This is a genomic window from Halorientalis pallida (genome assembly GCF_004118325.1).
In the GTDB taxonomy this organism is placed as follows: Archaea; Halobacteriota; Halobacteria; order Halobacteriales; family Haloarculaceae; genus Halorientalis; species Halorientalis pallida.
This window is the reverse complement of the sequence record NZ_RDFA01000004.1, coordinates 1-54,766: the sequence shown is the minus strand read 5'-3', so window position 1 is coordinate 54,766 and position 54,766 is coordinate 1. Positions and strand designations below refer to the sequence as shown.

General features: G+C 66.5%; 57 protein-coding genes (1 of these 57 cut by a window edge). 28 read left to right on the top strand and 29 right to left on the bottom strand.

Annotated features, from left to right (window positions below):
- Together EAF64_RS11860 and EAF64_RS11855 are read right to left on the bottom strand one after the other, a co-directional pair.
- Positions 1–407: the 5' portion of an endonuclease V gene (locus tag EAF64_RS11860; RefSeq protein ID WP_129069211.1), read on the bottom strand. It extends 403 nt beyond the left edge of the window; the window shows 407 of its 810 coding nt (coding positions 1–407); it begins with the start codon at positions 405–407; its stop codon lies off the left edge, out of view.
- A gap of 3 nt (positions 408–410) precedes the next feature.
- A complete protein-coding gene (locus EAF64_RS11855) occupies positions 411–1,352 on the bottom strand; it encodes a rhomboid family intramembrane serine protease (protein WP_129069210.1) in 942 nt (313 codons plus the stop codon).
- 119 nt (positions 1,353–1,471) lie between these two features.
- Between EAF64_RS11855 and EAF64_RS11850 the strand changes: the two genes are divergently transcribed.
- From EAF64_RS11850 to EAF64_RS11840, 3 genes are read left to right on the top strand one after another with little or no spacing between them, the layout of a single operon-like run.
- On the top strand, positions 1,472–1,921 hold the full coding sequence (locus EAF64_RS11850) for a DUF5788 family protein (RefSeq protein WP_129069209.1): 450 nt from the start codon (positions 1,472–1,474) through the stop codon (positions 1,919–1,921).
- A gap of 36 nt (positions 1,922–1,957) precedes the next feature.
- On the top strand, positions 1,958–3,700 hold the full coding sequence (gene polX / locus EAF64_RS11845) for a DNA polymerase/3'-5' exonuclease PolX (RefSeq protein ID WP_129069208.1): 1,743 nt from the start codon (positions 1,958–1,960) through the stop codon (positions 3,698–3,700).
- On the top strand, positions 3,697–4,200 hold the full coding sequence (locus EAF64_RS11840) for a Mut7-C RNAse domain-containing protein (protein ID WP_227738957.1): 504 nt from the start codon (positions 3,697–3,699) through the stop codon (positions 4,198–4,200). The genes polX and EAF64_RS11840 overlap by 4 nt, the downstream gene beginning before the upstream one ends.
- A 20-nt stretch (positions 4,201–4,220) precedes the next feature.
- Here EAF64_RS11840 and EAF64_RS11835 read toward each other — a convergent pair whose 3' ends face one another.
- The 5 genes from EAF64_RS11835 to EAF64_RS11815 all read right to left on the bottom strand — a co-directional run bounded on the left by EAF64_RS11835 (position 4,221) and on the right by EAF64_RS11815 (position 7,940).
- The gene (locus EAF64_RS11835) at positions 4,221–4,595 is read right to left on the bottom strand and encodes a hypothetical protein (RefSeq protein WP_129069207.1); all 375 of its coding nucleotides are present in this window, start codon (positions 4,593–4,595) and stop codon (positions 4,221–4,223) included.
- Between the two features lie 45 nt (positions 4,596–4,640).
- Positions 4,641–5,399: an SDR family oxidoreductase gene (locus EAF64_RS11830; RefSeq protein ID WP_129069206.1), complete on the bottom strand. Its 759-nt coding sequence runs from the start codon at positions 5,397–5,399 to the stop codon at positions 4,641–4,643.
- Positions 5,400–5,473: 74 nt separating this feature from the next.
- The gene (locus EAF64_RS11825) at positions 5,474–6,130 is read right to left on the bottom strand and encodes a DUF7504 family protein (RefSeq protein WP_129069205.1); all 657 of its coding nucleotides are present in this window, start codon (positions 6,128–6,130) and stop codon (positions 5,474–5,476) included.
- A complete protein-coding gene (locus EAF64_RS11820; RefSeq protein WP_129069204.1) occupies positions 6,127–7,023 on the bottom strand; it encodes a GAF domain-containing protein in 897 nt (298 codons plus the stop codon). Before EAF64_RS11820 ends, EAF64_RS11825 begins: the two co-directional genes overlap by 4 nt.
- Before the next feature lie 143 nt (positions 7,024–7,166).
- Positions 7,167–7,940 carry an enoyl-CoA hydratase/isomerase family protein gene (locus tag EAF64_RS11815; protein ID WP_129069203.1) on the bottom strand — a complete coding sequence of 258 codons (774 nt, stop codon included), beginning with the start codon at positions 7,938–7,940 and terminating at the stop codon, positions 7,167–7,169.
- Positions 7,941–8,032: 92 nt separating this feature from the next.
- Between EAF64_RS11815 and EAF64_RS11810 the strand changes: the two genes are divergently transcribed.
- Complete coding sequence (locus EAF64_RS11810) at positions 8,033–8,509, top strand: DUF5797 family protein (RefSeq protein ID WP_129069202.1); 477 nt, start codon at positions 8,033–8,035, stop codon at positions 8,507–8,509.
- 276 nt (positions 8,510–8,785) lie between these two features.
- Here EAF64_RS11810 and EAF64_RS11805 read toward each other — a convergent pair whose 3' ends face one another.
- Positions 8,786–9,850 carry a DUF5787 family protein gene (locus EAF64_RS11805; protein WP_129069201.1) on the bottom strand — a complete coding sequence of 355 codons (1,065 nt, stop codon included), beginning with the start codon at positions 9,848–9,850 and terminating at the stop codon, positions 8,786–8,788.
- A 66-nt stretch (positions 9,851–9,916) separates the two neighbouring features.
- Positions 9,917–10,342, bottom strand: a complete 426-nt coding sequence (locus EAF64_RS11800) for a bis(5'-nucleosyl)-tetraphosphatase (RefSeq protein ID WP_129069200.1) — start codon at positions 10,340–10,342, stop codon at positions 9,917–9,919.
- A gap of 122 nt (positions 10,343–10,464) precedes the next feature.
- Here EAF64_RS11800 and EAF64_RS11795 point away from each other — a divergent pair, with 122 nt between their 5' ends.
- Entirely contained in the window at positions 10,465–10,788 is a 324-nt protein-coding gene (locus EAF64_RS11795) for an uS10/mL48 family ribosomal protein (protein ID WP_129069199.1), read from the top strand.
- A 42-nt stretch (positions 10,789–10,830) separates the two neighbouring features.
- The gene (locus tag EAF64_RS11790) at positions 10,831–12,111 is read left to right on the top strand and encodes an amidohydrolase (protein WP_129069198.1); all 1,281 of its coding nucleotides are present in this window, start codon (positions 10,831–10,833) and stop codon (positions 12,109–12,111) included.
- A gap of 34 nt (positions 12,112–12,145) precedes the next feature.
- Here EAF64_RS11790 and EAF64_RS11785 read toward each other — a convergent pair whose 3' ends face one another.
- Positions 12,146–12,652, bottom strand: a complete 507-nt coding sequence (locus EAF64_RS11785; protein ID WP_193767662.1) for a type IV pilin — start codon at positions 12,650–12,652, stop codon at positions 12,146–12,148.
- 207 nt (positions 12,653–12,859) lie between these two features.
- Entirely contained in the window at positions 12,860–14,272 is a 1,413-nt protein-coding gene (locus tag EAF64_RS11780) for a geranylgeranyl reductase family protein (RefSeq protein WP_129069196.1), read from the bottom strand.
- A gap of 155 nt (positions 14,273–14,427) precedes the next feature.
- On the opposite strand from EAF64_RS11780, the gene EAF64_RS11775 reads away from it, so the two are divergent.
- From EAF64_RS11775 to EAF64_RS11745, 7 genes are all read left to right on the top strand, one after another.
- Entirely contained in the window at positions 14,428–14,754 is a 327-nt protein-coding gene (locus EAF64_RS11775) for a 2Fe-2S iron-sulfur cluster-binding protein (RefSeq protein WP_129069195.1), read from the top strand.
- Positions 14,755–14,814: 60 nt separating this feature from the next.
- The gene (locus tag EAF64_RS11770) at positions 14,815–15,162 is read left to right on the top strand and encodes a hypothetical protein (RefSeq protein ID WP_129069194.1); all 348 of its coding nucleotides are present in this window, start codon (positions 14,815–14,817) and stop codon (positions 15,160–15,162) included.
- Positions 15,163–15,279: 117 nt separating this feature from the next.
- Positions 15,280–16,968 carry an AMP-binding protein gene (locus EAF64_RS11765; protein WP_129069193.1) on the top strand — a complete coding sequence of 563 codons (1,689 nt, stop codon included), beginning with the start codon at positions 15,280–15,282 and terminating at the stop codon, positions 16,966–16,968.
- Between the two features lie 153 nt (positions 16,969–17,121).
- Positions 17,122–18,276, top strand: a complete 1,155-nt coding sequence (locus EAF64_RS11760; protein ID WP_129069192.1) for a hypothetical protein — start codon at positions 17,122–17,124, stop codon at positions 18,274–18,276.
- A 66-nt stretch (positions 18,277–18,342) separates the two neighbouring features.
- Complete coding sequence (locus EAF64_RS11755; RefSeq protein WP_129069191.1) at positions 18,343–19,413, top strand: ABC transporter permease; 1,071 nt, start codon at positions 18,343–18,345, stop codon at positions 19,411–19,413.
- The gene (locus EAF64_RS11750) at positions 19,410–20,171 is read left to right on the top strand and encodes an ATP-binding cassette domain-containing protein (protein ID WP_129069190.1); all 762 of its coding nucleotides are present in this window, start codon (positions 19,410–19,412) and stop codon (positions 20,169–20,171) included. The genes EAF64_RS11755 and EAF64_RS11750 overlap by 4 nt, the downstream gene beginning before the upstream one ends.
- Positions 20,172–20,256: 85 nt before the next feature.
- Positions 20,257–21,195, top strand: a complete 939-nt coding sequence (locus tag EAF64_RS11745) for a ribonucleoside-diphosphate reductase (protein WP_129069189.1) — start codon at positions 20,257–20,259, stop codon at positions 21,193–21,195.
- Positions 21,196–21,284: 89 nt separating this feature from the next.
- Here EAF64_RS11745 and EAF64_RS11740 read toward each other — a convergent pair whose 3' ends face one another.
- Positions 21,285–22,733 carry an amidase gene (locus tag EAF64_RS11740; RefSeq protein ID WP_129069188.1) on the bottom strand — a complete coding sequence of 483 codons (1,449 nt, stop codon included), beginning with the start codon at positions 22,731–22,733 and terminating at the stop codon, positions 21,285–21,287.
- A 155-nt stretch (positions 22,734–22,888) separates the two neighbouring features.
- A complete protein-coding gene (locus tag EAF64_RS11735; RefSeq protein WP_129069187.1) occupies positions 22,889–23,923 on the bottom strand; it encodes an NAD(P)/FAD-dependent oxidoreductase in 1,035 nt (344 codons plus the stop codon).
- A gap of 238 nt (positions 23,924–24,161) precedes the next feature.
- Between EAF64_RS11735 and EAF64_RS11730 the strand changes: the two genes are divergently transcribed.
- Positions 24,162–24,758: a DUF7110 family protein gene (locus EAF64_RS11730; protein ID WP_129069186.1), complete on the top strand. Its 597-nt coding sequence runs from the start codon at positions 24,162–24,164 to the stop codon at positions 24,756–24,758.
- A gap of 26 nt (positions 24,759–24,784) precedes the next feature.
- Here the strand turns inward: EAF64_RS11730 and EAF64_RS21005 are convergent, their stop codons facing one another.
- The gene (locus EAF64_RS21005; protein ID WP_193767661.1) at positions 24,785–24,922 is read right to left on the bottom strand and encodes a hypothetical protein; all 138 of its coding nucleotides are present in this window, start codon (positions 24,920–24,922) and stop codon (positions 24,785–24,787) included.
- Between the two features lie 197 nt (positions 24,923–25,119).
- Complete coding sequence (locus EAF64_RS11725; protein WP_129069185.1) at positions 25,120–25,365, bottom strand: hypothetical protein; 246 nt, start codon at positions 25,363–25,365, stop codon at positions 25,120–25,122.
- A gap of 141 nt (positions 25,366–25,506) precedes the next feature.
- Here EAF64_RS11725 and EAF64_RS11720 point away from each other — a divergent pair, with 141 nt between their 5' ends.
- Positions 25,507–26,475: a phosphoadenosine phosphosulfate reductase family protein gene (locus tag EAF64_RS11720; RefSeq protein ID WP_129069184.1), complete on the top strand. Its 969-nt coding sequence runs from the start codon at positions 25,507–25,509 to the stop codon at positions 26,473–26,475.
- A gap of 149 nt (positions 26,476–26,624) precedes the next feature.
- Here the strand turns inward: EAF64_RS11720 and EAF64_RS11715 are convergent, their stop codons facing one another.
- Positions 26,625–26,834, bottom strand: coding sequence for a hypothetical protein (locus tag EAF64_RS11715; protein ID WP_129069183.1), 210 nt, complete (start codon positions 26,832–26,834; stop codon positions 26,625–26,627).
- Positions 26,835–26,981: 147 nt separating this feature from the next.
- Between EAF64_RS11715 and EAF64_RS11710 the strand changes: the two genes are divergently transcribed.
- The gene (locus EAF64_RS11710; protein ID WP_129069182.1) at positions 26,982–27,626 is read left to right on the top strand and encodes a hypothetical protein; all 645 of its coding nucleotides are present in this window, start codon (positions 26,982–26,984) and stop codon (positions 27,624–27,626) included.
- 12 nt (positions 27,627–27,638) lie between these two features.
- Here the strand turns inward: EAF64_RS11710 and EAF64_RS11705 are convergent, their stop codons facing one another.
- A complete protein-coding gene (locus EAF64_RS11705) occupies positions 27,639–28,058 on the bottom strand; it encodes a VOC family protein (RefSeq protein ID WP_129069181.1) in 420 nt (139 codons plus the stop codon).
- Between the two features lie 36 nt (positions 28,059–28,094).
- The gene (locus tag EAF64_RS11700) at positions 28,095–29,594 is read right to left on the bottom strand and encodes a DUF790 family protein (RefSeq protein ID WP_129069180.1); all 1,500 of its coding nucleotides are present in this window, start codon (positions 29,592–29,594) and stop codon (positions 28,095–28,097) included.
- Positions 29,595–29,676: 82 nt separating this feature from the next.
- Here EAF64_RS11700 and EAF64_RS11695 point away from each other — a divergent pair, with 82 nt between their 5' ends.
- Positions 29,677–30,093: a hypothetical protein gene (locus EAF64_RS11695; RefSeq protein ID WP_129069179.1), complete on the top strand. Its 417-nt coding sequence runs from the start codon at positions 29,677–29,679 to the stop codon at positions 30,091–30,093.
- Here the strand turns inward: EAF64_RS11695 and EAF64_RS11690 are convergent.
- Positions 30,090–31,484, bottom strand: a complete 1,395-nt coding sequence (locus EAF64_RS11690) for a DEAD/DEAH box helicase family protein (protein ID WP_129069178.1) — start codon at positions 31,482–31,484, stop codon at positions 30,090–30,092. The genes EAF64_RS11695 and EAF64_RS11690 overlap by 4 nt on opposite strands.
- A 112-nt stretch (positions 31,485–31,596) precedes the next feature.
- Between EAF64_RS11690 and EAF64_RS11685 the strand changes: the two genes are divergently transcribed.
- The 5 genes from EAF64_RS11685 (at position 31,597) to EAF64_RS11665 (ending at position 37,418) form a co-directional block, all read left to right on the top strand.
- Entirely contained in the window at positions 31,597–32,199 is a 603-nt protein-coding gene (locus tag EAF64_RS11685; RefSeq protein WP_129069177.1) for a hypothetical protein, read from the top strand.
- Positions 32,200–32,265: 66 nt separating this feature from the next.
- Positions 32,266–32,979 carry a nucleotide exchange factor GrpE gene (locus EAF64_RS11680; protein WP_129069176.1) on the top strand — a complete coding sequence of 238 codons (714 nt, stop codon included), beginning with the start codon at positions 32,266–32,268 and terminating at the stop codon, positions 32,977–32,979.
- Positions 32,980–33,155: 176 nt separating this feature from the next.
- Entirely contained in the window at positions 33,156–35,102 is a 1,947-nt protein-coding gene (dnaK, locus tag EAF64_RS11675; RefSeq protein WP_129069175.1) for a molecular chaperone DnaK, read from the top strand.
- 223 nt (positions 35,103–35,325) lie between these two features.
- Positions 35,326–36,480, top strand: a complete 1,155-nt coding sequence (gene dnaJ / locus EAF64_RS11670) for a molecular chaperone DnaJ (RefSeq protein ID WP_129069174.1) — start codon at positions 35,326–35,328, stop codon at positions 36,478–36,480.
- Positions 36,481–36,719: 239 nt separating this feature from the next.
- Entirely contained in the window at positions 36,720–37,418 is a 699-nt protein-coding gene (locus EAF64_RS11665; RefSeq protein ID WP_129069173.1) for a hypothetical protein, read from the top strand.
- Positions 37,419–37,425: 7 nt separating this feature from the next.
- Here EAF64_RS11665 and EAF64_RS11660 read toward each other — a convergent pair whose 3' ends face one another.
- From EAF64_RS11660 to EAF64_RS20995, 4 genes are all read right to left on the bottom strand, one after another.
- Positions 37,426–39,171 carry a histidine kinase N-terminal 7TM domain-containing protein gene (locus EAF64_RS11660; RefSeq protein WP_129069172.1) on the bottom strand — a complete coding sequence of 582 codons (1,746 nt, stop codon included), beginning with the start codon at positions 39,169–39,171 and terminating at the stop codon, positions 37,426–37,428.
- 59 nt (positions 39,172–39,230) lie between these two features.
- Entirely contained in the window at positions 39,231–41,351 is a 2,121-nt protein-coding gene (locus EAF64_RS11655) for an AMP-binding protein (protein WP_129069171.1), read from the bottom strand.
- Between the two features lie 127 nt (positions 41,352–41,478).
- Positions 41,479–42,633 (bottom strand): PAS domain-containing response regulator, encoded by a 1,155-nt coding sequence (locus tag EAF64_RS21000; protein ID WP_193767660.1) that lies wholly within the window; start codon positions 42,631–42,633, stop codon positions 41,479–41,481.
- Between the two features lie 107 nt (positions 42,634–42,740).
- Positions 42,741–43,598 (bottom strand): DUF7551 domain-containing protein, encoded by an 858-nt coding sequence (locus EAF64_RS20995; RefSeq protein WP_193767659.1) that lies wholly within the window; start codon positions 43,596–43,598, stop codon positions 42,741–42,743.
- A 151-nt stretch (positions 43,599–43,749) separates the two neighbouring features.
- On the opposite strand from EAF64_RS20995, the gene EAF64_RS11645 reads away from it, so the two are divergent.
- The 4 genes from EAF64_RS11645 to EAF64_RS11630 all read left to right on the top strand — a co-directional run bounded on the left by EAF64_RS11645 (position 43,750) and on the right by EAF64_RS11630 (position 46,926).
- Positions 43,750–44,331, top strand: coding sequence for a GNAT family N-acetyltransferase (locus EAF64_RS11645; protein WP_129069169.1), 582 nt, complete (start codon positions 43,750–43,752; stop codon positions 44,329–44,331).
- Between the two features lie 180 nt (positions 44,332–44,511).
- Positions 44,512–46,191: an acyl-CoA mutase large subunit family protein gene (locus EAF64_RS11640; RefSeq protein WP_129069168.1), complete on the top strand. Its 1,680-nt coding sequence runs from the start codon at positions 44,512–44,514 to the stop codon at positions 46,189–46,191.
- Positions 46,192–46,318: 127 nt separating this feature from the next.
- On the top strand, positions 46,319–46,738 hold the full coding sequence (locus EAF64_RS11635; protein ID WP_129069167.1) for a DUF2178 domain-containing protein: 420 nt from the start codon (positions 46,319–46,321) through the stop codon (positions 46,736–46,738).
- Positions 46,735–46,926, top strand: a complete 192-nt coding sequence (locus tag EAF64_RS11630) for a helix-turn-helix transcriptional regulator (RefSeq protein ID WP_129069166.1) — start codon at positions 46,735–46,737, stop codon at positions 46,924–46,926. Before EAF64_RS11635 ends, EAF64_RS11630 begins: the two co-directional genes overlap by 4 nt.
- A gap of 12 nt (positions 46,927–46,938) precedes the next feature.
- On the opposite strand, the gene EAF64_RS11625 is transcribed toward EAF64_RS11630, so the two are convergent.
- Positions 46,939–47,667: a GNAT family N-acetyltransferase gene (locus EAF64_RS11625; protein ID WP_129069165.1), complete on the bottom strand. Its 729-nt coding sequence runs from the start codon at positions 47,665–47,667 to the stop codon at positions 46,939–46,941.
- A 107-nt stretch (positions 47,668–47,774) separates the two neighbouring features.
- Here EAF64_RS11625 and mce point away from each other — a divergent pair, with 107 nt between their 5' ends.
- Positions 47,775–48,161, top strand: a complete 387-nt coding sequence (gene mce, locus EAF64_RS11620; RefSeq protein WP_129069164.1) for a methylmalonyl-CoA epimerase — start codon at positions 47,775–47,777, stop codon at positions 48,159–48,161.
- Here the strand turns inward: mce and EAF64_RS11615 are convergent.
- The 5 genes from EAF64_RS11615 to EAF64_RS11595 form a co-directional block, all read right to left on the bottom strand.
- A complete protein-coding gene (locus EAF64_RS11615) occupies positions 48,158–49,987 on the bottom strand; it encodes a histidine kinase N-terminal 7TM domain-containing protein (protein ID WP_129069163.1) in 1,830 nt (609 codons plus the stop codon). The genes mce and EAF64_RS11615 overlap by 4 nt on opposite strands.
- Before the next feature lie 103 nt (positions 49,988–50,090).
- A complete protein-coding gene (locus tag EAF64_RS11610; RefSeq protein ID WP_129069162.1) occupies positions 50,091–50,669 on the bottom strand; it encodes an NUDIX hydrolase in 579 nt (192 codons plus the stop codon).
- A 55-nt stretch (positions 50,670–50,724) separates the two neighbouring features.
- Positions 50,725–51,678, bottom strand: a complete 954-nt coding sequence (locus tag EAF64_RS11605; RefSeq protein ID WP_129069161.1) for an alpha/beta fold hydrolase — start codon at positions 51,676–51,678, stop codon at positions 50,725–50,727.
- 44 nt (positions 51,679–51,722) lie between these two features.
- Positions 51,723–52,109 (bottom strand): hypothetical protein, encoded by a 387-nt coding sequence (locus EAF64_RS11600; protein WP_129069160.1) that lies wholly within the window; start codon positions 52,107–52,109, stop codon positions 51,723–51,725.
- Between the two features lie 52 nt (positions 52,110–52,161).
- Positions 52,162–52,803, bottom strand: coding sequence for an FAD-dependent oxidoreductase (locus EAF64_RS11595; protein ID WP_129069159.1), 642 nt, complete (start codon positions 52,801–52,803; stop codon positions 52,162–52,164).
- A gap of 142 nt (positions 52,804–52,945) precedes the next feature.
- Between EAF64_RS11595 and EAF64_RS11590 the strand changes: the two genes are divergently transcribed.
- Positions 52,946–54,712 (top strand): 2-oxoacid:acceptor oxidoreductase subunit alpha, encoded by a 1,767-nt coding sequence (locus EAF64_RS11590; RefSeq protein ID WP_129069158.1) that lies wholly within the window; start codon positions 52,946–52,948, stop codon positions 54,710–54,712.
- Positions 54,713–54,766: the final 54 nt, after the last annotated feature.

Below are 54,766 nucleotides of genomic sequence, written 5' to 3'. Positions count from 1 at the left end.
GCGAGGTCGGGTTCGACCGAGAGTTCCCGGAAGCCCGCGAGGATCGCGCCGCCCTCACGGAAGGAGAGCAGGCCGGGGATGTACGGAATCTCGGTCGGCGCGACCGCGTGGGCGCGTTCGATCACCTCGCCGTCCCGCAACGCGACCAGCGCCGAGACCGCGCGGTCGTCGTCGAGGAAGGCCTGATCGACGCCGACGACGACGGGGGCGTCTCCTGCGGCGCTCTCCTCACTCCCGGTTGCGCCGAGTTCCTGTTGGCCGGTTTCGCGGTCGGCACAGACGCGGCTCGGATCGAGGGCGAAGTCGTCGTCGAAGACTGCCTCTGTGGCGATCTCGCGCTGGAGGGCTTCCATCTCGTCGCGGTCGAGACTGGCGTCCGGGACGAACTCGGGGTGGACGGGCTCCATCGGTCAGAACGGACCGCGACCACCGGGGCCGCCGGGGCCACCGGGCCCGCGCCGCATGCCGCCGCCGAGCTGGAGTTGTCCGGGGGCGCTGAGCTTGTCTTTGACCCGCTGGCCGTAGAGCAGGCCGATCACGAGGCCGACGGCGTGGGCGACGTGGGCGATGCCGCCGCCGACGCCACCGACGATGCCGAGCGCGCTCAGGGCGGCGTAGCCGATGGTGATGACCCAGATCGGAACGGGCAACAGGAAGTAGAGGTACACTTTGAGGTTCGGGTTCAGCACCGTCAACACGCCCATGATCGCGAGTGCGGCACCGCTGGCACCGAGCGCACCCACGGGATTGCCCTGGTAGGCCTGGATCGCGATCTGTCCCAGGCCGGCGAGGATGCCGCTCCCGAGGAAGAGCAGCGCGAAGTCCCGGGAACCGACGTACTGCTCGACGATCCGGCCGAAGAAGTAGATCACGATGCTGTTCCCCGCGATGTGGAAGAGACTGAACGGCTGGTGGGAGAAGATCGACGTGACCCACGTCCAGACGTACTCCGGATGGGTCGGTGAGATGACGAACAGCGCCTCGAAGGCCCGACCGCCGAGCGTCAGAAGCACGACGTGTTCGAGGAGAAAGACGGCCCAGATGATCCCGAGGAAGAGGTACGTCACGTTCCCTCGGAAGTAGCCCAGCATCCCGCCGGGGCCGGTATCGATCCCGAGTTTCGCCAGCACGCCGCCGCTCGAACTCGACGACCCGCCCCAGCCGCCACCGCCGCTGCCGTCGACGGTGTCGTCGAAGCCGCTGTCGAAGACGCCGCTGGGGTCGTTCCAGTTCTCCAGGCCCGGACAGCCGTGATTCTCGGGGAGGCGGTGGTCGCCGCAGTAGGTCCCCCCGCAGTGGCGACACTGATACGGCATATTTTCCTCTTTCCCACACGCGTCGCACTTCGCCATTGTGGCGGGGTAGGGCACGCCCCCGGAAAGGTCTTCCCCACCGCCCCGACGGCCGTGCACGGCCGATTGCGCCGCGAGCGTCCGAGAACGTTTTGTCGGTCGCGACCCCAGACGCGACCGTGCAGGAGTTCCAGCGCAAACAGCTCCTCGAGCGGATCGAGCGCGAGGGCGCGACCGTCGGGGCCGACATCCCCGACGAGATCGAGGTGCAGGGCGAGTCCATCGACCTCCAGACCTTCGTCTTCGAGATCAAGCGCCGCGACACGGTTCCGAAGGGCGAACGCGAACGGGTCGAGCAGGCCAAGAAAAACCTCCGTCGGGAACGCCTCCAGCGCAAACAGCGGATCGAGGACGAGGACATCACCTTCGCGGAGGGCGAGGAGATCGCTCGGGCGATCATCGGCATCGACCGCGCGCTGAACGCCCTGGAGAACCTCGGCCCGACCGACCTCGAGAAGGAGGCCGAACTGCAGGCGGCCCAGGACAAGAAACGCTGGACGAAGTTCCTCAAGAAGGCGCTGGGACACGAAGATGACAGCAGCGGCGTGGGTGTGGGGCGGGGTCGCTGAACACTTTGATACCCTGGGCCGCCCAACCTCCACGCAATGAGCCGCAACGCGGAGGTCGCCGGTCTCCTGGAGGAGTTCGCCGACCTGCTGGAGGCCAAAGACGTGGAGTACAAGCCCCGTGCGTACCGCCGTGCCGCCGAGAACATCCGCGGCCACCCCCCCGCCGTCGAACACCTCGCGGCCGAGGGCGAGGACGGGGTGAAAGCGATCGACGGTGTGGGCGACGCCATCGCCTCGAAGGTCGTCGAGTACTTCGAGACCGGCGGGATCGAGGAACTCGACGAACTCCGCAACGAGCTCCCCGTCGACATGGCCGCGCTGACGAGCGTCGAAGGCGTCGGCCCGAAAACGGTGGGCACACTCTACGAGACGCTCGGGATCACGACGCTGGACGACCTCGAAGACGCCGCGGAAAACGGCGAGATACAGGAGCTTTCGGGATTCGGCGAGAAGACCGAGGAGAACATCCGCGAGGGCATCGCGTTCGCCCGGGAGGCCCACGAACGGGAACTGCTCGGGGAGGCCCGACCCTACGGGGACCGCGTCCGGGACTTCTTGGCCGGCGTCGACGCGGCCGCCGAGGTGGAGCTGGCGGGCTCGATCCGGCGCTGGCGGCCCACCATCGGTGACGTGGACGTGCTGGTCGGCAGTGACGACGCCGACGCCGTGGTCGAGGCGTTCGCGAACTGGGACGCCGCGGACACGGTGATCGAGGCCGGGGAGAGCAAGGCCAGCCTCCGGGTCGACGACTTCCGCGTCGACCTCCGCGTTGTCGCCGAAAACGAGTTCGGGGCCGCACTCCAGTACTTCACCGGGAGCAAGGACCACAACGTTCGGCTCCGCAACCGCGCCATCGACCGCGATCTGAAGATGAACGAGTACGGGGTCTTCGACGTGTCAGAGGTAGACGATGCCGACTCCGGCCAGCGGGTCGGCGAGCGCGTCGGCGGCGCGACGGAAGAAGAGATGTACGCCGCACTCGACCTGCCCCCGATTCCGCCGGAACTCCGCGAGGACCGCGGCGAGATCGCGGCCGCCGCCGACGGTGACCTCCCTGACCTGCTCGACGAAGGCGACGTGCGGGGCGACCTCCACACCCACACCGAGTGGTCCGACGGGGGCAACACGATCCGGGAGATGGCCGAGGGCGCGGCCGAGTTCGGCCACGACTACCTGGCGATCACCGACCACGCCACCGGACCGGGGATGGTCGGCGGCGTCGGCCTCTCGGACGACGAGTTGCGCGAGCAGATCGACGAGATCCGGACCGTCGACGACGACGTGGCGGTCGACCTGTTCGCGGGCGTCGAGGCGAACATCGGGGCCGACGGCTCCGTGTCGGTGGCCGACGACGTACTCGCGGAACTGGACCTGGTCGTCGCTTCGCCACACGTCGGACTCGACGGCGACGGCACCGACCGGCTCGTGACTGCCGTCGAACACCCAGAAGTGGACGTCCTTGGACACCCGACCGGCCGACTCCTCAACCAGCGCGGGGGGCTGGACGTGGACATCGAGCGTCTCGCCGGGGCCGCCGCGGCCGAAGGCGTCGCACTGGAGAGCAACAGCGACCCGAGACGGCTCGACCTCGACGGCGGTCTCGTCAAGCCCGCCCTCGACGCCGGCGCGAGCATCGCCGTCGACACCGACGCCCACCAGCCCGGAACGCTCGAATACGTCCGGTACGGCGTCCACACCGCACGTCGCGGCTGGGCCGAGGCCGACGACGTGGTGAACGCCCGCGACGCCGACGGTCTCCGCGAGTTCCTGGGACTGTGACGGGGCGACCACACGATTCGGACGACGACGGACGGGACGGCCCGCTCCGCGCTCACGACCGCCTCGTGCTGGACGTGATGCTGGGGAAACTCGCCACGTTCCTCCGAATGTGCGGGTACGACGCCGTCTACGCGCTCGATCGGGGCCTGGAGGCCGACGACCGTATCCTCGCGCTCTCGCGGGCGGAGGGTCGAACCCTGCTGACGAGGGACCGGGGACTGGCCGCCCGGACTGACGACTCCGTCCTGGTGACGGCCCGGGACCCGGTCGAGCAGTTACGGGAACTCCGTCGGGCCGACTTCCGTCTCGAACTACCGGACCGACCGGTGCGGTGTAGCCGGTGTAACGGCGTCGTCAGGGCCGTCGACGGCGAGTCGTCGACGCCGGAGTACGCACCCGACGCCGCCGAGACGCACGTCTGTCGGTGTCGCGACTGCGAGCAGTGTTTCTGGAAGGGAAGCCACTGGGCGGACGTGGCCGAGACGCTGGCCGAACTGTAGTGGCCGCGGGGTGCCAGTGGCTACAGACCGCCCAGAACGCTGTTACAGCGATTGACGAAGTGACCGAGTCCCTGGGCGATGTCCCGATCGAGCGAGACCACTACACCGCGGGTGTTGGTCTGCCGGAGGTGGAGCAGGGCCGCCCGTTCGTGGAGCTCGACGGTCGCCTGTGTCTCGCCGACACCCCGGTACACGTCGGTGGTGGCGACCGGCTCACTGTTCCGCGCCCGGCCGACGAGGGTATTCAGCACGTCCCGCAGTTCCTCGGTCGCCACGTCGTCACGGACGTACAGCATCGTCCAGTCGCGATCGTCGTACTTCAGCGCTGCCCGGAAGGCCTCGCCCGCTCGGCCACGGACCAGCTGGAGGAGTTCCTGATACTGCTGATTAGTCATCAAGTAAAAATACAGACTGGAGATCATTTATGCGTGCCGGGCAGCTCAGGACTGCTGGTCGGTCGGGCGGACCAGCAGTTCGTTGACGCTCACCCGCGGGGGCTGGGTGACGGCGTAGCGGATCGCCGAGGCGATGTCCTCGGGCTGGAGGACGGTCATGTCCTGGACCATCTCGGCCATGCGTTCCATCACCTGTTCGTCGGGGATGTGCTGGCCCAGTTCCGTGTCGACCGCACCGGGTTCGATCACGGTCACGCGGACGCCACTGTCGGCCGTCTCCTTCCGGAGTGATTCGGAGAACGCGTTGACGCCGAACTTCGTCGCGGAGTAGCCACCCGAGGTCTCGTTGGCCCGTCGGCCCGCGACCGAGGAGACGTTGACGATGTGCCCGCTGTCCTGTTCGAGCATTCCGGGCAGGGCCATCCGGGTGGCAGCCATGAGACCCATCAGGTTCACGTCGAGCATCTGCTGGAGGTCCTCGAGGTCGGCGCGGATCACCGGGGCGAGCAACATCACGCCCGCGTTGTTGACCAGGATGTCGAGGCCGCCGAGTTCCTCGCGTGTCTGCTCGATCATGCGCTCGACGTCGTCGGTCTCGGTCACGTCGGCCGTGATCGGCAGGGCCTCGCCGCCTTCGCTCTCGATCTCCTCGGCGAGGGTCTCGATGCGTTCGGTTCGACGTGCGGTGACCGCGACCGCCGCGCCGGCGTCGGCCAGTGTCTTCGCTGTGGCGCGGCCGATACCGGAAGACGCGCCAGTTACCAGTGCGACGTCGCCGTCGAGGTCGTGGGGAGTCGTCGACATGCGCGAGAACAGCAGAGTCTCAACCGCCTAAACGTGGCGGCCGGGGCAATCCGGACAGTGGCCGGGCGGTCCCGTCACCAGGACACGTCGACAGCGTCGTCGTCGCCAGGAAGGTCCGACACGTCGAGCCTGGCCTGGTTCCGGCCCGTACTCTCGACCTCGACGTGGGCGCTGAACGACGTCTTCATCCCGGTGATCGTACTGTTTACGTCGCTGCCGATGTCCGCGCTCGTGTCGACGGCACAGACGCCGAGAGCCTTGCTCCGACGTAACTCCGAGAGGAAGTTCGAGTTGAGGAACCGGTAGACCGACCGGGTGTCTTCGACTTCACCCATGATCGTCGAACACAGCAGAATGCCGGCCCGGAAGTCGTCGACCTCTCCGGTCGCCTCTGCGAGCAGTGTCGAGAACTCCATCCCGAGGCCGGTCAGGTCGCTCACGTCGTCGACCGTCCGCACGTCGTCGCCCTGCGCCGGTCCTTCACAGGTGAGGAGGGCCGCTCTGTCGTCGGCACCGCGCTCGGCCCGACTCAGCGATTGCTTGACCGAGCGGCCGGCGGCGTCGGTCGCCAGCAGGACCGCTATCTCGTCGGTCTGGGGCGCGGTCAGCCGGTAGAAGACGGCTTCGAGCGCGTCGCTGTCCTCGCCGGTGAGGAGGACGCTCGTCCCGCCGTCGATGGCGTCCAGGCCGAGCGAATCGACGGTGAAGTCCGACCCGGCGGTCAGGCTCATGTGTCGACCTCCACCGTCCGCGCGTCGAGCAACTGCTGTCTGAGATCGAGAATCTCCATGGCCGTATCGGCGAAGTCCTGCAGGTCCTGCTTCTGTGCCTCGTCGTAGTGCCGTGGTTCGTGATCGATGAGGCACACCTGCCCGATGATCTGTCCGTCGTCGGTCGTCATGTTCGCGCCAGCATAGGAGACGATGCCGAGATTCTGTAGCTTGTCGTTGTTCGCGAACCGTTTGTCTTCGTTGATATCTTCGACTACCATCACGTCCTCTTGCAGCATACTGTGTGTGCAGATCGTGTCTTCCCGCGTCAGCGAGTCCCAGTCGGCGCCAGTACACGCGAGGAAGTCCTCTTTCTCCTCTTCGATGAGGCCGATGAAGGCGACGGCCGCGTCGAAGTGACTCGCGATCAGATCGGTGAGCCGCGAGAAACTCTCCTCGATAGGCATTCCGTCCACGTCGTACTCCGACAGCGCCTCCAGACGTGACCCCTCGTCGTCCGGGGCGAGAAAGCCCACCTGTGCGCTGTGGGTGATTACGTCGTCGACGACGAACCCGAGCCGGTCGGCCGCGTCCGGCAGGTCGCGGTTCAGGTACTCGACGACCATCTCCTCGAACGACGCCGTGTCGATCTCGCCCGGTCTGGTCCCGGTGAACAGCACGACCGGCGTCTGTGGCTGTTCCTCGCGCAGCGCACCGACGATCTCCAGCCCGCTCCCGTCTTCGAGGTCGTACTCCGTCACGACGCAATCGACCGCCTCCGACTCGACGAACTCCGTCGCCTCCGTTACGCTCGTCGCTTCGACCGGCGTCAGACTCTCCTCTGTAGACACCGCCGTAGAAATAGTCTCTACGTCCGGCGCCGTATCGACACAGAGGACTGTTCTTTGACTCATGATACTCTAGTGTACTCGGTGTCGTAAGTACCTCGCCGTCCAATTATCATATATAATTTCTGTGGCCGACGGGAGCCCTTAATTTCGCGTTCTACGAGGCGAATGGCTGTGCAGGCGCTCTCGGAAGGCGATTCCTGCTATCGCTACTGAAATTCGGGTTCGCGATCCTCGACGAACGCCGCCATGCCCTCTCGCTGGTCGGGGTGGCCGAAGAGGCCGCTCCAGACGCGCTGTTCGTACTGGAGGCCGGCGTCCAGGTGCATCCGGTGGACCTGGTTGAGCGCTTCCTTGGCGGTCCGGAGCGCGAAGGCGGGCTTTTCCGCGAGGTCCTCGGCCATGTCGTGGACGAACGAGTCCAGCTGATCGTGGGCGACCACGTCGCCGACGAGTCCGAGGCGGTCGGCGTCCTCGGCGTCGACGCGCTCGCCGAAGAAGACGAGCCGGCGGGCGTTCTCGTCGCCGACGAGTCGGGCGAGTCGCTGGGTCCCGCCCCAGCCCGGGACGATCCCCAGGTCGATCTCTGTCTGACCCAGTACCGCGCGCTCGCTGGCGACGCGCATGTCGGCCGCCAGCGCGAGTTCACAGCCGCCGCCGAACGCGTAGCCGTTGACCGCCGCGATCACCGGCGCGGGGAAGGTGTCCACCCGATTGATGACGTCGTGGCCCGTCTCGGCGTAGTCCTGTGCCGCCTCGACGCCCATGTCTTTCATGTAGGCGATGTCCGCGCCGGCGACGAAGGCGTCCTCGCCCGCGCCCGTGACGACGAGGACGCGCGTGTCGAGGGCCTCGGCTTCGTCGAGGGCTTCGTCCATCGCGTCCAGGGTCTCGACGTTGAGCGCGTTCAGGCGGTCGGGGCGGTCGACGGTGAGGGTCGTGATGCCGTCCTCGTGGTCGAGGGTGACTGTGTCCCAGTCCATAGCCCCTCTCCGGCGGGCGTGGAAATAAGCGCTGGCCCCGCGTCCGGCCCGATGCAGAACATCAAAATACGTGCTCGGTGTAGCGTCGGTCGATGACGCTTTCGGAGGAGGCCCGCGAGCGACTCGCGGAGGTCGTCGCGCTCCAGCCGACGAAAAACGCCGAACTCCAGGACCGGTGGGACCTGGAGAGCGGTAGCGAGGTCCACCAGTATCTCGAATCGGAACTGAAAGAGTACTACTACCGCGACGAGAACAGCCTGATCTGTGCCACCGAGGACGCTGCTGCGCTCGTGGGAGCCGACGATCCCGAGGGCGAACGGATCCTCCGCGTCCCGCCGTTGCAGGCCGCCGTGATCGACGTACTGGCGGGTCCCGAGGACCGGTCACAGAGCGTCGTCTCGGTCCTCCACGACCTCCGTGACGCCGGCCACGACCCCGAGGTCGACGACGTACGCTCCGCCCTCCGGAGTCTCTCGGACAAGGGTATCGCCGAGCGAATCCAGCGGACGGTCCCCACCTTTCGACTGGCGATGGCTCGCGAGGAGTTCACCGTCGAAGAACTCGACTGATCGCCGACGCAGCAGCTCTCGCCGCGTCCCGCGACCCGCTTCTCACCACTCGTCCCGCGGCGGTAGTTCGTCCCCGCACCGGCGGCAGTACCGCATCGGCGCGCGTGACTCCTGTCCCTCTCGACCGACTGTCACCTTCCGGCCACAGTTCTCGCATTCGATTTTCATGATCGGCACCCGTCTCGCCGGCCCGCGCCGACGAGCGAGATGCGCCCGATACGCCGGCCAGTGTGATAAAGTCCCGCACGCGACGGATCGCTGTCGTGTTCGACCGCGCTACAGTCCCGGCCGCCGACGCCGACGCTGGGCGTCGAGCAGGCGCTTGATCGCCTTCCCAGGGCCGCCGTCGATCGGCCACTCACGCTGTCGCCAGGCCGGCGGCTCCGGTGAGTAGTCCGGACAACTCCCGGCACACTCGCCGGCGGTCTGGTGGCAGTCTTTGGCGTCACACCACGGGAGTGTGTCGCCGGTCGCGGTCCGCAGCTGGAAGTGTCGGCAGTCCGGCCGCATCGTGTCCGCGTAGGCCCGCCACCCCCGACCGTAGGCTCGCTCGGCGATCTCGCGGCGCTTGTCGGCCTTCCACCCCGGGTCGGCGTACTCGAAACGTGCCGCGGAGGCGTCCCGACCGCTCCCCGTCGGTCGCTCCGTGATCCGGGTCCCCGGTTCGCCGGGCGCGAGCGTTCGGGGGTTCCAGGCGACCTCGACCGCCGTCTCACCTGCCGGCGCGCTGGCCGTCGGATCGACAGTCAGGATACCCGCCTCGACGGGCACGTCTTCCAGGAGGGCGGGCTCGACGGTACCGCCCGCCCGCGCCGTCGCGACCCACACCTCGTCGGCCAGTCCCAGCGCCACGTCCCGTTCGATCTGCGGGGCGAGGTCGCGGGCCGCGGACCGATCGAGGTCCGGCTTGTTCTCGACGGCGACGATCCGCTCGACCCACTCGGGGTAGGGCCGGTGGCGTCGCAACTCGATGCGCCCCCGCTGGCCCCGTCGCCGTTCGACCAGGTCCCTGTCGGCGGCCTCGTGGACCGCCTCGCGGACGTACTTCCAGGGATAGCCCGGCTCCGGGAGGGCGTCCCGGTACCAGGCCCACTCGGCGGGGGCGTGACGGACGACGCCCAGCAGGTCCGAGTTCAGACTCTCGGCACCGAAGGCGGCCCGCTCGCGGAGGGCTTCCCGGTCGGCCTCGACGACGATGGTGTCCCACCGCCGGTACTTCGTTCCCAGTTGTCGCGCGACGAGAACGGCGGTGTCGCGGTCGCGGTCGCCGCCGGGCGGCCAGTTGCGCTCGGCCCACTGGCAGACCCGTAACTCGAAGACGAACTCGGGTTCGCTCGACACACGCCTCTCTGTGGACCCGTGGCTCAAACCGTTGTCGCCCCATCTGTCTTCCGTGGCCCGTCGGGTTCAGAACTCGGTTTCCTCGTTCAGAAACTCGTGGGCCTGTTCCAGTATCTCGCGGGGGCCGTCCTGTGTGACGGTGTTGAACGCCTGTTCGTAGTCGCGCCACTGCATGTCGCGATGTTCGTTCGACAGTTCGGCGCTCGCCTCGAACGACTTCGCGATGAACAGGTGGACGGTCTTGTGGATCGTCTTGCCGTTCGCCTCGAACACGTAGTCGTAATCCTCCCGGAAGCCGTCGATGAGCCGGAAGTCGCCGATTCCGGCCTCCTCTTTCACTTCGCGTATCGCAGTCTGCTGGAGCTCCTCCTCGCCCTCGACCCCGCCCTTGGGAAATTCCCAGTCGCCGGGGCGGCTCTTGAGCAGGAGGTACTCCCTGCGGCCACGCGTATCGCGAAAGAGGATGGCTCCCGCGCTCGTGGCCTCTATCATTGACCTACGTTATTCAACCAGTACTTAAGAGAATATCGGAGAGATCACGGTTCCGGTTCGGGGTCGTCGCGGACGGCCGCGGAGAGATGGGTTTTTGGCCGTCGCCGTTCTCGACCCGACACATGCCGTTCGTCACGAAGCTCACGCTCGAAAGCGGCGATCGCCACCGCCTCGAGGACGTGGTCACCACGATCAAGGAGACCGCCGCGCGCAAGGGCGTCGAACTGAAGGGGCCCCATCCCCACCCGCCGGACGAGCTGCGCGTCCCCCAGTGCAAACGCCTCGTCGACGACGGCGACCGCTTCCAGCCCTGGACCTACACCGTCTACACCCGGACCATCGAGATCGTCGGCCACGACGAGTTCGCCCGCTCGGTCGCCGAACGCGACTTCCCCGACGGCGTCCACGTCTCCGCCGAGATCGAACAGCGCCGTCAGATGAACTGATTTTGGAGACCCGTTAAGTCCCTCGCGGTGCTCCTGGGCGGTATGAACCACCTCGACCGCGACCGCCTCGTCTCGCTCCGCCGCGCGTTCCACCGCCACCCCGAACCCGCCTGGCGGGAGTTCCGAACCACCGCCCGCGTCGTCGACGAACTCGAACGGATCGACGTCGACGAACTGCTCGTCGGCCCCGACGTACTCGACGCCGACGCCCGGATGGGCCTGCCCGACGACGCCGACCTCGCCGTGTGGCGCGACCGCGCCCGCGACACCGGCGTCGATCCCGACCTCCTCGACCGCCTCGCGGGTGGGAACACCGGCGCCATCGCGGCCCTCGACGGCGAACGCGACGGCCCGACCGTCGCCCTCCGGGTCGACATCGACGGCCTCCCCCGCGCCGAGTCCGCGGATCCCGACCACCACCCCGCTGCCGAGGGCTTTCGCTCCGAGACCGGCGCGATGCACGCCTGTGGCCACGACGCCCACGCGACCATCGGCCTGGGCGTCCTCGAAACCCTCGCGGATCGGGATTTCGCCGGCCGGCTCAAGGTTCTCTTCCAGCCAGCCGAGGAGGTCGTCGGCGGTGCGGCCCCGATGGCCGAGAGCGGCCACCTCGACGACGTGGACTACCTGCTGGCCCTCCACATCGGCCTCGACCACCCGACCGGCGAGGTCGTCGCGGGCGTCGGGGGCTTCCTCGCGGTGAGTCACTTCCACGCCGAGTTCGAAGGGGAACCCGCCCACGCCGGTGGCCACCCGGCCGAGGGCTGCAACGCCGTGCAAGCGATGGCCACAGCCGTCCAGAACCTCTACGCGATCCCCCGCCACGAGGACGGCGCGACCCGCGTCAACGCCGGCGACGTGGGCGGCGGGACCGCCGCGAACATCGTCCCCGAACAGGCCTACATCGAGGGCGAGGTCCGCGGCGAGAGCACCGACCTCATGGAGTACATGCGCGAGCGCGCCGACCGCGTGCTCGACAGCGCCGCCGTCATGCACGACTGCGAGGTCGAGATCGGCACCAGCGGCCAGGCCCCCAGCGCCGAGAACGACCCCGAACTCGTCGACGTGGTCGAGGCTATCGCCGGCCGAACCGAGGGCGTCGACTCCGTCCTGCGCCACGACGATCTGGGCGGGAGCGAGGACGCTACCTACCTCATGCGTCACGTCCAGGACCGGGGCGGCAAGGCCGCGTTCGTCTGTGTGGGCACCGACCACCCCGGCGGCCACCACACCGCGACCTTCGACGTGGACGAGGACTCCCTGCCGATCGGTGTGGCAGTACTTTCCGAGACCATCACGCACCTCGGACGCGAGGCTCCCTGAGCGCGAAAAAAACGGAGAATTCTGCGTCGCAGCGTCAGTTCGTCCAGGTGTTCAGCGTGAACGTCGAGCTGCTACCCGGATCGTCCCAGACGATCTTGACGGTCGCGCCTTCGAGGTTGAGCGCCTCGACGTTCGTCCCGTCCACCGGCTTGGTCTTCGCCTTCAGCGTCACGCTCTCGCCGCCCGAGACCTCGTCGTTGTCGTTGATGCTGGCGTCGAAGTCGTCCCACTGGAACCGATCGTCGACACCGCTGGAACTCACGCTACCGCCGCTGAGTTCGTAGGTCTTCGCGCTCTGAACCACCACGTCGAGGTTCTTCGCCTTGATCGTCTCGCCGCTCTTGTGACTGATCTTCAGGGTGTCGTTGCGATACTCGTCACCGTTGACCGTGCTGGTATCCTGCTCGTAGTTGAAGCCGATCGCCGCGTTCGGCTTCGTGTTCGTGTTCTCCTGCCCGATACCCAGGAAGAAGGTTGCGGCCGTCGCGGCCAGCAACACGGTGATCGCGACCATCAGCACGACGCCGATGACCGGTGACACTGCCGAGTCGTCTGTGCATAGCTTTCTAACGTTCATCGTTGTCCCCCACCGGGACGGTACCCAACCGTCGAACCCACACGGCACCACGTGCCCACGTCGATACCGCCCCCGTCGTGTCCCTTTTGTTTATACTTTAGACTGATAAATCTTGAGCGATTGATCGACGGGTGTTTAAGTAGAAGAGGTCGAGAGCGGCTCTCGCGGGGTTCAGTACTTCGGATCGGCCCCGGTCGTTTCGTATATGTCGTCCATCAGGTCGTCGCGGTCGGCCCGCCAGGCCTCGAATCCGCCCGGCGACTCGGGGTACCCCTCGTAGTGGTCGAGCAGGCGGTCGGCGAGGTTCTTCGTCTGGTAGAGATCGTAGATCGTCTTCCAGTGGCCGAAGGTCTTGATCGCCGTCTTCACCTTCAGCGGGAGGCTGATGTCGGTCGATCCCTCGTAGAGGGCTTCGGCGAGCTGTTCGCCCGGCATCGCCGCCAGCAGTGCCATCAGGTCGTCAAGGTCGTAGGCGGTCGTGAAGATGTTGTACACGTCGAGCGCGGCGTAGCGCCCGCCGAAGTGGTCCATGATGCGGCTGTTGTACTCCCAGAGTGCGCCCTCGCCGAGGTCGCCGGCACCGATGGCGTCGATGGCTTCCTGAGCGGCGTACTGGCCGGCGTACGCCGCGCCGGCGATGCCGCCACCGGTCGTCGGGTTGACGTGGCCGGCGGCGTCACCGACCGCGAGGAAGCCGGGCGCGACCGCGGAGTCGTAGGGCCGGCGGGTCGGCAGCGCCGCGCCGAGCTTGTCCGTCACGCGGGCGTTCGAGAACTCCGGTCGATTCCGAACGTCCTCTTTCAGGTCCTCGACCAGCTGCATCGGCTGTTCGTTCATCTGGAATCCCAGGCCGACGTTGATCTCCGTCGCGGTCCGCGGAAAGTACCAGAGGTAGCCGGATGCACGCTTGGTCGGCTTGAAGACGAGCGCGTCCGACCACTCCACGGGCTCGTCGACCTCGATGACCTCCCGGTAGCCCGAGGAGAACTGTGAGTACTGGACGTTCGTGTCGAACGTCGCGTCCGAGAGGTCGGCGTTGTCCTGCAGGATCGACAGCGCGCCCGCGGCGTCGATGGTCACGTCCGCCTCGTAGGTGACCGGCTCGCCCTGTCGCATCGCGTCGACGCCGGTGACGCGCCCGTCCTCGGTCTGTCGAACGTCCTGAACGACCGTGTCGTAGTGGAACTCGACGCCCGCCTTCTCGGCACCTTCGATCAACAGGCGGCCGTACTCCCAGCGGTCGATGACGGCGAGTTCGCCCGGCACCGGGATGTCCAGCACGGCGTCCTCGGAGGGAATCTCGAAGCGGCCGTGATCGACGACGGTGTTCGTAAAGGCCGGCGCGATCTGGGATTTCGGGATGCTGTCGGGGAACTGGTCGGCCCCCTTCAGGGCGTCCCCGCACGCGATGTGTCCGGCTTCCTCCGCGGTCTTGCGCTCGACGATGACGACGTCGAGCCCCTCGTGTGCGGCGGCCGCGGCCGCGTAACACCCTGACGTCCCCGCCCCCACGACCACGATGTCGTACGTCCGGGTCCCGCCACCGACGGACGAATCGCCGGCGTCGGACTCCTGTGTAGCCATGTCCGTCCCTGATTGCCCCACCGAGAAAACTCTTTATAAAAGTCACAAGCTGGCCGTCCCGACCCTCAGCGCGATTCGCCGACGACAATCCGTCCTCCGGGCAGGAACCGATCGGGGGATAAAGACCTTTGACAGGTGGTGCCCAATCGGGGAGCATGACCGACTACACCGTCGAATTCGTGGGGACGGGGGAACAGATCACGGTCTCGGAGAAAGAGACGATCCTCCGCCGGTGCATCGAGGAGGGGATCGCCCAGGAGTACTCCTGTCGTGTCGGGATGTGCCTGGCCTGCTCGGCCAAGATCGTCGAGGGCGAAGTCACGCAACCGGCGGCACACGGGTTCACCGACGAGGAGAAAGCGGAGTACGCCCTGACCTGCATGGCCCGACCCGCGTCCGACCTCGTGCTGGATCGCGGGGAGTACCCGCCCAGTATCGACGAGGACGCCGAGGGGTCGGCGGGCGCGGCCGCCGACGACTGACCTGCTCGTGGTGAGCCGACCCAAAGGTATTCGGCTTCGCTTCGCCTCGGTAGGGTAGCGATGGAGGATTCGCCGGTCGCGTCGGCGCTGAACGGGTTCATCGAGATGCGGTCCTGGCTCTGGTGGCTCTCGATCACGTTCTACGGGATCGGTGACGTCCTCACGACGGCGACGACGCAGGTGGCCGGCCCCGTGGCCGAGGGGAGCCCGGTCGTCGGCTGGGCGGCGGCGTCGTACGGCCTCTGGGGACTCGTCGGGCTCAAACTCGCCGCGTTCGGGGTCGCCTACGCCGTCTGGTGCTCCGTCGACCACCCGCACAACGTCGGCGTGCCGCTGGCGCTCTCGGTTCTCGGCGTCGGGCTGACGACCTGGAACCTCGTGGTCATCAGCGCAGTCTTCTCGGGCTGACAGGTCGCTCCCGGTCGGTATTGAAACCCCGAAAAAATCAGGGGCATCCGGTAAACCGGCTGTCGTTGGTGGCTAATCATGCGGATTTAAGCCACGGGGGACGGGAAATAAATGTAGATGTCAGACGCAACCGAGCTACCCGAGAAGCCGTGGTTCGTCGAGTACGAGAAGTTCGGCGTGCCGGAGACGCTCGAACCGTACCCCGACCAGCCGGTTCACCAGTTCCTCTACGATTCGGCCGACGAGTACCCCGAACAGGGGCTCGTCCAGCTTGGTCAGAAGTACACGTACCCGGAACTGGTCGACCAGGTCGAACGGCTGGCGACTGCGCTTCGTGACCGGGGGGTCGAGAAGGACAGTCGCGTGGCGACGGTGCTGCCGACCTCGGTGCAGTTCGTCGTCGCGGAGAACGCCATCTCCCGGGCCGGCGGAGTCCACATCCCGAACGACTTCCTCGACGCCGAGGAGGACCTGATCTACCGGCTCGAACAGGGCGAGCCCGAGGTCCTCGTCGGCCAGGACAAACACCGGGACCTCATCATGAGCCTGAAAGAGGAACTGGATCTGGACAACGTCATCCTCACCACCGTCGACGATTACAGCGAGGCCCCGCCCGAGGACCACGAGGACGTCGCGGGTGTCGAGTGGCTCACCGACGTGATCGAGTCGACCGAACCGAACCCGCCCGAAGTCGAATTCGACGTGGAAGCGGACGTCCACACGCTCCTCTTTACCGGTGGCACCACCGGCCTGCCGAAGGGCTGTCAGCTCACCCACCGCAACCTCGTCGCCAACGCGCTGCAGGCCAACGCCGCCCAGTCCAGGATGGCGGACATGATGCGTGGTGACGAGGGTGCCGTGATGGCGCTGCCGATGTACCACGCCTACGGCTACTCGGTCCAGCACTCGCTGATCGAACTCGGGCTGGAGATGCTGATGGTGCCCGACGCCCGGGACACGGAGATGATGGTCGATCTGATCGAGGACCGCGAGCCGCTGATCATGCTCGGCGTCCCGACGCAGTTCATGGAAATCGTCAACGAGGACCTCGATCAGGACGTGGTCGGCCTCTCCGGGTCCGCGCCGCTGGCCACCGAGACCAAAGAGCAGTTCGAGGAGAAGTCCAAGGGCGTCTCCCAGGGTTACGGCCTCTCGGAGATGTCGCCGGTGACTCACTTCAACACACGTGGGCTCCAGGACATGTTGCTGGGTGAGGACACACGCGAGGAAGGCTTCGACATGCCGACCATCGGCGTGCCGGTGCCCGACACGGCGGTCAAACTCGTCGACGTGGACTCCGGCGAGGAGATTCCCCTCCAGAAAGCCATCGACGAGGAACTCGAAGGCGAGATGCTGCTGAACGGCCCCCAGCGGATGAAAGGCTACCTCGACGAGAGCAAGAACCCCTTCGACGACGACGGGTTCGTCGCGACCGGTGACGTGGCCAAGATCGACGCCAAGGGTCGCTTCTACATCGTCGACCGCGTGAAGAACATGATCAACGTCTCCGGGCTGAAGGTCTACTCCGAGGAGGTCGACGAGGTGCTGTTCAGTCACCCCGGCGTCCACCGCCCGGCGACCATCGGCGCACCCGATCCCGACCGCCCCGGCAGCGAGATCGTCGTCGTCTACGTCGAACCCGATCCGAACTACGACGGCGACCTCACCGAGGAAGACGTCCGCGACCACCTCGACGGCAAGGTGCCCAAACAGGCCATGCCCGAAGAGATCAACATCGTCGACGAAGTCCCGACGACCGACGTGGGCAAGACGGACAAGCACTCGCTGAAGGGTCGTCACGAGTAAGCCGCCGTCGAGGTCCGCCTCACGTTCTGAACCGACGAAAACTTCTTTGTCCTGTTGTCGGAGATCTGTAAGTATGATTTGGCATAGCTGTGTGTCGTCTCGGTCGACACGGGCCGTCCACGCCCGGACTGCGCGGTCGGCGGAGGCGGTGTGATGGCGCTCGCCGAGACGGTCCTGGCGAACAAGCTGAAGGTCGTCGGTGTCTTCCTCGCCGGCGGCACCGTCGTGACGGCGCTCGCGCTCGGCGGGTTCCTCCCGGCGATGGACGGGGGCGACCAGATGATCGACCGCGTGCCCGGTGAGGCAGACACCGTGGTCTACGTCGACCCCGGTGTCGTCTCCGATCCGACGACGAAACGCACGATCAACGCCACACTGGACCCGTTCGCGGCCTACGAGTCCTACGAGGGCCCCGCGGACTACGGGGACCTGCTGGCCGCGTACGAGAACGAGACTGGCGAAGACGAACTCGCGCTCTCGAAACTGAACAGCGTCATGGTCTACGGGTCGACGGCCGCCAACGAGTCCGGCAACGAGTACTACGGCGTCATCATCGACTCGGAGTGGCAGACCTCGAACGTCGTCGAGAGCGCCGAAAACGGGAGCGACCTCTCCGAGGAGACCTACGAGGGCTACACGGTCTACGTCAACGAGTCCGGCGCTGACGGACAGGCGGAGCTGCTCGGCGTGTTGAGCGAGGGCCTGTACGTCGTCGGCACCGAAGCGGCGGTCGAAGACGCCATCGACGTCGACCGTGGCGCGGCCGACCCGGTCTCGGGCGACCTCCGGCAGACGTACCGCAACACCCGGGACGGCTACGTCCAGTTCGCCACTACGCTGGAGAAGTCAGACATCAACGACAGCACGCTCCCCGGAACCGCCGGCGGCTACTCCCGCGAACAGGTGCGTGAGATCTTCGAGGATACCCACACCGTCGCCGGCTCGTACTACACCGACGGCGACACCATTGGGTTCGAGACCCGGTTCGGCACCAACGGCGAGGGGACGGCCAGCGACCTGACGAACCTGATCGACGCCGGCGTCGTCAGGGCGAAGAACAACGCCACCAACGAGAGCGTCGTCTCCTTCTACGACTCCGTCGACGTGAACCAGGACGGATCGGACGCCGTGATGCGAATCGAAGTCGACAGCGACACGGTCGCCGCGGCGATTCAGTCCACCGTCGAACCGTTCGCTCGGCTCCTGGGCTCGTTCGGACAGAGCGGTGAGACCACGGCCGGTGGCCCGTCGTCCGGCCCGACCGCCGAGAGCGATTCGAGCACGTACGCGATCCGCGCTCCGCCGTAGGACCGAGGTCCCCCTGGTCACGTCCCCGCCAGTCTCAAGTCCCCCCGATTCGATACCCCGCCGTCGATGGACATTCCGTCGCTGTTGGGGAAGGAGGTCCGCTGGTCGCGGCATCGACTGGTGACGCTTTGTTTTCTGCTCCTGGTGTTGCCGGCCTTCTTCGCGACGACGACGGCCGCCTTCGGCACCGTGATTCCCGAGGACGCCCCCGTGGGGATCGTCGCCGAGAACGAGTCGGTCACCGACGACGAGATCGCGTTGATAAAGGGTGGACTGACGCTGTTCTCCGAGCCGCGGGTCTACGAGAACGCCTCGGCCGCCCGGCGGGCGCTACAACGCGAACAGGTGTACGCCGTGCTGGAGGTCCCGCCAGGGCTGTACGACGACGGAACGAACAACGTCACGTTCACGCTGACCGTCGACGGGAGCGTGGTCCCCTTCGAGCAACCCTCGAAAGCGATCCAGGGCATCGCCGGCGGATACCTGGATCGGGAGTTCGACGCCGACGTGACCGTCCGGCGCGAGGTCGTCGGTGGCACACACTCCCTCTCGGAGTACCTGCTCCCCGTCTTCCTGCTCGGCATCGTCATGCTGTTCGCGTTCACGTATCTCCCCTACACCCTCGCGCGGGAACGCGACGTGCTCGACCGCCTGCTCGTCGAGTCCTCGCTGGACGCCGTCGTGGCGACGAAGATCGGCTACTTCGCTGCCCTCATGTTGATCCCGACCCTCGCCTTCGGCGCGGCCGCCGCCTACCTGAACTACTCGGTGACGCTGTTCGCGCCGGGGGCCATCGCCGTCCTGCTGTTGACGTTCGTCTACCTGGCGGCGATCAGCACCTCGATCATGATCCTGACGAACTTCGACACCGTCGGGCGGTTCCTCAACGTCGCCGTCCTGCTCGCCGCGATCACCTTCTCGAATCTGGTCTATCCGGTGGGCTTTTTCTCCCCGGTCCGCCGTGAGATCGCGCGTCTGATACCCCTGCACTACTCGATGGTCGTCACCCGGAGCCTGACGCTGAAGGACACGCCCCCGTCGCTGTACGGGGACTACGTCCTCGCGCTCGTCGGCTTCACCGTCCTGACCTTGTTCGTGCTGAAACTGTCCATCGAACGGTACAAACGAACGATATGACCCGACCCACGGACGACGACCGGACCGGCGGCGACGACCATCGGAACGACCACGATCCCATCCTCGCACTGCGCGAGATCAGCAAGGCCTACGGCGACGTGACGGCGCTGTCCGGCGTCGACCTCTCGGTCGAACCGGGCACGATCCACGCGCTCGTGGGGCCGAACGGCTCGGGCAAGACGACGCTGTTCCGGATCGCGCTGGGGTTGACCCGGCCGTCGAGTGGGTCGGTCGACGCGCCAGCCGACGGGATCGGTCCGGGGTTCCAGCGGGCCAACTTCTACCGGGACCTGACCGTCGCGGAGAATCTGGACGTGTTCGCTGCGCTGACCGGGGCCGACGACGAGGCCTGGCGCGAGGAGCTCTGTTCGACGCTCCGACTCGACCGCGTCCGCGACCGGCGGGCCGGCGACCTCTCGGGTGGGTTCGGGAAGAAACTGGACCTGGCGCTCGCCCTGCTGAACCGCCCAGCCGTGGTCTGTCTCGACGAACCGATGGGCGACCTCGACGACGTGTCGAAGACGAACCTGCTCGATCTGCTGACCGACTACCGCGACGAGGGCCACGCCGTCGTCGTCTCGACCCACCAGCTCGGGGCGTTCGCGGACGTGATCGACCACCTCACCGTCCTCCACGACGGTGCGGTCCTCGTCGACGAGCCACGCGCCGCCATCGACCTCGGTGAACACGACTCACTACACGATCTGTACGTGGCACGCTCCCTGGCGGCCGAACGCGACGCGACGGGCGATATTTAAACACCCGTCATACTACCCTAATTTAAATGGCCTAAGGTCTCTTGCAACGGGGCTATGTGGTGTACTACCAACTGTACTGTGGATCATGACGCAGGTGGAGGACACTACCCGGGACATGCGCCTGGACCCGGATTCGTTCGCACAGGGGTACTTCAAGAACGCCGTCTACCGACACTGGGACCCGTACGACATCGAGGGGTTGGAGGAAGACAAGCAGAAGTTCCTTGAGTACGAGCCGACCGAGAGCGAGATGGAGGAGAGCCGGATGGCCGTCGCCCGCTTCGGTGCGGGCGAGGAGGCCGTCACGGAGGACCTGATGCCGCTGGCGATGGTGCTGGAGGACATCGACGACCAGATGTTCATCTCCAGTCAGATCTACGAGGAAGCCAAGCACACGCAGTTTTTCGACCGCTACTGGCGTGAGGTGTTCAACCCAGTCGCCGAAGAACTCGGCCTGGAAGTGACACAGCCGACCGATCAGCGCTACTTCAACGACGACTACATCGCCGTCTTCGACAAGACCGAGGACGCCATGAATCGACTGCTCGAGGAGGACACGCCCGAGAACCGCGTCCGGGCGTACTGTCACTACCACCTCGGCGTCGAGAGCGTGCTGGCCCAGACCGGCTACTACGGGATCACGTCCTCGTTCAGTGACCAGGGCTCCGACGAGATCGCGCTGGGCGACTGGCCCGACTCGGACGGCCTGGTCGACGGCATCGCGAAGATCCGCTCCGACGAGGGTCGCCACGTCGGCTTCGGCATGCAGAAAGTCCGCGGCTACGTCCAGTCCGGCGAGGTCGACGAGTCCGTCGTCCAGGACGTGCTGATGGACCTGATGCCCCACATCGCGGGGACCGTCTCCGACTTCGAGGAGAACGTCAACCCCGTCCCACTCGTGGAGTACGCGCGTGACAAACTCATGCGCCGGATCGACATCATCACCGAGGCGGACGCCGAGATTCCGGAAGTCGAGGAACTCGTCAAGATCGACGACGGCGAGTCGAGCGCGACCGCGGACTAATTACCGCTGCTCGACAGGCCGCGATCGCCATACTGCGGTTCGGCATCCACCTCACTTTTTCGAGGCCCGAGCCGCCAGTGACGGCCCTCTCAGAGCTCGGGGTAGTCGCCGGCCCACGGGTTCGTCGCTTCGAGCGCCGCGGCGATGCCGAGCAGGTCGGCCTCGTCGTACCGCGACCCGACGATCTGGAGGCCGACGGGCAACCCGTCCTCGGTGAGGCCAGCGGGCGCGGCCACGACCGGGTGCCCAGTCATGTTGAACGGCCAGGTCAGCCCCCAGTCCATCGGGAGGCCGCCGGCCCGCTCGCCGTCGATCTCGGAGGGGTAGGGCTCGTCGTGAGTCAGCGGCGGCGTCGAGAGGGTCGGCATCACCAGCGCGTCGTGGTCGTCCAGCACTGCCTCGACCGCGTCGTACAACTCCGTCCGCACGGCGTTCGTCTTGAGGTAGTCGACGGCGTCGTACCCCTCGCCCATCCCGACGGTCTGGACGAACGAACTGGAGAGGTCGTCGGCGTCCTCGCCGGTCACGTCCACGCCGTACTCCTCTTCCAGGTACTGTGCCATGACGGCGAACAGCGGCGTCGCCTCGGTGCCGTACGCGTAGTTGAGCGTCCCCTTGTCGGGGCCGTCGACCTCGACCTCCGAGACCGTCGCGCCCGCGTCGGCCAGCGCGTCGACGGCGTCCCGACAGATCGACGTGACCGACGAGGCCACCGGGAACGTATCGAGGTCCGGCGTGAACGCCACGTCGAACTCGTCGGCCTCGCGGTCGGTCGCGTCCGTGTAGTCGTCTCTGGGTGCGGCGACGCTGAACGGGTCGCTGTCGTCCTGACCGACCAGCACAGAGAGCATGAGCGCCAGGTCGTCGACGGTCCGGGCCATCGGTCCGAAGACGCCGACCGGCGTGTGGGAACTGAACGCGTCCGGTCGGGTGTCCATCGGAACGAGGCCGAAGGTCGGCTTCACCGACACCACGTGGCAACAAGACGCCGGATTCCGGAGCGAGCCGCCGACGTCGGAGCCGGTCGCGAGCGGTGCCAGGCCCGCGGCCAGCGCCGCCGCCGACCCGCCGGAGGACCCACCCGCGTTGTGATCGAGGTCGAACGGCGTCGGCGTCGGCCCGAGCAACTCGTTGTACGTCTGCATCGTGTGGCCCAGCTCGGGCGTGTTCGTGGTCCCCAGCGGGATCGCGCCGGCTTCCTCCAGGCGCTCGACGATGACCGCGGTCTCCTCGGCGACGTTGTCGGCCAGCGGCGCGAGCCCCATCGTGTGGGGAACGCCCTCGATCGGCATCTGGAGGTCCTTGATCGCGACGGGGACCCCGTGGAGCGGGCCGAGGTCCTCGCCGTCTTCCACGGCCCGTTCGGCCTCGCGGGCCTGTTCCCGTGCGCGCTGTTTCAGCACGTTCACGTAGGCGTTCAACTCGCCGTTGTGGTCGTCGATGCGGTCGAAGTACGTCTCGACCAGTTCGACCGGGGATAGTTCACCCGTCCGGATCGCGTCCGCGAGATCGGTCGCGGACCGGTATGCTGTGGACATGGCCCGAAACCCGCACGGAACCCGAATAATAGCTTCGCCTAGCCACTGGCCCGCTCGCTCGGTCGTTCGGAGACGCTTCTTCCAGTCGCGTCTCCCTGCTCGCGGGCCTGCGGCCCGCTCGCACATTCGTCGGCCTCCCTGCGGTCCGCCAACCGTCAGTCGTCCGCGCTCGCACTCTCACTCCCGTCCTCGCGGTGAGCCTGTGCGGACGCGCGGATGTCGTCGGAAACTGCCGGCACGTCGTCGGCGTCGATGCCACCCTGGGCCTCGATCTCTTCTTTCGACATCGGGTAGGTCCGCAGATCGTAGTGGATGTCGATACCGGCCTTCGCGCCCTGGCCCATCGCGACCGGAATCTGGTTGTGGCCCGGCACTATGTCGCCGACCGCGTAGACGCTATCGGCGCTGGTGTTGCCGTGGTCGTCGACCGCGACGGTCCCGTCGTCGTTCAACTCGACGCCCAACTGCTCCGCGAGGTCCGTATTGTAGTCCGACCCGTACATGGCGAAACCGCCGCGGTACTCCCGCCGGGTGCCGTCCTCGAATTCGAGGGCTTCGAGCCAGCCGTCGTCGCCGTTCTCGACGCCCGTCACCTCTTCCTCGACGATGTCGACCGGGTGCGCGCGGACCATCTCGTCCGTCTCGTCGCTCCAGGTCGGCTCGTCGCCGTTCAGGAGGACGTCCACCTCGTCGGTGAAGTTGAGCATGATCATCGCGACGTGGGCGGTGCTGTCGCCGTGGCCCATCACGTACACCGACTCGTCGACGAACATGTATGCGTCACAGTGCAGACAGTAGTGGAGCCCGCGACCCGTCCGGGGGGCCGGCGGGTCGGGCCGGCCGTCGGAGAACCCGGTCGCGAGGACGACCCGGTCGGTGACCGCCGTCACGTCGCCCGCCTCCAGCCGAATCCGGCCATCGTCGAGGCGCTCGGCGTCGGTCACGAAGTCGCGGTGGTAGTCCGCGCCGTAGCCTTTGACCTGCTCGATGGCCGTCTGGAGCAACTCGTTGCCCGACGTGTCCTCCGTGATTCCGATGGTGTTGTGGGTGTCCTGCATCATCGCTGCTCGGCCGCCACCACGGTTGATGACGGCGGTGTCGTGGCCCAGCCGCGTCGTGTACAGCGCAGCGGTCAGTCCCGCAGGGCCGCCGCCGACGACGACGACTTCGTACTCGCGTTCCTCGCTCATTGGTATCGGCTTGTAGGGGTGCGCGACACAAAACTGTCTGGTTACCCGTCGGTTATCGTGTCCTCGTGACACGGTGGCCCCACTGGCCATTCGGCAAACTACCCGTACCGAATCCGTGCTGGCAGTTACCATACATCACAGTTAGAATCGGTCACACGAAGGACAGGCCATATATGACTGGGGTGCGTATATCCCGACGAACAGACCCGGTGTCAGCCGACCGCCACTCATTCAAAACATGACAAGCCGTGTATTCAGACTCCATTCGACACTCGAATTGCCGCTCGAAGACGTGTACGAGTACTTCGAAGACCCCGATCTCCCGGTGGAGATGGAGGACATCGACATCACTCGTCGCAACAACACACTGATCATCAGTGCTGTCGCTGCCGACGAGAGCATGAGCAAGTACACGCCGACAGCGCAATTGAAAGCAAGTATCACCGAAAACAGGGTGTACGAGGAAGAGCCCGAAGACCGACCCGGCGGCCCCGGTGGCGGTGGTGGCGGTGGCGGCCCGCAGTGGGGCACACTCGAGGAAGAAGAAGAAGAGATCGAGTCCGAACTCGTCGAATACGCCTGCTTCAAGGGCGACCGCGAAACCGTTCTCCAGAATACCGCGCTCCAGTACCCGATGTTCGAGGTACTCTGTGGGATCGCCGAGATCGCCGAAAAAGGCACGCTAACCGCCGTCGTGGCGGTCGACGGCGAACTTCACGCGACCCGCATCGTCGACGGTGAGGACCGCCCCGCCTCCGTCAACGTCGTCGAAGAGCCCAAAGAGGACGAAGGGGCAAACGGCGTCAACTGGCGGGACAACAAGTTCATCAGCTGAATTCGCGGCTCCGTCTCCGCTACTCGCTACGACCGTCCGCGCAGCGCCACGCTCGCGGTCGCGCTCGAACCGGTCGTCGTCCCGGTTCCCGACGCAGCCTCGCGGACGCTCTCCGGGAGCGCCGTGTCGACCGGCGTGTCGAACTCGACGAACTCGGTGTCCATGGTGAAGTTGCGGCTCCCGGTCGAACTGCCGACTTCGAGCCAGCACCATCGACACTGCGACTACCAGTACCAGCAGCGATCGCTGCACACGAACACGTCAACGAATCGTCGTAAAATGTCTGCTGTTCCATCGAACCGTGAGTGGCCGTCCGCAGCTGGCCGTCGAGCGTGGACTGACCGGCACGGCGGCCGGATGGTCACCCCCGGTGGCGGAAGGAGACGACCGTGCTCAGCCCCTGGCCGTCGACCGACTCGGTCGTCACGTTCATCGTGAGGACGTCCTCTTCGTCGACGACGCTGTAGGTGATCGCTTCGAGATCGCTCGCGCTCTCGCCTTCGGCCAGCAGGACGATCCGTACCTGATCGCGGTTGACCGTCACGTCGTCTACGTCGTACCCTTCGTCCTCGAACGCCGCTCGCAGATCCGCTTGCAACTCGCTCATGCCCCCGCATACGACGGCCGCCCTTAAAATTCAGGGGCCCGCGACTCCCACACTGCCCGACCGAGCGGATATGGTAGGCTGGCCCACACGAATGGAATCCCGAAAAACACTTACCGGGGAGTAATTATATCTCATTATACCATGGCGGAATTCCCAGACTACCTGGACGTCGACTACACCGACGGCGAAGGCGAAGACCCCTCGGACTATCCGACCATCGAGGACAAGATCGAGAAGGCCATCGAGGTCACTCGCGAGGGCCTCGAACAGTACGAGAATCCCGTCGTGATGTGGACCGGTGGGAAAGACTCGACGCTGACGCTGTATTTCATCAAGGAAGTCGCCGAAAAGTACGATCTCGAGGTCCCCCCGGCGGTCTTCATCGACCACTATCAACACTTCGACGAGCTGTTCGACTTCGTCGAGAAGTGGGCCGACGAGTGGGATCTGGAACTGATCTACGCCCGCAACGAGGACGTCGGCGAGTACGTCGACGAGAACGGCCTGACGCCGGGCGACGACATCCCGGTCGACGAGCTCTCCGAGCACAACCAGCACCACATCCGAAACATCCTGGAGTACGAGGAAGACACCTTCCCGTTCCTGCTGGACACCTACGTCGGCAACCACCTGCTCAAGACGGTGGCGCTCAACGACACCATCGAGGAGTACGACGTGGACGGCATCCTCTCCGGCGTCCGCTGGGACGAACAGGAGGCCCGCGCCGACGAGACCTTCTTCTCCCCGCGACACGATCCGGACATCTACCCGCCCCACGACCGCGTCCAGACGATCCTGCAGTTCGCCGAACCCGACGTGTGGAACGCCTACTGGCACTTCGTCGTCCCGGACACCGTCGACGAGTACCCCGACGACGGCTACGTCCCCCAGGGCCAGGACGACATCCCCGGCGACCTCACGAAAGAAGACCTCCCCGTGAGTCCGAAGTACTTCGCCGGCTTCCGCTCGCTGGGTAGCGAAGTCTCGACAGACAAGTCCGCCGAAGAGCCTGCCTGGCTGCAGGACATGGAGAACACGACCGAGCGCGCCGGCCGCGCCCAGGACAAGGAGGACCTGATGGAGCGCCTGCGCGACCTCGGCTACATGTAGGATCCTGAATTTTTACTTCGGGGAGTTCGCCGCAGGCGAACCCCCGCTCGCAAAAATTTAGTATGAAAACTTCCCGGACGCTCGCTCCGCTCGCGTCCGGTGAACCGGCGGCCTTCGGCCGCCGGATGTTGGAAGCGTTACAGCCCCGCCTACCGCCGCACTTTCGCCGGATTCTCCGCTCTGATGAACGCCTCGCCACTGTCGGCGTCGGCGAAGACCAGTCGGCCCTCGGCGTCCCGGCCCTCGACCCACTCCGGGAGGTCTGGGATGCCGTAATCCGCGGGGTCGTAGAACTGTGCGGCGATAGTCCAGGCACGAGCGCGCATCCGCCCGGTGCTCGCGTCCGCTTTCTGTTTCATACCGAGGATTCCCGGGGCCACCGATAAGGGCACGCAAACGGCCGACAACGGCCACCGCGGTGGCGTTTGTGAGGGTTGACGGGGATGGCTCGGGGATCGCCACCGGCTCCGGAACAACTACGTCGGTCGCTCACCCAGCCACCCCCAATGACCGACGGCGTCCCGGACGATTCCGGAGTCGACTACACCGACGGCGCGGGCGAGACGCCCGCGGAATACCCGACGCTGGCCGCGAAGTTCGAGCGCGCGAGCGAGGTAGTGCGGCGGGTGCTCGACGCCTACGAGACGCCGGCAGTGATCTGGACGGCTGACCGCGACTCCACGCTCGCGCTCTATCTCGTCCGCGAGGTGGCCGCCGACGAGGGTCGGCCGCTCCCGCCGGTCGTCCTCACCGACCCCGTCGCTCCCGACGCCTTCGTGGCTCGCTGGGTCGACCGCTGGGGACTCGATCTCGTGATCGCCGGCGACGACCGCCTCGCTGACGTGATCGACGACCACGGCTTCGACGCCGTGATCGCTCCGGACCGTGGCGACGACCCCGACATCGCGGCCGACGAGTCCTTCGTCGCGCCGACGCGGAACGGGGCCGTCACCTGCGACCGGATTCGCCCCCTGCTCCTCTTCGACGAGGATGCCGCCCGGAACGCGACCTGGGGGTTCGTCGTGCCCGACACCGTCGCGGCGTTCCCGGCCGGCTACGTTCCAGAGGACGGCGACGACCTGCCCGAGGGCGTCGAACTGGTCGACATTCCCGTCGGCCCCGACACGTTCGACGCCACCGACCACGGGTGAGCGGATCCGGTTTTACAGTTCCAGCACTTCGACTAGATGCCCGTCCGGATCGCGCAAAAAGCAGATCCGTGTCCCGCTCTCGGTGGTCTGTGGCTCGCTGATCGTAGGCACGTCGTCGGGCAGATCGGCGTAGAACGCGTCGAGGTCGTCGACTTCCAGCCCGAGGTGGGTCACGCCTGGCTTGTTCAGCCGGCCTTCCGGGTGCCTGTCGCTCTCCGGTTCGTACTCGACGAGTTCGACCCGCGCACCGTCTGCGTCGAGGTGGGCGAAGTCCGCGGACGCGCCCGCGACGCCGACGCCGGTGGCGAACGCCTCGCCGCCGACCGAGAACCGCGAGAGCACCTCCAGCCCGAGCGTGTCCCGGTAGAACGCGATCGCGCGATCCAGATCCGACACCGTGAGTCCGACGTGGTGTGCCGCGAGGTCCTGCATACTGGTCCATCCGCCGAGCGCGGCAAAACCGCTTCGTTACTTCTCCTGCACCGTGCCGCCACTCAGCCCCTCCCATTCGACCCGGTACCCCAGCCGCGAGAGGACCGCGCTGGCGTCGTCGATCCCGAACTCCTCGAGCACAGTCTCGGCCTCGGAGAGTGCCATCCCAGTCTCGACTTCGTCGGCCAGTCCCTCCAGCACGACGGGCCGGACGAGCGTCCGGCCGACGAGTTCGTGGGCAGGGAAGGACTTGCCTTCGAGGGCAGAGTCGCTGACCCCGTGGCGGTCGGCCAGGTCCTCGAGCGTGACGGCGTCGTCGTCGGGGACGAGTTCGTCGGGGAGGTCCGCGGCGGCGTCGGCGACGAGGTCGTCCTCGTAGCGACGGAGCGCCACGCGCACGTCTTTGAGTCTGACGGTCCCGGAGTACGGAATCGCGCGGTGCTCGCGGGCCTCGATCTCCTCGCCCACTCCCAAACTGTCGTCGACGGCGACGAGCATCTCTACGGCCTCCAGATCGGCCAGCCGGTCGAGTTTCTTCGCGACGTACTCGGGCGTCCAGAAGCCCATGATCTCGAAGAACACGCGGAAGTCCGCGTGTTCGTACTCGAACGCGAAATCGGGGATGACGACGTGGGCCCCGGCCGCGAGCGGTTCGGGTTCACGGACCAGTTCCCAGTCGAGATCGAGCGACTGGAAGCGGGTGGCGAAGTCCGCCTCGACGCCGCTGTCGAAGGTCATCTCGGTCACGGGTTCGGCGTCGGGGACGGACACGTCCGCGTCGGTCAGCACCAACTCCCGTTCGGTTCCGCGGTCGTCGACGGTCGCCGCGAGGCTCCAGTCGGCGGTACCGGCGACCGTCCGGAGCAGGCGGGCGAAGCGCGTGCCGTAGCGGCGGGTCGCGCGAAAGAGCGCGTCGGGGCCGGTGACGACCACTTCGCGGCCGTCGTCGGTCCGGCGGATCTCGTACATCAGGCGGAGTCGCTTGACCGCCGAGACGACGGTCTTGGGGTCAGACGAACGCACCCGGACCTCGGTGGCGTCGAAGAGGGCGGTCTGGGCCAAAGAGAGGTTGTACTGGGCAACGAGGTCGGCGGGCTCCCAGCGGACGTTCGGATCGACGAGGACCTGCTCACACTCGCGGTCTGCGTACAGCGCGGTCTCGACTCCCTTGAGCGTGCAGTCGAGTCGGTCGGCTGCGGCCGCGAGCGCCCGGTCGCGCTCCTCGCTCGTGACGACGCCGGCCGGTGCGGCGGCCCCGAAGGCGGCCTCGCGGGCACGACGGGGGTCGACCGGCGCGCGAGTCTCGAAGGTGGCCGCCCGTTCGAGCAGTTTGGCGAACCCCCGGACGAGTTTGAAATCGGCGGCCTCGCGTTCGAGGTCGGTGAGCGCGTCCGACAGGGCCGTGCGGGACTGGTCGACGTGGCCCTGGTAGACGCCGATCACGCGGGCCGCCAGTGACTCGTCGTCGGCGTCCGCCAATCGGGGCTGGTAGCCGCCGCCGGCCCGCGACACCCGGAGCAGGTCCTTCGTCAGCACAGCCCTGAGGTGGGCGACGGAGCGACAAAAAGCCCCGCAGTGAGAGAGAAGATTCATGCCCCGGCGCTGTTGACCGACCTCTATGCATCGCCGACAGGTCCTGTGTACGCTCGTGGTGGTCGTCGCCCTCACTGCGGGCTGTATGAACACGCCGCGGCCGACGCTTCAGCCCCAGTCCGGCGACGTGGCCGCCGGCGGCGGGTCGTCGGTCGAGCGGCCGGAGCCGAACCGCTTCGCCGTCCCCGACTGGAACACCCGGGCCGGCGACAACACGACCGTCGTCGACCTGGAGGTGTGGAACAAGGCCGACCGCCAACGGACCGTTCGAGTGAGCGTCACCCGACGGATCGGCAACCGGACCGTCGAGGGATCGACCGATCTCGTGCTGGGTGCGAACCAGACGGCTCCCACGGAAGTCGTCCTCGACGTGCCGTACGACGAGTTCTGGGAGGGCTCGAACCTGGACTTCGACCTCGAAGAACGGTCGGCCGGAGCCTAGCGCCGCCGTCGGGCGACCCGTTCTTCGGCCGTCTCTTCACTGACGATTTCGTAGAGGAGCGCTCGGCCCGGACTCGCGGTTCCGTCGCCGTCGTCTCCATCTTTCGGCCGGAGGACTCGCCCGAGTCGCTGGGTGAACTCGCGCTGGCTCCCGCTGCCCGAGAGGACGACCGCGACGTTGGCGTCGGGCACGTCGATGCCCTCGTTGAGGACGTTCGCGGTCACGACCGTCGAGTAGGTCCCCTCGCGGAATCGTGAGAGGATCTCCCGGCGCTCGTCGGCACCCGTCTCGCCCGTGATCGCCGGCACCAGAAACCGTTCGGAGAGCCGGTAGACGAGATCGGTGTGGGCGGTGAAGACGATCACCCGGTCCTCGCGGTGGCGGTCGAGGATGCTCGCGAGTTCCTCGACTTTCCGGTCGGCGTTCATCATGATCTCGCGGGCGCGTTGCTTGGCCAGCAGCGCCTCCCGGGCCCGGGGGTCGGTCCCGGATCGCTTGACGAGTTCCTGGTAGTCACTCCCGCTCCGGAGTTCGATGTCCGACTGGGCGAGGTAGTCGGTGAAGGTGCCCTGCTCACGCTCGTAGGCCTCGCGTTCGTCGGGGGTGAGCGCGACTTCGATCCGCTTCAGGTCGTAGTCGGCGAGGTGGTCGCCGGCGAGGTCGTCGACGTCGAGGCGGTAGACGACCGGGCCCACGAGGTCCTCGATCACTTCGTGTGCGCCGTCGGGGCGCTCGAAGGTGGCGGTCAACCCGAGGCGAGCGGGCGCGGCGAACATGCGGCCGATGTCGCGGTAGCCTTCGCCGCCGAGGTGGTGCACCTCGTCGCAGACGAGCAGGCCGAACCGATCGCCCACGTCGTCGGCCCGGAGGTACGCCGAGTCGTAGGTCGCCACCGTCAGGGGCTCGAACACCTGTTTCCCGCCGCCGAACTGGCCTACCGGCACGTCGAACTCCCGCTGTAGTTCCTCGCGCCACTGTTCTAAGAGGTCGATCGTCGGGACGACCACCAAGGTCGGCGTCCCCAGCCGTTCGATGGCCTCGACCCCGATGACCGTCTTCCCGCTTCCCGTCGGAAGTTCCAGAACGCCACGGGGGGCGGGCTGTCGCTCCGCTCCGCTATCCGGGGTGTCGTCCGTCTCCAGCCAGGCGTCGAGCGCCGCCCGCTGGTACTCGCGGAGTTCGTAGGTAGACTGCAGGTCGAGCGGCTGGAGGTCGAGGACGCGATCCTCGCAGGCGACGCCACGGTCGTCGAGGGCCCGCCGGATCTCGCGGTACCGAACGGCCGGGGCACGCCCGGTCTGTGAGCGCTGGTCGCGCTCGACGCCGGGCAACCCTGTCGGCACGTCCCCGGCCAGCCGGACCGTCCCGTCCTCGAAGGAGAGCGTCAGCACGGCCGCGCCTACGTCGGGGCACGGAAAGAACCCACCGCCTGGCGGAGGGAACGGCCACGCTGGTCCTGCACGCGGCGAAACCGACAAACGTTGCTGGATCGCAGTGGCGAGTATGTCCTGGGTCGATCCGCACGAGACGGACGCCGAGCAGTGGGCCGGGGACGCGGCCGCCGAGCGGTCGTGCACGTCGGTCTACGAGCGGGCGTTCGACACGGGGCGGCCGTTCGAGCGGACCGACAAACTCGTCTTGCAGGGGCCGTCGGTGACCCAGGAGTTCCGAACCCGGGGATACGAGCGGGCGCGGGTCGACTACCACCTCGCGGTGGAGACCGACGGGTGGGTGAAACTGCTCGCTCGGGGACACCTCTGGGGAGGCGACGAGCCACACCAGCGGTTTCGCGCCCAGTATCGGCGGGAGGGGGAGCCGACCGAGACGGTGCCGTTCGACGAGTACCTCGCCTGGACCCGCTACCAGTTCGGGACTATCGACGTCGAGAGCGGGCGGCTCACCTTCGACGGCGAGAGCGACCGGGAGGAACGAATGCGGCGACTCGACTGGGCGGACCTGTACGCGCCCGATCGCTTGCGGTTGGCCGAACTCGAACTGATCCGCAACCCGGCGCTGGCACGGTACGCGCTCCGTAACCGTGGCGACTGGCGGGACGTCGTGGACGCACTGCGGTACAATCCCGAGACGTTCGCGGTGCGGCCCTGAGGTGGCGTCCGGATGCAGGCGACGGATTTCTGAACCCTTTTACCCGTCGCGGAGCACTGTACGGACATGAGTGAGCAGGACGCCTCCGGAACGGACGACGCCGACGAGCCGGCAGCCGACGACGCGGCGGACGCATCCCCCGACGACGAGGCGTCCGCCGACGGGACGAGCGCAGCGGAGTGGGACTCGCTCGACGACGTCGCCGAGGACGGCGAGGGGAGCGACGACGCCAGCGAGGACTTCGAGGCCGGCGGGGACCTGCTCGACCGCGTCGCCTCGGCCGACGACGAGCAGCTGGCCAACGAGATCGCGTCGCTCCGGATGCGCGTCGACTCTCTGGAGTCGGAACTGGAGACTCGGGAGGAGAAGGCAGAAGAGCTCGAGTCCAAACTCGCCCGGACGAAGGCGGACTTCCAAAACTACAAGAAGCGGATGAAAAAGCGCCGCGAGGACGAGAAACAGCGGGCCACCGAGGACCTCGTGGAACGCCTGCTCGACGTGCGGGATAACCTGAAACGCGCTCTGGAACAGGACGAGGGCGCCGACATCCGCGACGGGATCGAGGCCACGCTCCGGCAGTTCGACGAGGAACTGCGACAGGAGAACGTCACGGAAATCGAACCCGAACCGGGTCAGGACGTGGATCCGCAGCGTCACGAGGTCCTGCTCCGCGTCGAGTCCGACCAGCCGGCCGGCACCATCGCCGAGGTCCACCGGCCGGGCTACGAGATGGCCGACAAGGTCATACGCACCGCGCAGGTCACCGTCAGCGAGGAGTGAGGCCGGTCCCTCTGCGGAGGTCTCGTCCAGCTCCGCGCTGATTGCGGTGCGTAATATAACTCCCGGTCACTCCCCGTCCTCGCGGGCTAAAACGCCGGAAGCGGTGGGAGCGGTCGGGTTCGATCCTCTCCAATCTAGCAACTTTTAACCGATTCAGACCGGTAGGTGGGGACAACATGGCGAGCAACAAAATTCTCGGTATCGACCTCGGTACCACCAACAGCGCCTTCGCGGTGATGGAGGGGGGCGACCCGGAGATTATCGTCAACAGCGAGGGTGACCGGACGACACCCTCGATCGTTGCCTTCACCGAAGACGGCGAGCAACTCGTCGGGAAACCGGCGAAAAACCAGGCCGTACAGAACCCGGACAACACGATCCAGTCTATCAAACGCCACATGGGCGAAGACGGGTACACCGTCGAGATGGACGGCGAGGATTACACGCCCGAACAGGTCTCGGCGATGACCCTCCAGAAGATCAAACGCGACGCCGAGGAGTACCTGGGTGACGAGATCGAAAAGGCCGTCATCACGGTCCCGGCGTACTTCAGCGACCGCCAGCGCCAGGCCACCAAAGACGCCGGCGAGATCGCCGGGTTCGAGGTCGACCGGATCATCAACGAACCGACGGCGGCCTCGATGGCCTACGGACTGGACGACGAATCGGACCAGACCGTCCTCGTCTACGACCTCGGTGGCGGTACCTTCGACGTCTCTATTCTCGATCTCGGTGGCGGCGTCTACGAAGTCGTCGCGACCAACGGTGACAACGGCCTCGGTGGCGACGACTGGGACGAGGCCATCATCGACTACCTGGCCGACGAGTTCGAGGCCGAACACGGCATCGACCTCCGGGAGGACCGGCAGGCCCTCCAGCGGCTGACGGAGGCCGCCGAGGAGGCCAAGATCGAACTCTCCAACCGGAAGGAGACCACCGTCAATCTGCCGTTCATCGCGGCCGACGACGACGGCCCGAAAGACCTCGAACAGAAGATCACGCGCGCGAAGTTCGAGTCCCTGACCGAGAACCTGGTCGAGCGGACGGTCGGCCCGACCGAGCAGGCGCTGGAAGACGCCGGCTACTCCAAGAGCGACATCGACGAGGTCCTGCTGGTGGGTGGCTCGACCCGGATGCCGATGATCCAGGAGAAAGTCGAGGGCCTGACCGGCCAGGAGCCCAAGAAGAACGTCAACCCCGACGAGGCCGTCGCGCTGGGCGCGGCCATCCAGGGTGGCGTCCTCTCGGGCGACGTGGACGACATCGTCCTGCTGGACGTGACCCCGCTCTCGCTGGGCATCGAGGTCAAGGGTGGTCTGTTCGAGCGCCTGATCGAGAAGAACACCACGATTCCCACAGAGGAGTCGAAGATCTTCACGACCGCGGCGGACAACCAGACCTCCGTGCAGGTACGGGTGTTCCAGGGTGAGCGCGAGATGGCCGAGGAGAACGAACTGCTCGGTGAGTTCCAGCTGACGGGTATCCCGCCGGCGCCCGCGGGCACCCCGCAGATCGAGGTCGGCTTCAACATCGACGAGAACGGGATCGTCAACGTCGAGGCCGAGGACAAGGGCTCGGGTAACTCCCAGTCGATCACCATCGAGGGGGGCGCGGGTCTCAGCGACGAGCAGATCGACAAGATGCAGGAGGAGGCCGAGCAACACGCCGAGGAAGACCAGAAGCGTCGTGACTTCGTCGAGGCGCGCAACGAGGCCGAATCGGCGATTCAGCGCGCGGAGAAACTGCTCGACGAGAACGAAGACGAGATCGACGCCGATCTCGAGAGCGACATCGATGCCGAGATCGACCGCGTGCAGGAGGCCCTCGAGGAGTACGAGAACGTCGACAGCGAGGAACTGGAGACGGCATCCGAAGCCCTGGAGTCGGCGACCGAGAGTCTCTCCGAACAGCTTCAGGAGATCGGCAAGCAGATGTACCAGCAGCAGGCCCAGCAGGCAGCGGGCGGTGCTGGTCCCGGCGGTGCGGGTGCTGCGGGCGCTGGCCCGGGTGCCGGCCCTGGCGGTGCGGGCCCTGGCGGTGCGGGTCCCGAGGGCGGCGACGAAGAGTACGTCGACGCGGACTTCGAGGACGTTCAAGAGGACGACGAGGAGTCGTCCTCTTGAGCCAACCAGAACGCTTCGCGTTCTGGTGACGTCGACGAAAACGACGAAAACTGAGTCGCTTTCGTCGGCTCGATAGACGAGCGAAGCGAGTCTATCGGTGTTTCAAAGAGCGAGCGAAGCGAGCGCTTCGAATCGGACGAGGACGAGTAAGACGAGTCGTCGCTGGCCCGAGTGACGGACCCGTTCTTTTCAAGTATCTCAATCGAATAGGGTGGGACAACGAATGAGCGAGGATTTCTACGACGTACTCGGGGTGTCGCGAGACGCCAGCGAGGACGAGATCAAGCAGGCCTATCGTGAGAAGGCACGGGAGTACCATCCCGACGTGAGCGACGATCCGAACGCCGAAGAGAAGTTCAAGAAAGCCAAGACGGCGAAGGAGGTCCTGACCGACGAGGAGAAACGGCAGGCCTACGACCGCCTGGGCCACGAGCGGTTCCAGCAGGCCCAGAAACAGGGCGGGTTCGGCGGCGCTGGCGGCGGGGCAGGCGGTCAGCGCGGTGCCGGTGGCGACCCGTTCGGACAGGGTGGTCCCTTCGGCGACATGGGCGACATCTTCGAGCAGTTCTTCGGCGGTGGTGGCGGTCGTGGCGGCGCTCGACAGGGGACCGACCTCCGGACGGAGCTCTCTATCTCGCTCGAAGAAGCCGCGAGCGGCGTCGAGAAACAGCTCGCCATCACCCGACCGGAGAACTGTCCCGACTGTCACGGCGACGGGCACCCACCCGACAGCGAATCGCGGACCTGTCCCGAGTGTGAGGGTCGCGGGCAGGTCACCCGGGTCCAGCAGACGCCGATGGGACGGGTCCAGCAGACGACGACCTGCCGGCGGTGTGAGGGCGAAGGGACCCTCTACAGCGAGACCTGCGACACGTGTCGCGGGAAAGGGCAGGTTCGCAACGAGGTGACGCTGTCGGTCGAGGTTCCGGCAGGGATTCAGGACGGGCAGACTCTCCGAATGGAGGGTGAGGGTGCGCCGGGCGAAGACGGGGGTCGTAACGGCGACCTGCTGATCGAAGTGGCCATCGAGGACCACCCCGAGTTCGACCGGGAGGGCGAGGACCTCTATCACGAGTACGCCATCTCGTTCCCCCAGGCCGTCTTCGGCGACGCAGTCGCGGTGTCGACGCTCGACGGCACCGTCGAACTCGAGATTCCGAAACACACCCAGAGCGGCGAGGTCTTCAGGCTCGAGGGGAAGGGGATGCCGAGACTCCGGGGCCGCGGCCAGGGGGACCTGTTCGTGCGGGTCCGGGTCGTCACGCCCGAGAGTCTGAACGACGAACAGCGCGAGGCCCTGGAAGCGTTCGCCGAGGCCGGCGGCGAGGAAGTCGACGTCGAGCAGGGCTTCTTCGAGCGGCTGAAAAACAGCTTCTGAGTCCTCGCTCCCCGGCCGAGCGTCCGCGCGGCCAATTATTTGATCGTTCCGACACAATTAGACTTAATATTACGAGATATATAACTACAAGCGGCGCGGGGTCGGTATCGGTCATTCGACCGTTATTGGTAACCCCACCCCTTCCCCCCTTGGCGGCCTCGCGCCGATTTTCGCTTCCGACCGACGGTGACTCGGAGTCGTGGCAGACGACTTAAGCGGACACGGCGGTTAGACCCGACATGGACGTCATCGGCGATCTCGTCGCGCGTGAGCGTCGGGTGAAAGAACCGCTGGTGTACGGCGACGGGTCACAGCCCTACACGGCACACAAGTTCTGTACCGACGCCTGGAAGACGGCCAGCCTGTTCCGGTATCACGGCGTTGGGCCCGAGCGGGGCGTCGCGGTCGCGGCCGACCCGGCACCACAACTCCTGCTCTCCGTGTTCGGGGCCGCGCTTCTGGGCGCACCCGTCAGGTTCGGCCTCCCGCCCGAAGGGGACCCGCGGGTGGTGGTAGGTCCCGCCGCGGCGATCGAGGGGCTAACCGTCGAGCCCGGGACCAAGCGCGTGGTCTACGCCGACGAGCCGTCGGATCCGGACGTGATCCACTTCGAGCGGGACATCTGGAGCGAGAATCCGACGATGCCGCCGGACACGGTGGCTCCGGACCAGCAGGCACTGACGACGGCCGACCGGACATACACGCACGAGGACCTGCTGACCGCCGCCGGCCGCGTCGTCGACGAGCGGGACCTGACCGGGGACGACGCGGTCGCGGTTCGGGCGTCACTCGCTCGACCGGGGACGCTCGTCGCGGGTGTCTTCGCCCCCCTGCAGGTCGGTGCGTCGGTCCTGCTGGCCCAGAACGGCCCGGAGCCGACGCTGGTCGTGGGCGGTGACGAGCCCGCTGGTCTCGATCCCGACGCCGTGCTGGGCTAAGCGATGTTCACTCCGTCGAGGGTTGCCGGACACTGCCGGTCGGCTCTTCGCCAGTGACGAGTTCGACCCGTGCCCCGCCCGATTCCGAGTCTGTGACGCGAACCTCCCAGCCGTGCCCGGCGGCGATGTCCGAGACGACGGACAGCCCGAGGCCGGTTCCGTGTTCGCTCGTCGAGAACCCGTCTTCGAGGACGCGTTGGCGCTCGTCGGTCGGGAAGCCGGCCCCGTCGTCGGCGACGAAGATTCCGGTCACCTCGCCGTCGGTGAACGACCCGACCCGGACTGTCACGTCCGTGTCGGTGTGTTCGGTGTCGTCGTTGGACTTCGCGCGATTGTCCGTCGAGCCGTGCTCGATAGCGTTCCGGAAGAGGTTCTCGAAGGCCTGGGACAGCTGGGACCGATCCGCGCGGACCGTCTCGTCGGTGATCGCGACGAGGGTGGCGCCGCCGGAGTCGATGTGGGCCCAGGCCTCGCTCGCGAGGGCGGCGACGGCGACGGGTTCGCGGGTCAACGCCCCGTCGCGGGTCAGCGCGAGGACGTCGTCGATGATCTCGCCCATCCGGTCGGCGCTCTCGACGATGGAGTCGAGGTGCGGGTCCACGTCGTCGGCCTCGCGGGCGACCTCGGCGCGGCCGCTGATGACGCTCAGCGGGTTCCGGAGGTCGTGGGAGACGACGCTGGCGAACCGTTCGAGCCGTTCGTTCTGACGTTCGAGTTCCTGCTCGCGCTCGGTCCGTTCGGTCACGTCACGGACGATGATCGTCTGTCCCACGTGGCGGTCGCGTGCGTCGCGCAGCGGAAACGCCTCGATCTCGTAGTAGCGGCCGTCCAGGCCCGCCTGGAACTGCACCTCCTCGCCGAGGTCGGCGACTGCGACGTAGTAGTTGCGAACCGTCGGGTAGTCGGCGAGGACGTCCTCGACGTGCTCCCCGACGACCCGTTCTTCGGGATCGAGTCGGAAGAACCGCCGCCCCATCGGGTTGATATCGACGAGCCGGCCTTCGCGGTCGACGGTGAACACACCAGCGCTGAGGTCGTCGATGACACGGTGACGGCCGACGGGTACGAGGTCGAGCAACTGTGCCCGGGAGACCGCCCAGACCAGTGCGCCGCCGGTGACGGCGAACGCGATCGGCGTCACGCCCGCCGGGACCAGCCCCAGGGTCCTGAGGACGTGGCTGATCCAGGGGACGACGACGGCGACAAGCATCGCCCCCGTCTGGTAGCGGTACGTCGCGGCGGCGTCGACCGCGAAGCCCAGCAGCATGATCGTTCCGGCTGTGACCAGCGAGTACGTGAAGACGGTGTTCGAGAGGAACCCGAGGCCCGGTTCGATCAGGTACCCAGTCGGTCGCGTCGCGTCGAGTCCAGCGACTGTAAAAAAGCGGCCGTGGATCGGGTTCGTGAACGCGACGAGGGTCGCGGCGACCGGCACGACCGAGAGCGCCAGCAAGTACCGGGGTCGCACCCACTCCTCGCGGTTGGTGTACTCAAGGACAAACACGAAGAAGCCGACGACCACCAGGTTCGAACCGGGGACGACGAACTGGTAGGCGAAGACTGCCGTCGGTGTGCCCCGGACGGCGGTCCCGACCAGCAGCGCCCCGATCCAGACGAGTTCGCCGACCATGGTGGCACACAGCGGCAGTGCACCGATCCGCTCGCGGTTGTCCCAGGTGTAGTACGCGAGCAGTGCCGACAGTCCCCCGGTCAGAACCAGCGCCGCCTGGAACAGCCACAGCCAGGGGGGCATACCTCATACGGACCGGTCGACCAGCCTAAGTGTTCGTCCGCGATTCTCAGATGTTGTAACTATCGCGCGTCCTCGATGGCCTCCAGCGCGGCGGGGTTCTCGATGGAGGAGAGGTCACCCAGGTCCTCTCCCTCGTAGGTGGCCTCGACCGCGCGGCGGATGATCTTGCCCGACTGGGTCTTCGGGAAATCCTCGACGAACAGGACTTCCCGGGGCCGGAACGGTTTGCCCAGTTCCGCGCCGACCTGCTCGCGGACCTCCTCGCGGAGGTCGTCGCTGGCCTCGACGCCGTCTCGCGGCTCCGCCGCTCGACTCTCCTGGGACTCATCCCGGTCGTCCCAGCTGTCCTCGACGATGACGTAGAGGACGACGGCGGTCCCGGTGGTGTCGTCGTCGGCACCGATCGCGGCGGCCTGGTTGACGGCGTCGTGGTCCATCGCCGCGCCCTCGACCTCGGCGGGGCCGACCTTGCGGCCGGCGACGTTCAGCGCGTCGTCGGCTCGGCCGTGGAGGAACCAGAAGCCGTCTTCGTCCTTCTGGGCCCAGTCGCCGTGGTCCCACGTATCGTCCCAGGTCGACCAGTACTCCTGGAGATAGCGCTCGTCGCCGCTCCAGAGGGACTTCGTCATCGAGGGGCAGGAGTCACGCGCGACCAGATAGCCTCGCTCGTGAGTGTCTTCGATCGACTCGCCGTCCGAATCCACGATGTCGACGTCCATGCCCAGTCCGGGTCCACCGAGTGTACAGGGCTTGAGGTCGTTGATCGGCATCGGCATGAGGAAACAGCCACAGATCTCGGTGCCCCCGGAGATGTTGATGATGGGCGTGTCGCCCCCGCCGACGGTCTCGTGGAACCACTGCCAGGACTCGGGGTCCCAGGGCTCGCCCGTCGAACCCAGCAGGCGCAGGCTGGAGAGGTCGTGGCCCTCGACCCACTCGTCGCCCTGCTTGCGGAGTGCGCGGATCGCGGTCGGGGAGATCCCGAACTGGGTGAGGTCGTGGCGGTCGATCATCTCCCAGAACCGGTCGGGCTCGGGGTGGTCGGGCGCGCCCTCGTACATGAAGATGGTCCCGCCGAAGGTGTGGTTCCCGATCAGGGTCCAGGGCCCCATCATCCAGCCGATGTCGCTGACCCAGAAGAAGCGATCGGCGGGCTTCAGGTCGAACCCGAAGTACAGTTCCTTGGCACACTGTGTCTGGACGCCGGCGTGCGTGTGGACGATCCCTTTGGGCTTGCCGGTGGTTCCCGAGGAGTACAGCAGCATCGACTCCTGATCACTGGGGAGCGACTTGGTGTCGTAGTCGTCGGACTGGGTGGCGACGGCCTCGTCCCACCACTCGTCGCGGCCGTCGGTCATCGGGATCGAGAGGTCCGTGTCCGGGTCGCTCGCCCCCAGGCGGTCGTAGACGAGCACCGATTCCACGTCGGTGTCGGCCTGCGCGATGGCCTCGTCGGCGGTCTCTTTGAGCGTGACCGGATCCCCCCGGCGGAGGAAGCCGTCGCCGGTCACGAGGACCGAACACTCGGGGTCCTCGATGCGCGTGGCGGTGGCGTCGACACCGAAGCCCGAGAAGATGGGGACGGCGATGGCACCGATCTTGAAACAGCCGTAGAGGATCGAGACGACCTCGGGGACCATCGGCATGTACAGGCCAACGGTGTCGCCGGTTCCGATACCCCGTTCTTCGAGGGCGTTGGCCACCTGGTTGGCCTGGCGGTGGAGTTCGTGGAAGGTGACTTCCCTGATCTCGCCGTCCTCGCCCTCCCAGATGGTCGCGACCTTGTTCCGGCGCTCCGCGTCGGAGGCGGCGTGGCGGTCCACGACGTTGTGGGCGACGTTGATCTCGCCGCCGGGGTACCAGTCGGTGAACTGCGGGCCCCCGTGGCTCGCGGTTTCACCGCTCGCATTGTCCGGGGCGCGCCGCGCCCCGCTATCGTCCCGGACGGTGTCGTACTCCTCGTAGAACTCGATTCCGAGGTAGTCGACGAGTTCGTCCCAGAACCAGTCGACCCCGGATTCGGGGACGTCGTCGATCGCTGTGGTGGTTCGCTCGATCAGTTCCTCGTAGTCGTCGATGTCGTAAGTCTGCATGAACTCCCAGACGTTGGTCGACTCGACGAACTCCCGGCTCGGTTCGTGGATGATCTCGTCGAGATCGGCGAGGGACTCTGATGCCATGGTCCGGTATTCCGTCGACCCGCTAAAGTAGCTTCCCCCGACGGGAGGACGTGTCGGTGGGAGGCCGAGAGCCGGCGGTGCCTGGGGGCGGCCCCCAGTCGGAACGCAGCGTCGAGACGCCCGCGAGCTACTGTTCGGACGCCGACGTGTCGGCGATGTTCCGGAGGATGCCGACGGTCCCGCGGAAGCCGTCGTCGGACGGCAGGACGGCGACGTGGTTCTCGAACGGGATGCGGGCCCCCGACTTCGTGACGAGGGTCATCTCGAAGCACCCGCGCGTACCGTCGCCGGTGAGCAACTTACGGATCAGGGATTCGGCCGTGGCGATGTCGTCGTCTTCCATGACGGTCGAGACCGGTTCGCCGACGAGTTCGTCGGGTTCGTAGCCGGCGACGGTCGAGTCGCGACCGGCGGGCGGGACGACCGACGTGATGACGCCCTGGTCGTCGAGCGTGTACACCTCGTCGGGAATGGCCTCGACGACCGTCTCGTAGCGCTCCAGTTCCCGCTCGCGTTCCCGGCGCTCCGTGATCTCCCGGGAGTTGAAGACGTAACCACCGACGGTCGTGTCCTTCCGGTTGCTCCCGACTGTTTCGACCCACGCCCACGAGCCGTCGGCTCGTTTGAACCGGAACGTGACGCCCTCGATGACGGTCCCCTGTTGATCGGTGAGGTCGATGAACCGCCCGCGCATCGCCTCGCGGTCGTCCGGGTGGACGAAGTTGAACACGTACTCGCCGACGAGTTCGCCGGGGTCCCAGCCGAGAATCCGCTCGACCGAGGGACTCTGGTACTCGATGGTGCCGTCTGGTGCGACGACGGTCACGATGTCTTCTGCGTGCTCGATGAGCGTCCGGTACTGGCGGCCCGTCATCGGCGTCTCCGCCGCGCCACCGTGCCCGAGCGCTCCCTCGATACGGCCGGCCAGCAGTTCCTCGCTTGCGGTGGCCATCTCGGTCGTGAGCGCGTCCGTGGCCCCCGCCTCGACGCTCTCGGCGGCGTGGTCGGCCTCCTCGGTCAGAACGAGGATGGGGAGCGCAGGGTCCTCCTCGCGGAGTCGTGCTACGAGGTCGGTCGCGGTCCCGTCCGGGAGGTCGTACTCGCTCACAACGCAGTCGGCCCTGGACTCGGTGACTGCCGCGAGTGCGTCCGTGATCTCCGGCACAGCCGTGACCGCTGCCGCCTCGCTGTTCTCGTCGAGGAGCGAGACCGCCCGCTCGACGACGTCGCCGTCGGAACCGACGTAGAGGACGGTCGTCGAAACCGACCCGAAGGCAGCCATGTCTCGGGCTAAACTAAGATAGCTGATAAACACTTGGACCGAATTATCACGCTCGGAACTGGTGTCCCCTCGGAGTAACCTGATCCGGACCGTCGCTCGCCGCTCCGTTACGCAGTGCCGTCGGCCTGGACGCGCACCAGTCCGCCCGACTCGCCGTCCTCGGCTACCGCGAGGTCGAACCGCCACTCTCCGTCGTCGAGTCGGTGGGGGTCGGACAGCGTCAGCGCCGGGCCGGGCAGGCGACCAAGCAGGTCGATAGCGATGGGGAGCGTCGGCAACGAGGCCGACCGGGCGGTGAGCGCGTAGTCGGTGATCGTCACCGTCCAGGCGCTGCCGGCCGACGAATCGGCGTGTGCGTCGACGGCGTACTCGTCGACGATGTCGAGACGCTGTAACCGCCGGAGGGTCGCGTCCAGCGGCCGGTCGCTGTCGTCGGGCTCGGCGATTTCCGTCGCTGCCCCCCCGAGGACGGCGCTCTGTTCGTCGTCGGTGAGCCTGGCGCCGAGCTCGAACGAGAGGGTCCGCAGGAGGTGCAGACAGAGGTCGTCGGGGTCGTCGATGGCGTCGGCGGTCTCGCAGTACACGTCCATGATCGACGACTCCAGGTTGGCGTACCCCTCCGCAGAGAGCGTCTCGAACACGGCTGCGGCCACGTCGTGACAGAACCCCGTCAGCGACGCCGTTCCGCCCGTCACGGGCGGCGTCACCGTCCTGGCCGCCCGGCTGGGCTCCTCGCAAGCGATGAAGTCGTAACACGGTGCTCGTGGGTCCCATCGGCGTAAGACGGCCCGGTAGGCGGCCGCGGCCTCCGCCGCCCGGTCGGCGGTCTCGCGGTCCGGGAACCGCGCCCCGGCGACCGGGACCGGACAGACGCCGGTCCGCCCACAGACGACCCAGTACTCCCCGCCCTCGACCGTCAGGTCATCGATCCGCGCCCTGATCTTCGAGAGAGTGTCACCGACCATTTTAGGCATACCTAAAACAACGCGGCGAAAATAGGTTACGGTCGGAGAAGCGGACGGTCGTCCGCGGGCGAGCGGTTCGACCGAGCATGGCGCGATGGGCCGCCTGCGAACCCTGCCAACGTTTTTAGCCGGGCGTGGCCAAGGGCTGGGTATGTACGTCCGGGACGCGAAAAACCGTGAGGAGGTCTGGCTTCTGGATCACATCGAGGACATGGCCCTGGACGAGACGGCGTTTCGCTCGCGCGACTACGTCATCGCCATCGACGAGGAGACCAACGAGAAGGCGGGCTTCGGGCGCATCCGCGTCCACAAGACCGACGACGAGGCGGTCTGTGAACTCACCTCCATCGGTGTCCTCGACGACTGGCGCGGACAGGGCGTCGGCGCACACGTCGTCGAACGGCTGATCCAGAAGGCCGGCGACGACGGGTTCGAGACCGTCTACGCGCTGACCGACGAACCGGACTACCTCCGACAGTTCGAGTTCGACCCCATCGACGCCGGGGCGCTCCCGGAGAAACTCCAGGGGCGGCTGGAGGAAAAGCGCGAGACGACCGCGCCCGACGCGGTCCCGATGGCGCTCACCGTCGCGGAGTTCCGGATGCCCCGGAAGTTCCGGGAGGCGTTCAAACGCGCCGCCGCCGACGAGGGCGACGCCGAACCCGAGGAAGGCCCGGAGGACTTCGGCATCGATCCCGAGGAAGCGACCTACAAGTACGACACCGGCCGGTGAGTACCGGCCGTCGGCCGAGTACTGGGCGTTCACCACTGCTCCGGGCTCCGCGCCCAGCCCCAGGGGCTCGGACGGGCCCCCTGCGTCGTCGGAGCGTCGCCGCTGGCGGCCTCTCGAACACATAAATTCCCGGAAACCTCAAACAACGCTTATACACGGCTGCTCCGTTTCTGAAAGCACATGTTCGACGACGAGGAGCTCCAGGAGATCCGTTCGGCCAAGGCCGACTGGGACGAGGAGTCGGTCGCGCCGACCGTCGAGCGGTTCGGTGAGCGCAAGGAGACGTTCACGACCGACACGGAGGGACAGACCGTAGACCGCCTGTACACGCCCGCGGACGTGGCCGACCTCGACTACGGGGAGGATCTGGGTTTCCCCGGTGACGAGCCCTACACCCGCGGCGTCTACCCGACGATGTATCGCGGCCGGCTCTGGACCATGCGCCAGTACGCCGGCATGGGGACGGCCACGGAGACCAACGAGCGGTTCCACTACCTGCTCGACGAGGGGCAGACCGGCCTCTCGATGGCATTCGACCTGCCGACGCAGATGGGGTACGATTCGGACAACACGATGGCCGCCGGCGAGGTGGGCAAGACCGGCGTCGCCATCGACTCGCTCTCTGACATGGAGACCGTCTTCGGGGGTATCCCGCTGGACGAAGTCTCCACGTCGATGACCATCAACGCACCCGCGTCGGTCCTCTTGGCCATGTACATCGCCGTCGGCGACAAGCAGGGCGTCGACCGGGAGGAACTCCGGGGCACCATTCAAAACGACGTGCTCAAGGAGTACATCGCGCGCAACACCTACATCTACCCGCCCGAGCCCTCGATGCGGATCATCACGGACATCTTCGAGTTCTGCGCCGAGGAAGTCCCCAACTTCAACACCATCTCCATCTCGGGGTACCACGTCCGGGAGGCCGGGTCGACCGCGGCCCAGGAGATCGCCTTCACCCTCGGGAACGGCATCGAGTACGTCGAGGCCGCCATCGAGGCCGGGCTGGACGTGGACGACTTCGCGCCCCAGCTGTCCTTCTTTTTCGCCTCTTACAACAATGTCCTCGAAGAGGTCGCGAAGTTCCGCGCGGCCCGGCGGATGTGGTACCGGATCATGGAGGAGCGGTTCGACGCTCAGAACCCCAAATCCAAGCAACTGAAGTTCCACACCCAGACCGCGGGGTCGACGCTGACGGCCCAGCAGGTCGAGAACAACGTCGTCCGCGTGGCGTACCAGGCGCTCGCGGCGGTGCTGGGCGGGACCCAGAGTCTCCACACCAACGGGAAAGACGAGGCCGTCGGCCTCCCGACCGAGGAGAGCGTCCGGACCGCACTGCGGACCCAGCAGATTCTCGCCGAAGAGTCGGGCGCGGCCGACACCATCGATCCGCTGGGCGGCAGTTACTACGTCGAGAGTCTGACCGACGACCTGGCGGACGAGGCCTTCGAGATTCTGGATCGGATCGACGGCAAGGGCGGGATGCTCCCGGCCATCGAGGACCAGTGGGTCCAGCGCGAGATCCAGGACGTGGCCTTCGAGCGCCAGCGCGAACAGGAGGAGGGCGAACGGGTCATCGTCGGCGTCAACGAGTACCAGGTCGAGGAGGAGGAAGACGTGGACATCGAGGAGGTCGACGAGGCCCTCGAAGCCCAACAACAGGAGACGTTAGCCGAGGTCCGCGAGGACCGCGACGACGAGGCCGTCGAGGCCAAACTCGACGCCGTCCGCGAGGCCGCCCGCGAGGGCGACAACCTGATGCCGTACCTCATCGACGCCGTCAAGGTCTACGCCACGACCGGCGAGATCTGTGACGCCATGCGCGACGTGTTCGGCGAGTACCAGGGCGGCGGTATCTGACGGGGCACCTTCTCGATCCGGGTTTCGGGAGCTGTTCGACCAGCGACAGAATTAAGTAGCTGTGTAAAGTCTCCTTTACTGTAAAGCGACTTTTACGGAAACGTCGCTTTACACCGCCCTGAAAACCATGTCGACGACACAGGAACATCCAGCGCGCAGAGGACAGCGGTACAATCGAATCATCATGGCCGTCTTCGCGGTGGGGATCGTGAGTTTCTTCGCCGGAATGTTGCTCGACCAGACCCTCGCCGGCCTCGTCGTGTACGCGGTCGCCTGCCTCGGCGGAATCGCGGCCCTGCTGTACTTGCAGTTCGCGAGTTCCGTCCAGCTGACGGACGAACGGGAACAGCGGCTCAACGAGCGGGCAAGCGGCGCGACAATCATGATCGCTGCCTACATCGGCCTCCCCGTCGTGATCGGCCTCTACCTGCTCGACAACCTCGGTTACTACACCATCCCCCCGGTCGTCTGGGGCGGAATCTACGCCTACTCCGCCCTCTTTCTGCTGTGGGGGGTCGTCTACACCGTCGTTCGCTACAACGCATGAAAAACGACCTGCGCGACCGGCGCGAGGAGCACGACCTGAGCCAGGCCGACCTGGCCGCCGAGGTAGACGTGACCCGACAGACGATCAACTCCATCGAGCGCGGCCGGTACGACCCCTCGCTGGAACTGGCCTTCGAGCTGGCCGCCTACTTCGAGTGCCGGATCGAGGACATCTTCGACCCGGAGTAGGTCCCCCTGACGCTACAGCGTGACCGCCATCATCACCTCGTCGACCGGTTCGCCGTCGATCCGGTAGTGGTCCTCGCGGACGGCTTCGACCGCCCCGCCGTGGGCCTCGAAGAACTCGATCGCACCCTCGTTGGTCGCCGGGAAACTGTTGTACACCTTCGTCAGGTCCATCTCCTCGGCCCAGTCGAGGCCGTGCTCCAGCAGGCGACTCCCGATCCCGTGACCGCGGTGGGCCTCGACCAGTCCGATGGTCAACTCCGCGGTGTGGTGGAGTTTGTCGAGCTCGGGAATCTCCAGGTGGACCCACCCGACGACCTCATCGCCCACGGTGGCGACGAAGAACACGCGGGACTCGAACTCGTTGTGCCGGAGCAGGGAGTCCTCGTAGTCGAGTTGCTGGGCGACGCTCTCCGCTTCGATGTAGCTCCCCTCGCCGGCGACCTGCCGGAGGGTGCCCACGATGCCCGTGATGTCGTCCTGCCGGGCCGGGCGGATCGTCACCGTGAGCCCGTCGATCTCGTACTGCTCGGCCGTGCCTGGGTCCATCGCGATCTCCAACTCGCCATCGCGCTCGGTCAGGTAGCCGTCGCGCTTGAGCATCGAGCAGTGGTGGCCGAAGCGACGGTGTTCGAACCCCAGTGCCGCCCGCGCCCGCTCGGGCTCGACGCGCCCCTCGCGCTCGACGTACTCGTAGATCCGCTGCCTGTCGTCGTCCAGTCGCCCCGGTTTCGGTGCTTCCATACCACACGGTCACGGCGAACCGTCTTAGTAATTGATGACAGTTACCACACCGCACACATACTCGCGGCCGTCGCAGGGCTGATTGTCCCGCCGCTCGCAGTCGTGGTATGCAGTTCGATCACGCGGGCATCGCGACCGACGACGCCGACGCGCTCACCGAACAGTACGCGACGCTGTTCGACGCCACGGTCGCCCACGAGGAACAGTTCGACCGGATGCAGGTGGTCTTTCTCGACCTCGAGAACGGCTTCTTCGAGGTACTCGAACCGCTGGACGACGAGGGTACCATCGCCTCGTATCTCGACCGGAACGGCCCGGGCATCCACCACCTCGCGGTGGCCACCGACGACATCGAAGCCGCGCTGGCCCGAGCCCGGGAGGCGGGTGTCGAGTTGATCGACGAGGAACCCCGAGGCGGGGCCTGGGGGCACGACGTGGCCTTCCTGCACCCAAAATCCACGGGTGGCGTCTTGCTCGAATTCGTCGAACACTAGGCCGTCGCAGTCCCGACCTCGACCGGCTCGCGGAAACACTCGATCTCGAAGCGCGCGCCGCCCTCGGGGCCTTCGGCGATGGACAGCTCCCAGCCGTGGGCCCCGACGATGTCCCGGACGATGGCGAGTCCGAGGCCAGTGCCCTCCTCGTGGGTCGTGTAGCCCTGTTCGAGGACCTCGTCGCGCTCGTCTTCGGGGATGCCCTCGCCGTCGTCTTCGACGTAGAAGCCGGTGTCGTCCGCGAGCGTCCCGATCCGAATCGTGAGAGCACCGTCGTTGTGATCGAGGGCGTTCCGGTAGAGGTTCTCGAAGACGTTGAGCAGGCGGTCCCGGTCGCTCTCCAGTCGGAGGTCGAGGTCGTGATCGAGCGTCGCCCGATCGGTATCGACGTTCTCCCAGGCCTCGGTCGCGACCGAGCCCACGTCGACGTCCTCTTTCTCGGTGATAGCCTTCCCCGAGCGGGCCAGCGTGAGCGCGTCGTCGATGATGTCCCGCATCCGTTCGTGGGCGGTGTCCATTTCGTCGACGCTCTCCCGATGTTCGCCGTCGAGTTTGGCGTCCAGCAGTTCGACGTGGCCGGTGGCGACGTTCAGCGGGTTCCGCAGGTCGTGGGAGACGATGCTGGCGAAGCGGTCCAGCCGCTCGTTCTGGTGTTCGAGTTGCTGTTTCTGCTGTTCCAGGCCCTGTTTCTGCTGGCGCAGTTCCTCCTCGCGCTGGCGGAGCTGTTCTTCGCGCTCTTTCTGCTCGGTCACGTCGTACAGCAGAACGCTCTGCCCGGCGAAGTCCCCGTTCTTGTCCTCGATGTCGGAGATGTTGACGTCGTAACACCGTTCCTCGGTCGGTGATGCCTGGACCCAGATCTGGTCCCGGCGTTCGTCCAGCAGTTCGCCCTCCTCGTAGTCGTCCCAGTACTTCTCTAGCTCGACCACGTCGAAGACGGGTTTGCCGACGACTCGGCCTTCCAGTCCCAGCATCTTCCGGCCCGTCGAGTTGATGTCGACGATCCGCCCGTCGGCGTCGAGGATCATGACGCCGCTATCGATCTCCTCGATCACGAAGTCACGCGCCAGCGGCAACACGTCGTCGAACCGCGAACTGAACCGGGCGAGGATGGCGTTGATCGGGATCATCTGGACGAATCTGATACTCGTGAAGATTACGAGTCCGACTGCCCCCCAGAAGAGAAACGACAGTGGAACGATCATCATGTGCGGGAACGGGCTGAACCCGGCGATGGTGATCACGTTCCCGATCCACATCGACAGGCCACCGAACCCGAGGACCAGACTCAGCTTCCGGTAGACGTTCCGGGAGTGCAGGGCCTTCCGGAACAGGAGAGCGGTCGCCGTCACCAGCAACGTGTAGGTCAGCCCGACGAATCCCCAGGCGACCGGGCCCCAGGCATCGTAGGCCAGTAACACCGTTCCGTTCTCCGTGACGAGTCGAGGGTTCACGATCACCAGGTCGTGTGCTGGGTTCGTCAGCGTCGCCGGGACGTACACGAACGGGACGACGAGGAGCGCATGGGGCAGATAGCGCGGCAATCTGTCGTAGTGTCCTGTGTAAGCGGCCGCGAACAAAAACCAGCAGCTACAGAGGGACACACTCGAGACGAGAAACCCCGAGAAGAAGACCAGTTTCCACTGGTAGCTCGTCCCCGCCACCGTCAGGCCCAGAAACAGCGACCACGCCGCGATGCTGGCCATCGCTCCGGCGTACCAGATGACTCCCCGCCGGTCGCGCTTTGCGTACCCATAGTATGCGGCCGCTGCGGAGATACCCGCGACGAGCAACAGCAGGGGGACGTAGACACTGTACTGGAACATTGGCGTGATCGGTACATCTGCCTCTCGGAGGCAGTGTCTCTTGAACGAATATGTTTCTTGACGGAGTAAAAAGTACTTCCCGTATTATCGACACTGATAACGGTCAGTCCCAGTCCGCGGCGCGGAACTCGCCCTCGGGGTGCATCCGCGCGGGTGGCTGGGCGAACCACGCTGCACCGTTGAGCTCGCCCGGTTGGATGGCGAGGTGGCCCCCCTCGTAGCGACCGTCGAAGAAGACCCACAGCGTGTGGAGCCGTTCGTCGTGATCACCTTTCGAAACGCTGACCCGGCGCCGGATCAGGAACGGGTCGACGATCCGACAGTCGATTCCGGTCTCCTCCCGGACCTCTCGGACCGCGGCCTCCTCGTAGGACTCGCCACACTCCCGGCCGCCGCCGGGCAGGCCCCACCGGGTCGACCCCCGCGAGAGGATCATCAGGACGCGCCGGTCCTCTTGGATGTCGGCCGGGAGCGACTCCGAGAGGGGTGCCGTCTCGGGGGGCTCGCGGACCACCCAGACGTAGCCGCCGCCGGTGTACCCTTCCGTGGCCAGGTCGCGCAACTCCGGAAACACGTCGGCGGGGACCTCCTCGTGTTCCTCCCGGACGGGCACGTCGTCGTACTCCGACAGCAGTCGGTCCTGCCGCCGGTCGACCTCCGTCCGATTCACGTCGCGAGCCATCTTCGTTCCACCCTTTTCGTTCGCACTGAAATGTCCTCCGACCCGGCAGAACGACTCAGCCCGAGAGCGTCTCGAAGACCTCGCGTTCGGTCTCCGCGACCGTCGAGAGGTGCCCCAGGTCGGGGTAGAAGTGCGATTCGGCGGTCGGGATGGCGTCGGCCAGGAACAGCCCCATCGCCGGTGGGACGACGGTGTCTTCTTTCCCGTACCACAGCCACGTCGGAACGGAAATCGCTCCGAGGTCGAAGCCCCACGGCCGGCCGAACAGGGCCGTCTCGGTTACCAGCGGATCGAGGCCGTGGTGGCGGCGCGATTCCACCATGCTCGCGTGGACGACTTTCCCCAACTCGCCCGTCCAGACCGGCCCGTCCGCCGGCGCGGCGCTGTCGGCCATCGATTCGAGGAAGGCGTCCCGGTCGTCGAGGGCCTGCCGGCCGCCGAGCCACAGCCCGAGTTTCGTCGCTGGCGACAGGAAACGGGCGCTGTAGTACCAGAGCCGATCCCGGAGACCGACCGCCGCCATCGGGCCGAGGCCACAGACGATCCCCGCTCGCTCGACGCGCTGGTCGAGCAGCGCCGCCGTCGCTGCGGCGTAGGGGCCGCCGGCGGAGATCCCGAGGACGGGAAATCCGTCGAGGTCGAGCGCATCAGACAGATCCGCCACGTCGGCCGGCCAGTCGGTCAGGGTCCGATCCGGGTCAGGGTCGGAGACGCCGACCCCCGGCCGTTCGGGGGCGATCACGCGGACGCCCTGCTCGCGTCCCACCGCGTCGAACGCCGCCGCAAACACCCGGGAGTTGGGGAACCCGTGGAACAATAGCAGGGGGTCGCCGTCGGGGTCGCCCACGGTCGCGTAGCCAAGCTCCCGGCCGTCACGGAGGGTGACGGTTCGGGGGTTCGCGGCGATCTCCGCCGCCAGCTCGAGTGCGTCGGACCCTTCGGGGCCCGGTTTCGTCGCCGTCTCGTCGCCGCCCCCGAACCACTCGCCGAGCGCGTCGCGCAGTCCCATGCCCCACCGTGGTGTCGCCCCCCGAATAACGGTTCGGGACGCGGCTACTCGTAGTACTCCAGGTAGAGCGCGATGATCTTCAGGCCGAGGTAGATCCCCAGCGGAATCCCGACCAGCGCGTGGCCGACGGTACTGTCGAGGAAACCGAGGAGGACGCCAACGACACCGCCGAGGAGCCCGAACAGCCCATCGACGAGCCCCAGCAGGGTCCCGACGATCCCACCGCCGCCGTCGTCGCCGTCACTGGCGGCCGTCTGGAGCTGGGAGCCGTTGCCGGTCGCGTTCGTGGCCGTCCCGTTGGCGGTCTCCTGGGCCTGGACGGTCGCCGCGCCGAAGGCGGCTCCCGGAGTGGCGAGTACCGTGACCGCGCTCACGAGGAGCAGACAGGCACCGATCCGGCCCGCGAGGCGGGCCCACCGACACGCGTGCATCGCCACCGAGTACCGACCGGCGTGGGTTAAACCTCACCCGTGTTTCGCCGGGCTAGCCGAAGTTCTCGACCTTGGCGGCGTCGGGGTTGCCGCCGGCCGCGTCGATGGCCGTCGTCGCGGCGTCGAGGAAGTCGGCGAAGCCGTACACGAACACCTGTTCGCCCTCGTCGTGGGACAAGACCTCGGTCGTGGCCTCGCCCATGTCGTCGTCTGCGTCGAGCACGTGGACCGTGACGCCCTCGGCAGCGAGGTCGTCGAGGGCGTCCTCGTGGATGGGGTCGTCGTCTCGGTAGACGATGGCGGCTTCGTTGCCGTCCGCGAGCGTGCGACGGGCGATGCCGACCGCGGGACCGACGCCCGGACCGCCTGCGAGAATCACTGCCCGGGGTTCGTCCTCGTAGTAGGCGTTGCCGTAGGGGCCGGAGATCGTCACGGTGTCGCCGGCTTCCAGCTCGGCGAGGATCGGGCCGAGCGCCCCGTCGGGGTCGATCTCGACGGTGACCTCGAAGGTGTCTTCCACGTCAGAGGAGGAGATGGTGTAAAACCGGCTCTCGCGTTCGCCGTCGACCTCGGCGACGAGCTTGACGAACTGCCCCGGACGGGCCGAGAAATCGGCGGGCGACTCGAAGGCGATGGCGATGGCGTTCTGACCGACCGACGTGACGGCGGCGACGGAGACGGGTTCGTCTTCCATATTTCTCCTCTGAGGGCCCTTGCCGAAAGGTGCTTTCGATCCGGAGAGAAATGGACGTACAGTCATTTAACTGATCGATTTGCAGGCCTGAACACCTATTGCAGAAGGCTTTTGCGTCGTGGCTGGGTAGCTGGTCGCTAGTATGCCCGCGGACCTCAATTGGGCCATCGGCGGTGAAGCTGGCGACGGGATCGACTCTACGGGCAAGATTTTCGCACAAGCTCTGTCCCGTGCCGGTCGCCACGTCTTCACCTCCAAGGACTTCGCGTCGCGTATCCGTGGTGGGTACACGGCGTACAAGATACGCACCTCGGTCGAGCAAGTCGAGAGTGTGGTCGACAGACTCGACATTCTCATCGCGCTCACCGAGCGAACCATCGACGAGAACATGAACGAGCTCCACGAGGGGAGCGTCATCATCTACGACGGCGAGCGAACCACGATGCAGGACGTCGAGATTCCCGAAGGAATGATCGGACTCGACGTGCCCCTGAAGTCGCTGGCGGAGGACGCCGGTGGCGCCATCATGCGCAACATCGTCGCGCTCGGGGCCGCCTGTGAGGTGACGAACTTCCCCATCGAGAACCTCGACGAATCGCTGGACAAGCGGTTCAAAGACAAGGGTCAGGCCATCGTCGAGAACAACAAGACGGCCGCCCGCCTGGGCCAGGAGTACGTCCAGGAGGAGTGTGACTACGACGCCGACTACGACGTCGAGACCACCGACAACGACTACGTCCTCCTGAACGGCAACGAAGCGCTCGGCATGGGTGCCATCGCCGCCGGTTGCCGGTTCTATTCGGGCTACCCGATCACGCCGGCGACCAGCATCATGGAGTACCTGACCGGCCGGCTCGACTCCTACGGCGGGAAGGTCGTCCAGGCCGAAGACGAACTCGCGGCCATCAACATGGCACTCGGCGCGGCACGGGCCGGTGCGCGGGCGATGACCGCCACGTCCGGTGCCGGGATCGACCTGATGACCGAGACGTTCGGGCTCGTGGCCACCAGCGAGACGCCGCTGGTCATCACCGACGTCCAGCGCTCGGGTCCTTCGACCGGGATGCCGACCAAACAGGAACAGGGCGACCTCAACATGGCCCTGTACGGTGGGCACGGCGAAGTTCCACGCTTCATCGTCGCCCCGACCAGCATCTCGGAGTGTTTCTGGAAGACCATCGAGGCGTTCAACCTCGCCGAGAAGTATCAGACGCCGGTCTTCCTGGTTTCGGACCTGGCCATGTCGGTGTCCGAGCAGACGTTCCCGCCGGAGACCTTCGACATGGACGCGGTCGAGATCGACCGCGGGAAGGTCGTCGGCGCGGACTCGATTTCGGACTGGCAAAACGAGAAAGGGCAGTTCCAGCCCCACTTCCCGAGCGCCGACGGCGTCAGCCCGCGGACCTTCCCGGGGACCGACGGCGGCGCACACATGACGACCGGGCTCGAACACGACGAACTCGGCCGCCGGACCGAGGACACGGACGTGCGCATCGAGCAGGTCGACAAACGCCAGCAGAAAGTCGACACCGCCCGCGAGGAGGAAGACTGGGACTACCGCGAGTACGGTGACCCGGACGCCGACACCCTGGTCATCTCGTGGGGGTCGAACGAGGGCGCGATGCGAGAGGCCCTCGGCTTCCTCGACGAGCGTGGCACCGACGTACGCTTCATCTCGGTGCCGTACATCCATCCCCGTCCGGACCTGTCCGAGGAGATCGAGGCCGCGAGCGAGGTCATCGTCGTGGAGTGTAACTCCACGGGCCAGTTCGCGGACCTCCTCGAACACGACACGCTGACGCGGGTCAAGCGTGTCAACAAGTACAACGGCGTGCGATTCAAGGCCGACGAACTCGCAGCGGAAATCGAGGCGAAACTCGGCGAACCGACCGAGGTGGAGGCAGAATAATGAGCTCCGAGATCAGATTCACGGACTTCAAATCCGACAAGCAGCCGACGTGGT

What these genes read in the sequence shown, in the direction of transcription:
- EAF64_RS11855 (WP_129069210.1), bottom strand. Translation starts at nt 1,352, where the DNA reads ATGGCGAAGTGCGACGCGTGTGGGAAAGAGGAAAATATGCCGTATCAG.
- polX (WP_129069208.1), top strand. Translation starts at nt 1,958, where the DNA reads ATGAGCCGCAACGCGGAGGTCGCCGGTCTCCTGGAGGAGTTCGCCGAC.
- EAF64_RS11835 (WP_129069207.1), bottom strand. Translation starts at nt 4,595, where the DNA reads ATGACTAATCAGCAGTATCAGGAACTCCTCCAGCTGGTCCGTGGCCGA.
- EAF64_RS11830 (WP_129069206.1), bottom strand. Translation starts at nt 5,399, where the DNA reads ATGTCGACGACTCCCCACGACCTCGACGGCGACGTCGCACTGGTAACT.
- EAF64_RS11825 (WP_129069205.1), bottom strand. Translation starts at nt 6,130, where the DNA reads ATGAGCCTGACCGCCGGGTCGGACTTCACCGTCGATTCGCTCGGCCTG.
- EAF64_RS11820 (WP_129069204.1), bottom strand. Translation starts at nt 7,023, where the DNA reads ATGAGTCAAAGAACAGTCCTCTGTGTCGATACGGCGCCGGACGTAGAG.
- EAF64_RS11815 (WP_129069203.1), bottom strand. Translation starts at nt 7,940, where the DNA reads ATGGACTGGGACACAGTCACCCTCGACCACGAGGACGGCATCACGACC.
- EAF64_RS11810 (WP_129069202.1), top strand. Translation starts at nt 8,033, where the DNA reads ATGACGCTTTCGGAGGAGGCCCGCGAGCGACTCGCGGAGGTCGTCGCG.
- EAF64_RS11800 (WP_129069200.1), bottom strand. Translation starts at nt 10,342, where the DNA reads ATGATAGAGGCCACGAGCGCGGGAGCCATCCTCTTTCGCGATACGCGT.
- EAF64_RS11795 (WP_129069199.1), top strand. Translation starts at nt 10,465, where the DNA reads ATGCCGTTCGTCACGAAGCTCACGCTCGAAAGCGGCGATCGCCACCGC.
- EAF64_RS11790 (WP_129069198.1), top strand. Translation starts at nt 10,831, where the DNA reads ATGAACCACCTCGACCGCGACCGCCTCGTCTCGCTCCGCCGCGCGTTC.
- EAF64_RS11780 (WP_129069196.1), bottom strand. Translation starts at nt 14,272, where the DNA reads ATGGCTACACAGGAGTCCGACGCCGGCGATTCGTCCGTCGGTGGCGGG.
- EAF64_RS11775 (WP_129069195.1), top strand. Translation starts at nt 14,428, where the DNA reads ATGACCGACTACACCGTCGAATTCGTGGGGACGGGGGAACAGATCACG.
- EAF64_RS11770 (WP_129069194.1), top strand. Translation starts at nt 14,815, where the DNA reads ATGGAGGATTCGCCGGTCGCGTCGGCGCTGAACGGGTTCATCGAGATG.
- EAF64_RS11765 (WP_129069193.1), top strand. Translation starts at nt 15,280, where the DNA reads ATGTCAGACGCAACCGAGCTACCCGAGAAGCCGTGGTTCGTCGAGTAC.
- EAF64_RS11760 (WP_129069192.1), top strand. Translation starts at nt 17,122, where the DNA reads ATGGCGCTCGCCGAGACGGTCCTGGCGAACAAGCTGAAGGTCGTCGGT.
- EAF64_RS11755 (WP_129069191.1), top strand. Translation starts at nt 18,343, where the DNA reads ATGGACATTCCGTCGCTGTTGGGGAAGGAGGTCCGCTGGTCGCGGCAT.
- EAF64_RS11750 (WP_129069190.1), top strand. Translation starts at nt 19,410, where the DNA reads ATGACCCGACCCACGGACGACGACCGGACCGGCGGCGACGACCATCGG.
- EAF64_RS11745 (WP_129069189.1), top strand. Translation starts at nt 20,257, where the DNA reads ATGACGCAGGTGGAGGACACTACCCGGGACATGCGCCTGGACCCGGAT.
- EAF64_RS11740 (WP_129069188.1), bottom strand. Translation starts at nt 22,733, where the DNA reads ATGTCCACAGCATACCGGTCCGCGACCGATCTCGCGGACGCGATCCGG.
- EAF64_RS11735 (WP_129069187.1), bottom strand. Translation starts at nt 23,923, where the DNA reads ATGAGCGAGGAACGCGAGTACGAAGTCGTCGTCGTCGGCGGCGGCCCT.
- EAF64_RS11730 (WP_129069186.1), top strand. Translation starts at nt 24,162, where the DNA reads ATGACAAGCCGTGTATTCAGACTCCATTCGACACTCGAATTGCCGCTC.
- EAF64_RS21005 (WP_193767661.1), bottom strand. Translation starts at nt 24,922, where the DNA reads ATGGACACCGAGTTCGTCGAGTTCGACACGCCGGTCGACACGGCGCTC.
- EAF64_RS11725 (WP_129069185.1), bottom strand. Translation starts at nt 25,365, where the DNA reads ATGAGCGAGTTGCAAGCGGATCTGCGAGCGGCGTTCGAGGACGAAGGG.
- EAF64_RS11720 (WP_129069184.1), top strand. Translation starts at nt 25,507, where the DNA reads ATGGCGGAATTCCCAGACTACCTGGACGTCGACTACACCGACGGCGAA.
- EAF64_RS11715 (WP_129069183.1), bottom strand. Translation starts at nt 26,834, where the DNA reads ATGAAACAGAAAGCGGACGCGAGCACCGGGCGGATGCGCGCTCGTGCC.
- EAF64_RS11710 (WP_129069182.1), top strand. Translation starts at nt 26,982, where the DNA reads ATGACCGACGGCGTCCCGGACGATTCCGGAGTCGACTACACCGACGGC.
- EAF64_RS11705 (WP_129069181.1), bottom strand. Translation starts at nt 28,058, where the DNA reads ATGCAGGACCTCGCGGCACACCACGTCGGACTCACGGTGTCGGATCTG.
- EAF64_RS11695 (WP_129069179.1), top strand. Translation starts at nt 29,677, where the DNA reads ATGCATCGCCGACAGGTCCTGTGTACGCTCGTGGTGGTCGTCGCCCTC.
- EAF64_RS11685 (WP_129069177.1), top strand. Translation starts at nt 31,597, where the DNA reads ATGTCCTGGGTCGATCCGCACGAGACGGACGCCGAGCAGTGGGCCGGG.
- EAF64_RS11680 (WP_129069176.1), top strand. Translation starts at nt 32,266, where the DNA reads ATGAGTGAGCAGGACGCCTCCGGAACGGACGACGCCGACGAGCCGGCA.
- dnaK (WP_129069175.1), top strand. Translation starts at nt 33,156, where the DNA reads ATGGCGAGCAACAAAATTCTCGGTATCGACCTCGGTACCACCAACAGC.
- dnaJ (WP_129069174.1), top strand. Translation starts at nt 35,326, where the DNA reads ATGAGCGAGGATTTCTACGACGTACTCGGGGTGTCGCGAGACGCCAGC.
- EAF64_RS11665 (WP_129069173.1), top strand. Translation starts at nt 36,720, where the DNA reads ATGGACGTCATCGGCGATCTCGTCGCGCGTGAGCGTCGGGTGAAAGAA.
- EAF64_RS11660 (WP_129069172.1), bottom strand. Translation starts at nt 39,171, where the DNA reads ATGCCCCCCTGGCTGTGGCTGTTCCAGGCGGCGCTGGTTCTGACCGGG.
- EAF64_RS11655 (WP_129069171.1), bottom strand. Translation starts at nt 41,351, where the DNA reads ATGGCATCAGAGTCCCTCGCCGATCTCGACGAGATCATCCACGAACCG.
- EAF64_RS21000 (WP_193767660.1), bottom strand. Translation starts at nt 42,633, where the DNA reads ATGGCTGCCTTCGGGTCGGTTTCGACGACCGTCCTCTACGTCGGTTCC.
- EAF64_RS20995 (WP_193767659.1), bottom strand. Translation starts at nt 43,598, where the DNA reads ATGGTCGGTGACACTCTCTCGAAGATCAGGGCGCGGATCGATGACCTG.
- EAF64_RS11645 (WP_129069169.1), top strand. Translation starts at nt 43,750, where the DNA reads ATGTACGTCCGGGACGCGAAAAACCGTGAGGAGGTCTGGCTTCTGGAT.
- EAF64_RS11640 (WP_129069168.1), top strand. Translation starts at nt 44,512, where the DNA reads ATGTTCGACGACGAGGAGCTCCAGGAGATCCGTTCGGCCAAGGCCGAC.
- EAF64_RS11635 (WP_129069167.1), top strand. Translation starts at nt 46,319, where the DNA reads ATGTCGACGACACAGGAACATCCAGCGCGCAGAGGACAGCGGTACAAT.
- EAF64_RS11630 (WP_129069166.1), top strand. Translation starts at nt 46,735, where the DNA reads ATGAAAAACGACCTGCGCGACCGGCGCGAGGAGCACGACCTGAGCCAG.
- EAF64_RS11625 (WP_129069165.1), bottom strand. Translation starts at nt 47,667, where the DNA reads ATGGAAGCACCGAAACCGGGGCGACTGGACGACGACAGGCAGCGGATC.
- mce (WP_129069164.1), top strand. Translation starts at nt 47,775, where the DNA reads ATGCAGTTCGATCACGCGGGCATCGCGACCGACGACGCCGACGCGCTC.
- EAF64_RS11615 (WP_129069163.1), bottom strand. Translation starts at nt 49,987, where the DNA reads ATGTTCCAGTACAGTGTCTACGTCCCCCTGCTGTTGCTCGTCGCGGGT.
- EAF64_RS11610 (WP_129069162.1), bottom strand. Translation starts at nt 50,669, where the DNA reads ATGGCTCGCGACGTGAATCGGACGGAGGTCGACCGGCGGCAGGACCGA.
- EAF64_RS11605 (WP_129069161.1), bottom strand. Translation starts at nt 51,678, where the DNA reads ATGGGACTGCGCGACGCGCTCGGCGAGTGGTTCGGGGGCGGCGACGAG.
- EAF64_RS11600 (WP_129069160.1), bottom strand. Translation starts at nt 52,109, where the DNA reads ATGCACGCGTGTCGGTGGGCCCGCCTCGCGGGCCGGATCGGTGCCTGT.
- EAF64_RS11595 (WP_129069159.1), bottom strand. Translation starts at nt 52,803, where the DNA reads ATGGAAGACGAACCCGTCTCCGTCGCCGCCGTCACGTCGGTCGGTCAG.
- EAF64_RS11590 (WP_129069158.1), top strand. Translation starts at nt 52,946, where the DNA reads ATGCCCGCGGACCTCAATTGGGCCATCGGCGGTGAAGCTGGCGACGGG.